The sequence below is a fragment of the Rhodococcus sp. 1168 genome (genome assembly GCF_002091955.1).
Taxonomy (GTDB): domain Bacteria; phylum Actinomycetota; class Actinomycetes; order Mycobacteriales; family Mycobacteriaceae; genus Rhodococcoides.
In genome coordinates, this window is sequence record NZ_MKKY01000076.1 from 1 (window position 1) to 57,671 (window position 57,671).

At 61.6% G+C, this 57,671-nt stretch carries 34 protein-coding genes and 2 pseudogenes (1 of these 36 running past the window's edge); 7 read left to right on the plus strand and 29 right to left on the minus strand.

Going from position 1 to position 57,671, the window contains the following annotated elements; translation table 11 throughout:
* From BJI47_RS17180 to mftE, 15 genes are all read right to left on the minus strand, one after another.
* The coding region (locus BJI47_RS17180; protein ID WP_088944950.1) for a non-ribosomal peptide synthetase at nt 1-15,825 on the minus strand (15,825 nt) is incomplete at its 3' end.
* 380 nt (nt 15,826-16,205) lie between these two features.
* Nucleotides 16,206-16,817, minus strand: coding sequence for a TetR/AcrR family transcriptional regulator (locus BJI47_RS17185; protein WP_088944881.1), 612 nt, complete (start codon nt 16,815-16,817; stop codon nt 16,206-16,208).
* Entirely contained in the window at nt 16,817-18,274 is a 1,458-nt protein-coding gene (locus BJI47_RS17190; RefSeq protein WP_088944882.1) for an amidohydrolase, read from the minus strand. The genes BJI47_RS17185 and BJI47_RS17190 overlap by 1 nt, the downstream gene beginning before the upstream one ends.
* 73 nt (nt 18,275-18,347) lie before the next feature.
* Nucleotides 18,348-20,288, minus strand: a complete 1,941-nt coding sequence (locus BJI47_RS17195) for an acetoacetate--CoA ligase (protein WP_088944951.1) — start codon at nt 20,286-20,288, stop codon at nt 18,348-18,350.
* A 41-nt stretch (nt 20,289-20,329) separates the two neighbouring features.
* Nucleotides 20,330-21,967, minus strand: a complete 1,638-nt coding sequence (locus tag BJI47_RS17200) for an AMP-binding protein (RefSeq protein ID WP_176224937.1) — start codon at nt 21,965-21,967, stop codon at nt 20,330-20,332.
* A gap of 53 nt (nt 21,968-22,020) precedes the next feature.
* Nucleotides 22,021-22,788 (minus strand): ethanolamine ammonia-lyase subunit EutC, encoded by a 768-nt coding sequence (gene eutC, locus BJI47_RS17205; RefSeq protein ID WP_088944884.1) that lies wholly within the window; start codon nt 22,786-22,788, stop codon nt 22,021-22,023.
* Nucleotides 22,785-24,197 carry an ethanolamine ammonia-lyase subunit EutB gene (locus BJI47_RS17210; RefSeq protein WP_088944885.1) on the minus strand — a complete coding sequence of 471 codons (1,413 nt, stop codon included), beginning with the start codon at nt 24,195-24,197 and terminating at the stop codon, nt 22,785-22,787. The genes eutC and BJI47_RS17210 overlap by 4 nt, the downstream gene beginning before the upstream one ends.
* On the minus strand, nt 24,194-25,633 hold the full coding sequence (gene eat / locus BJI47_RS17215) for an ethanolamine permease (protein ID WP_088944952.1): 1,440 nt from the start codon (nt 25,631-25,633) through the stop codon (nt 24,194-24,196). The genes BJI47_RS17210 and eat overlap by 4 nt, the downstream gene beginning before the upstream one ends.
* 115 nt (nt 25,634-25,748) lie before the next feature.
* Nucleotides 25,749-26,720: a cation diffusion facilitator family transporter gene (locus BJI47_RS17220; RefSeq protein ID WP_088944953.1), complete on the minus strand. Its 972-nt coding sequence runs from the start codon at nt 26,718-26,720 to the stop codon at nt 25,749-25,751.
* A 38-nt stretch (nt 26,721-26,758) separates the two neighbouring features.
* Nucleotides 26,759-27,310 (minus strand): DUF779 domain-containing protein, encoded by a 552-nt coding sequence (locus BJI47_RS17225; RefSeq protein ID WP_254900660.1) that lies wholly within the window; start codon nt 27,308-27,310, stop codon nt 26,759-26,761.
* The gene (gene adh / locus BJI47_RS17230) at nt 27,310-28,833 is read right to left on the minus strand and encodes an aldehyde dehydrogenase (protein WP_088944887.1); all 1,524 of its coding nucleotides are present in this window, start codon (nt 28,831-28,833) and stop codon (nt 27,310-27,312) included. Before adh ends, BJI47_RS17225 begins: the two co-directional genes overlap by 1 nt.
* A 118-nt stretch (nt 28,834-28,951) precedes the next feature.
* A complete protein-coding gene (locus BJI47_RS17235; protein ID WP_088944888.1) occupies nt 28,952-30,247 on the minus strand; it encodes a helix-turn-helix domain-containing protein in 1,296 nt (431 codons plus the stop codon).
* A gap of 131 nt (nt 30,248-30,378) precedes the next feature.
* Nucleotides 30,379-31,848, minus strand: a complete 1,470-nt coding sequence (gene mftG, locus BJI47_RS17240) for a mycofactocin system GMC family oxidoreductase MftG (protein WP_254900661.1) — start codon at nt 31,846-31,848, stop codon at nt 30,379-30,381.
* Nucleotides 31,845-33,242 (minus strand): mycofactocin biosynthesis glycosyltransferase MftF, encoded by a 1,398-nt coding sequence (gene mftF, locus BJI47_RS17245; RefSeq protein ID WP_176224938.1) that lies wholly within the window; start codon nt 33,240-33,242, stop codon nt 31,845-31,847. Before mftF ends, mftG begins: the two co-directional genes overlap by 4 nt.
* 103 nt (nt 33,243-33,345) lie before the next feature.
* Entirely contained in the window at nt 33,346-34,050 is a 705-nt protein-coding gene (gene mftE, locus BJI47_RS17250; RefSeq protein ID WP_088944954.1) for a mycofactocin biosynthesis peptidyl-dipeptidase MftE, read from the minus strand.
* Between the two features lie 184 nt (nt 34,051-34,234).
* Between mftE and BJI47_RS17255 the strand changes: the two are divergent.
* Together BJI47_RS17255 and BJI47_RS17260 are read left to right on the plus strand one after the other, a co-directional pair.
* A pseudogene (locus BJI47_RS17255) lies at nt 34,235-35,040 on the plus strand (cytosine permease); the annotation flags it as partial.
* Nucleotides 35,041-35,080: 40 nt separating this feature from the next.
* Nucleotides 35,081-35,807 (plus strand): annotated as a pseudogene (locus BJI47_RS17260) (aspartate/glutamate racemase family protein); the annotation flags it as partial.
* A gap of 202 nt (nt 35,808-36,009) precedes the next feature.
* Here BJI47_RS17260 and BJI47_RS17265 read toward each other — a convergent pair.
* Entirely contained in the window at nt 36,010-36,657 is a 648-nt protein-coding gene (locus BJI47_RS17265) for a Rid family hydrolase (RefSeq protein WP_088944891.1), read from the minus strand.
* A 32-nt stretch (nt 36,658-36,689) separates the two neighbouring features.
* The gene (locus BJI47_RS17270; RefSeq protein WP_088944892.1) at nt 36,690-38,267 is read right to left on the minus strand and encodes a flavin monoamine oxidase family protein; all 1,578 of its coding nucleotides are present in this window, start codon (nt 38,265-38,267) and stop codon (nt 36,690-36,692) included.
* Nucleotides 38,268-38,525: 258 nt separating this feature from the next.
* Here BJI47_RS17270 and BJI47_RS17275 point away from each other — a divergent pair, with 258 nt between their 5' ends.
* Together BJI47_RS17275 and BJI47_RS17280 are read left to right on the plus strand one after the other, a co-directional pair.
* The gene (locus BJI47_RS17275) at nt 38,526-40,031 is read left to right on the plus strand and encodes an APC family permease (protein WP_088944955.1); all 1,506 of its coding nucleotides are present in this window, start codon (nt 38,526-38,528) and stop codon (nt 40,029-40,031) included.
* Complete coding sequence (locus BJI47_RS17280; RefSeq protein WP_088944893.1) at nt 40,031-40,780, plus strand: IclR family transcriptional regulator; 750 nt, start codon at nt 40,031-40,033, stop codon at nt 40,778-40,780. Before BJI47_RS17275 ends, BJI47_RS17280 begins: the two co-directional genes overlap by 1 nt.
* 35 nt (nt 40,781-40,815) lie before the next feature.
* Here BJI47_RS17280 and BJI47_RS17285 read toward each other — a convergent pair whose 3' ends face one another.
* The 6 genes from BJI47_RS17285 to mftA all read right to left on the minus strand — a co-directional run bounded on the left by BJI47_RS17285 (nt 40,816) and on the right by mftA (nt 47,574).
* A complete protein-coding gene (locus BJI47_RS17285) occupies nt 40,816-42,765 on the minus strand; it encodes a mycofactocin system FadH/OYE family oxidoreductase 2 (RefSeq protein ID WP_088944894.1) in 1,950 nt (649 codons plus the stop codon).
* Entirely contained in the window at nt 42,762-44,624 is a 1,863-nt protein-coding gene (locus tag BJI47_RS17290; RefSeq protein WP_088944895.1) for a mycofactocin system FadH/OYE family oxidoreductase 1, read from the minus strand. The genes BJI47_RS17285 and BJI47_RS17290 overlap by 4 nt, the downstream gene beginning before the upstream one ends.
* Nucleotides 44,625-44,628: 4 nt before the next feature.
* Nucleotides 44,629-45,807, minus strand: a complete 1,179-nt coding sequence (gene mftD, locus BJI47_RS17295; protein ID WP_088944896.1) for a pre-mycofactocin synthase MftD — start codon at nt 45,805-45,807, stop codon at nt 44,629-44,631.
* Nucleotides 45,808-45,819: 12 nt separating this feature from the next.
* Nucleotides 45,820-47,070 (minus strand): mycofactocin radical SAM maturase, encoded by a 1,251-nt coding sequence (mftC, locus tag BJI47_RS17300; RefSeq protein WP_088944897.1) that lies wholly within the window; start codon nt 47,068-47,070, stop codon nt 45,820-45,822.
* Between the two features lie 86 nt (nt 47,071-47,156).
* On the minus strand, nt 47,157-47,459 hold the full coding sequence (gene mftB / locus BJI47_RS17305; protein WP_088944898.1) for a mycofactocin biosynthesis chaperone MftB: 303 nt from the start codon (nt 47,457-47,459) through the stop codon (nt 47,157-47,159).
* 1 nt (nt 47,460) lies between these two features.
* Nucleotides 47,461-47,574: a mycofactocin precursor MftA gene (gene mftA, locus BJI47_RS17310; protein WP_088944899.1), complete on the minus strand. Its 114-nt coding sequence runs from the start codon at nt 47,572-47,574 to the stop codon at nt 47,461-47,463.
* Nucleotides 47,575-47,685: 111 nt separating this feature from the next.
* On the opposite strand from mftA, the gene mftR reads away from it, so the two are divergent.
* Complete coding sequence (mftR, locus tag BJI47_RS17315) at nt 47,686-48,324, plus strand: mycofactocin system transcriptional regulator (RefSeq protein WP_088944900.1); 639 nt, start codon at nt 47,686-47,688, stop codon at nt 48,322-48,324.
* Nucleotides 48,321-49,157 (plus strand): mycofactocin oligosaccharide methyltransferase MftM, encoded by an 837-nt coding sequence (mftM, locus tag BJI47_RS17320; RefSeq protein WP_088944901.1) that lies wholly within the window; start codon nt 48,321-48,323, stop codon nt 49,155-49,157. Before mftR ends, mftM begins: the two co-directional genes overlap by 4 nt.
* A gap of 21 nt (nt 49,158-49,178) precedes the next feature.
* Here the strand turns inward: mftM and BJI47_RS17325 are convergent, their stop codons facing one another.
* The 6 genes from BJI47_RS17325 to mdo form a co-directional block, all read right to left on the minus strand.
* Nucleotides 49,179-49,829 (minus strand): response regulator transcription factor, encoded by a 651-nt coding sequence (locus BJI47_RS17325; protein WP_084348016.1) that lies wholly within the window; start codon nt 49,827-49,829, stop codon nt 49,179-49,181.
* Nucleotides 49,826-51,172, minus strand: coding sequence for a histidine kinase (locus BJI47_RS17330; RefSeq protein WP_088944902.1), 1,347 nt, complete (start codon nt 51,170-51,172; stop codon nt 49,826-49,828). Before BJI47_RS17330 ends, BJI47_RS17325 begins: the two co-directional genes overlap by 4 nt.
* Entirely contained in the window at nt 51,169-52,386 is a 1,218-nt protein-coding gene (locus BJI47_RS17335) for an iron-containing alcohol dehydrogenase (RefSeq protein WP_088944903.1), read from the minus strand. Before BJI47_RS17335 ends, BJI47_RS17330 begins: the two co-directional genes overlap by 4 nt.
* Nucleotides 52,387-52,535: 149 nt before the next feature.
* A complete protein-coding gene (locus BJI47_RS17340; protein ID WP_088944904.1) occupies nt 52,536-54,053 on the minus strand; it encodes a VWA domain-containing protein in 1,518 nt (505 codons plus the stop codon).
* Nucleotides 54,050-55,087 (minus strand): MoxR family ATPase, encoded by a 1,038-nt coding sequence (locus BJI47_RS17345; protein ID WP_088944905.1) that lies wholly within the window; start codon nt 55,085-55,087, stop codon nt 54,050-54,052. Before BJI47_RS17345 ends, BJI47_RS17340 begins: the two co-directional genes overlap by 4 nt.
* Nucleotides 55,088-55,195: 108 nt before the next feature.
* A complete protein-coding gene (mdo, locus tag BJI47_RS17350) occupies nt 55,196-56,467 on the minus strand; it encodes an NDMA-dependent methanol dehydrogenase (protein WP_088944956.1) in 1,272 nt (423 codons plus the stop codon).
* Nucleotides 56,468-56,718: 251 nt separating this feature from the next.
* On the opposite strand from mdo, the gene BJI47_RS17360 reads away from it, so the two are divergent.
* Nucleotides 56,719-57,671, plus strand: partial view of a ferredoxin--NADP reductase gene (locus BJI47_RS17360; protein WP_088944907.1) — the 5' portion only. 103 nt of this gene lie beyond the right edge of the window; the window shows 953 of its 1,056 coding nt (coding positions 1-953); its start codon is at nt 56,719-56,721; the stop codon falls past the right edge of the window.

The window sequence follows — 57,671 nt, forward strand, 5'->3', positions numbered from 1 at the left end:
CTGCGTCGCGATCAGTGAATTACCACCGAGCTCGAAGAAATCATCATCGACACCAACCCTCGGCACACCGAGCAAATCAGCGAAAACCTCCGCCACAATCTCCTCGATCGGCGTAGTCGGCGCCCGGAACTCCCGAACCTCGAACACCGGCTCCGGCAACGCACGACGATCCAACTTCCCATTCACAGTCAACGGAATCTCGGACACCACAACAAAAGCCGACGGAACCATATACTCCGGCAACACCGCAGCCACTTCACCACGAAGGGCCTGAACATCGATGCTAGAACCCACCACCGGCACGACATACGCCACCAACTGAGGCGCATCATGGCGATCCGCCCGAACCACAACAGCAACCTGACCCACCGAATCCTGACCCAACACACCCGATTCGATCTCACCGAGCTCGATACGGAAACCACGAATCTTGACCTGATCATCAACACGACCAACGAACTCGAGATCACCCTCATTGCTCCACCGCGCCACATCACCCGTCCGATACATCAACGAACCACCAGCATGAGCCGCAGTACCAGAGAACGGATTAGCAAGAAAACGCGTCGCCGTCAGATCCGTCCGACCCAAGTACCCACGAGCCAACGTCCCACCCGCAACATACATTTCACCCGTAACACCCACCGGAACCGGCTCGAGCCGCGAATCGAGAACATAGACCCGCAACCCTGGAATCGCCCCACCCACCACCGAACCCGAAGCACTCGACACCAACTCACGATCGATCCGACGATGCGACACATGCACCGTCGTCTCGGTAATCCCATACATGTTCACCAACTCCGGACCGCTATCGCCGTAACGATCGAACCAACCCGACAATCGACGCAGCTCGAGCGCCTCACCACCGAAAATCACATACCTCAGCTGCAAGGTCCCCTCACCGGCAGCACCGACCCGGTCCACCTCAGCCAACTGATAGAACGCCGACGGAGTCTGATTCAGAACCGTGACATTCTCACGAATCAACAGCTCACGGAACGCCTCCGGCGACCGCGAAGTGAAATAATCCACCACCACCAACGTGCCACCGTGAAGCAAAGGCCCCCACAGCTCCCACACCGAAAAATCGAACGCGTACGAGTGGAACAACGTCCACACATCATCACTACCGAACTCGAACAACCCATCCGTATTGGCCATCAAACGCGCCACCGCAACATGCGGAACCACTACGCCCTTAGGACGACCCGTCGACCCCGAGGTGTAAATGACATACGCAACATCCGTGGGACGAAGCGGACGAACACGCTCGACATCGGCCACCGCAGAAGAACCGAAAACCGACAGATCCACGGCATCGATCTCCACACAATCCAACCCCACAGGCACCGAAAACTCACGCCCCGACCACGACACCAACACAGCCGGTGCAGCATCGGCCAAAACATACGCAATACGCTCCGCCGGATTCGTCGGATCCACCGGCACATACCCACCACCGGCCTTCACCACAGCCAACAACACCACAACAAGATCCACCGACCGCGGCAACGCCACAGCAACCAACGACTCCGGACCCACACCAGCCGACATCAAAAGACGCGCAAGACGATTCGAGCGATCATCGAGCTCCCGATAACTCAACCGCTCATCCCCGAACACCACCGCAGTCGACTGCGGCGCCCGCACAACCTGCAAATCGAACAACTCAGCCAACGTCGACACCGAAGGATCGACACCATCGACCCCCGCCCACGTCGAGGTCACAAGCTCTCGTTCCTCAACACCCAACACATCGATATCACCCACCACAACAGACGAATCCGCCACCACCGCGTCCAACACTCTCAGCAACCTAGCGCCGAACTCTTCCACCGTGCCTCGGTCGTAGAGATCTGTTGCGTAGGTCCAGAAAACTCGCAGACCATCCGGGTTGCCGTCGACAGACGCAGATTCGGTGACCGTCAATTGCAGGTCCGCACGCGCGGTCGCCGCGTCGACGTCCACCGACGAGACGGTCAGCCCAGGTAGGTCGAATTCGGTCGGTTGGATGTTTTGGAACGCGAGCAATACCTGAACAAGCGGGTGACGGGCTTGTGAGCGCTCGGGATTGAGCACCTCCACCAGACGCTCGAAGGGAATGTCGGAATGCGCGAATGCGGCCAGGTCGACCTCACGCGCTGTCGCAAGTAGCTCGCTGAACGTCATCGCTGCGTCGACGTCGGTCCGCAGGACGAGGGTATTGACGAACATCCCGATCACATCGTCGAGAGCAGCGTCTCCGCGACCGGCGATCGGTGTGCCTATCGCGATATCGTCCGTCGCCGACATACGGGCCAGCAGCACGGCAACTGCGCTGTGGACGACCATGAACAACGACGCATTGTTCTCTCGCGCGAGCGCTGAGAGTCGGCGATGTACATCTGCGGTGACGTCGAAAGACACAACGGCCCCATGCCCCGAAGCCGTCTCTCTGCGAGGACGATCGGTCGGCAACGTCACCTCGTCGGGCAGCCCGGCAAGCGCGTCGCGCCAGAATGTCTCCTGCTGCGCGAGTAGCGAGCCTGGGTCGGATTCGGATCCCAGCACCTCGCGCTGCCAGATAGCGAAGTCCGCGTACTGGACCTCGAGCATAGGCCAGCCTGGGTCGTGCCCCTCCGATCGGGCCACATACGCCGTCATGACATCGCGGGCCAGTGGCGACCTCGAAAACCCATCGGCCGCAATGTGGTGGGCTACGAACATCAGTACATGCTCGTGGGCACCGATCCGGAAGAGCTGCGTACGGAACGGAACGTGCAGGGTGACGTCGAATCCGGTCGCAGCCAACTCGTACATACGCCTCGGCAGATCTTCTGCCGAAACATCAACCGGCGTCAGGTCGAGCGTGACGCCGCCGACGGACAGGATCTTTTGGTATCCCGATCCATCGTGGTCCGGATAGACGGTGCGCAACGACTCATGACGGCTCGTCAGATCGCCTACGGCCGCGGCTAGCGCCGCGACATCCAAAGCTCCGGTCAGCCTGATGGCCGCCGGAATATTGTTGACTGCCGACTCCGGATCGAATCGATTGAGGAACCACATCCGTTGCTGTGCAAGGGACAATGGAATCAAGGACGGGCGAGCTTGCGGCCCGAGTGCCTTTCGACCACCTGTCCCGGCCTTCCGCTCGACGCTGGACGCCAGCGCGCCGACCGTCGAATTCTCGAACAGCTCACGTACACCGACACTCGAGTCCAGTGCAGTACCCAACCTCGAAACCAATTGCATGGCAACCAGCGAGTTGCCTCCGAGCTCGAAGAAATCGTCGTCGAGACCGACCCTTTCTGTTCCGAGGACGTCCGCGAAGATGCGGGCGACAATCTCCTCGATCGGTGTCACCGGTGCTCGGAACTGTGTCACCTCGGCGCTGGGCACCGGCAGGGCACGCCGGTCCAGCTTGCCGCTCGCGTTGAGCGGGAAGGCATCCAACGTCACGAATGCCGACGGCACCATGTAAGACGGCAGTGACATCTTCACGGTCGCACGAAGCGACTCGGTATCGACGACGTGACCCGGCCTGGGCACGACGTAGGCGATGAGCCGATCTCCTGCGTGCTCATCCGAATAGACGACGACGACTGCATCGCCGACATTCTCGGTACCGCCGCGAACACTCGACTCGATCTCGCCGAGCTCGACACGTTGGCCTCGAAGCTTGACCTGGAAGTCGCTCCGACCGACATACTCGAGTTCGCCGGTCGCGTTCCAGCGTACGAGGTCACCGGTTCGGTAGAGCCGGGCGCCGTTTTCGCCGAAGGGATTTGCTACGAATCGTTCCGCACTCAGGTCCGCGCGTCCGGCATAACCGCGAGCGAGCTGAACGCCACCGATGTACAACTCGCCGAGAACTCCGGCAGGAACCGAGTGCAGACGTTCGTCGAGGACGTACACCTGTGTGTTCCATAGTGGCACCCCGATGGGGACGGTCTCGGCGTCGACGTCGGTCGCGGCATGGTGAGTGACGTAGACAGTCGTCTCGGCAGGTCCGTACAGGTTGTGCAACGCAACGTCCGGGAACACACGACGAACACGAGCGGCAGCCGAAGGGGTGAACGCCTCGCCGGCGACGAACAACATTCTCAGTGAACGGCACGCGTCGGTGTCGACGTCCGTGGCGTACACCGACAGTACGGAAGGAACGAAGTGCGCGAGAGTCACCTGTTCCCGTTCGATGATGCGGGTGATCCGGCCCGGGTCACGATGCGCATCGTGTGGAGCGATGACCAGTGACGCGCCGTTCTCCAGTCCCCAGAAGAACTCCCACACCGACACGTCGAACGTCGCCGGTGTCTGCTGGATCGATACGTCGGAACCTGTGAGACGGTAGGTCTCCTGGCGCCACAGCATCTGATTCACTACTGCGCGGTGACTGATCGAGACGCCCTTCGGCAGTCCTGTCGATCCCGACGTGAAGATGAGGTAGGCCGGATTGTCCGGTCGGAGTGGACGAGTCCTGTCCGTGTCGGTGATCGCAGCTGCCGACACATTACTCAGATCGAGCTTGTCGAATACACAGATAGGCGCATCCGCCGTGATCGAGTTCGCAGTCTCCTCGGTGGCGAGGACCAGAACTGGCCGAGCAGTCGCCAGGATGTGCTCATTACGTGAGGCAGGCTGATCTGGATCGAGGGGCACGTACGCGGCGCCGGATTTGATGATCGCATACATGCCGATCAGCAGCTCGAACGAACGCCGCGCTACCAATCCCACGGTGGATTCGGGGCCGACACCTCGGCCCACCAGATACCGAGCGAGGGCGTTCGCTCGCGCATCGAACTCCGCGTAGGTAAGGACCGGCGACGGGGCATCGGTCTCCGACGCGAGCACCAGGGCAGGCGCATTCGGAGTACGCCCGACCTGCGCGTCGAACAGGGAGGCCAGAGTCTGGGTGTCGTCGACCGCATGCTCGGTATCGTTGACCGTGCGAACGAGCCGGTTGTACTCCTCCGGTTCCTGAAAATCGATGTCGCCCACGATAATTGCCGGATCGACTTCGATCGCCCGCAAGATTCGCTGGAATCGAGCAGCCATCGCCTCTACGGTGGCTGCGTCGAAGAGATCGGTTGCGTAGGTGAAGAGGCAGGACAAGCCGGCGTCGGTTCCGTGCTCGTCGGTCTTCTGACTGATGGTCAGCTGGAGATCGAACTTCGAACCCTTGGTTTCGAAGTCGACCATCGAGACCGACAGTCCTGGCAGCTCGAGGTTGGTCAGCTCCATGTTCTGGAACGAGAGCATCACCTGGAACAGTGGGTGCCTCGCTTGCGAACGGGCAGGGTTGAGCACCTCGACGAGTCGTTCGAACGGAACATCTGCGTTGGCGAAAGCCTGCAAGTCCGTCGTACGCGTAGCGGCCAGCACCTCATCGAACCGTGCACGCCTGTCCACCGGGGTGCGGAGAACGAGTGTGTTGACGAACATGCCGATCAGATCGTCGAGAGCGGACTCACCTCGTCCAGCAACCGGAGTTCCGACCACGATGTCCTCGGTCCCCGAGAGACGCGCGAGCAGGACAGCGAAAGCCGAATGCATCACCATGAACAGCGAAGAAGTGTGGCGATGTGCAAGATCGTTCAGGACGTCCACGGTGCCCTGATCGACGAGGAAGCTCACGCCCGCACCCTGGTTCGATGCGATCGCAGGCCTCGGATGATCGACCGGCAGATCCAACTGGGCAGGTATCCCTGCGAGCGCAGACTGCCAGTAGTGCTGTTGCCGCGCCAACAGCGATTCCGGGTCACTCTCGTGCCCGAGCATGTCCCGCTGCCACAAGCTGTAGTCCGCGTACTGAACCGGCAGCGGTAACCAATTCGGTTGCACGCCTTCGGACCTGGCGATATAGGCAGTCATGATGTCCCGGGTCAGTGGGCCCATCGAAAAGCCATCGGTAGAGATGTGATGGACGACCAGCACCAGAAGGTGTTCGGTCGGGCTGATTTCGAACAGACGCGCACGTAACGGAACCTCGACGGTGACGTCGAACCCGGTCGTCGCCACGTCTTCCAGAACCGAGAAAATGTCGTCTCCGGAGATCTCGATCGGCGCGAGATCTGGAATCACCTGACTAGTGGGCAATATCAACTGATGGCCGGAACCGTCGACCTCGGGGAAAATGGTGCGGAGGGACTCGTGCCGCTCCAACACGTCGGCAACGGTCACATTGAGTGCCTGTCGGTCGAGGAGACCGGACAAGCGCACTGCAACAGGAATATTGTTGACCCCGGAGGCAGTGTCGAACCTGTTGAGGAACCACATGCGCTGCTGGGCGAGCGAGAGGGGAACAAGTTCCGGGCGCACCTGCGGCACCAAAGGCTTACGGCGTCCGGCACCTGCCCGCTCGGCGAGTGCACGAGCCAAAGCGTCGACGGACGGATTCTCGAACAACGTACGGACGCCGATCTCGGCATCGAGGGCTGCGCCGAGTCGAGTCACGACACGCGTCGCGATCAACGAGTTGCCGCCCAGCTCGAAGAAATCGTCATCGAGTCCGACCTCGGTCGCGTCGAGCGCCTCTGCGAAGACCCGCGCGACAGCCTGCTCAGTCGGCGAGACCGGTTCACGGTACTCGCGCTGCACGTGTACTGGATCCGGAAGTGCACGACGGTCGAGCTTGCCCGTCGCACCCAGTGGGAACTCTGCCAACGGCACGAAAACGGACGGGACCATGTACTCGGCCAGTCGTAACGCCAACATCTCTCGTACCGGACGGAGGTCGGTGTCGGGAGCAGTGACCACATAGGCAACCAATTGCTCGCCTCGCACCGAGACAGCTGCCTGCTGGATCGAGGTGTTCTCCAACAGCACAGCTTCGATCTCACCGAGCTCGATGCGCAGACCCCTGAGCTTGACCTGCGAATCGCTGCGACCGATGTACTCCAGTTCACCGCCGCGATTCCACCGCACGACGTCACCGGTCCGGTACATCCGACTTCCGGACTGCGCGAACGGATCTGCGACGAAGCGGTCTGCCGTGAGGTCTGGGCGGCCGACGTAACCGCGGGCCAACTGAGCACCCGCGAGATAGAGCTCACCCGCGACACCCACCGGTACGGGCGACAGGCGTGCGTCGAGTACGAACACCGAGGTGTTCCATACGGGCATACCGATCGGCATCACTACTGTGTCGACGTCGCTGACCGGGTGGTAGGTAACGTCGACGGCAGCCTCGGTCGGACCGTACAGATTGTGCAAGGCGACACGGGGCAACGCTCGACGCAACGACTGTGCGGTTGTCGGAGCGAGCGCTTCACCAGAAGCGAACACCAGACGCAACGAGCCACCCGCGGCCCGGCGGACCTCGACCTCCGGCACGAACACCGCCAGCATCGACGGCACGAAGTGTGCGACGGACACCTGTTCGCGCTGAACGAGTTCGAGGAGATAGGCGGCATCTCGATGGCCGTCGGGCGCGGCAATGACCACCGATGCACCGTTCTGCAGAGCCCAGAAGAACTCCCACACCGAGACGTCGAACGTAGATGGAGTCTTCTGGAGTACTACGTCGGCGGCGTCGATGGGGTATTCGTTCTGCATCCACAGCAAACGATTCACGATGGCCGAATGTGCCACTGCGACACCCTTGGGCCGACCTGTCGAACCGGAGGTGAAGATCGCGTATGCCGTGTTCGATTCCCGCAGCGGGCGGACCCGGTCATCGTCCGACACGGGCGCGTTCGAGTACCCGTCGACGTCCAGCGTGTCGATGTCGATGACGTCGATGTCGCCGAGTTCGAGATGATCCCGCGTCGTGGACAACACACAGACGGGAGACGCGGTAGCAATGATGTACTCGTTGCGCTCTGTCGGCTGCGTCGGATCGACGGGTACGTATCCGGCGCCTGCTTTGACGATGGCATACATTCCGACCAGCAGTTCCACACTGCGGCCGATCGCAAGCCCCACCAACATGTCCGGGCCTACACCGATCGAGATCAAGTGCCGCGCAAGGCGGTTGGCTCGAGAATCGAATTCCGAGTAGGTAAGTGTCTCGTCCTCGTATACCAACGCCGATGCCTCAGGTGTGGCCTCGACCTGGCAATCGAAGAGGTCCACAAGTGTCAGACCGGGCGCGACATCGTGCCGAGTCCTGTTCCAGGTCGATACGACTCGCTCGCGTTCACCGGTGTCCAGCAGATCGATGTCACCCACCGCGACCGATGAATCCGCGACGACCGTTTCCAGAATGCGAACGAATCGAGATGCGAAGCTGCGCACAGTTTCCGCATCGAAAAGATCTATGGCGTATGTGAATTCGGCAGACATGCCCTGCCCACGACCGTCATCCCCGATCGACTCGACGACGTTGAGCTGTAGATCGAACTTGGCGACCTCCGCATCGAGAGCAACGCTGTCCACAGAAAGACCGGGCAGTTCAACGTGGGTTCGAGTGAGGTTCTCGAAGGACAGCATCACCTGGAAAAGCGGATGCCGCGCCTGTGAACGTGTTGGATTGAGCACCTCTACGAGGCGCTCGAAGGGCAGGTCGGCGTGACCGAATGCGCCCAGCGCGACTTCCCGGGCGCGACCGATCTGCTCCGAGAACGATGTCGAAGCGTCGACGTCGGTGCGGAGCACCAAGGTGTTGACGAACATCCCGACCAAATCGTCGAGCGCGGCGTCACCGCGGCCGGCAACGGGGGTACCGATGGCAATGTCGTTCGTCCCGGACAGTCTCGAGAGCAAAACGGCAAGGGCGCCGTGCACGACCATGAACAGGGACGCATTATGTGCATGCGCCAGAAGGGACAGTTCACGATGCATGTGGGCAGGGATTTCGAAACGAACCGAGGAACCCTTGTAGGACTGACGACTAGGCCGCGGATGGTCGGTCGGCAGATCGAGCTGATCCGGTAGCCCTGCAAGCATGTCGGCCCAGTAGCGGACCTGGCTCGAGATGAGCGACGTCGAGTCCTTTTCCGAACCGAGGACCGCCCGCTGCCACAGACTGTAGTCGGCGTACTGAACGGCCAGAGGCAACCATGCTGGATGCTCCCATGCCGTCCGAGCGGCGTAGGCGATCATGATGTCGCGAGCGAGGGGCCCCATCGACCAGCCGTCGGCCGATATGTGGTGCACCACCATCGCGACCACATGTTCGCGTGGCCCGATCTCGAACAGCCGGGCTTGGATGGGGACGTTCACCGTCACGTCGAACGTGGTCGAAGCCAGCGCGAAGACCTGGCGCTGGATGTCCGCTGCCGACGTCTGAATCGGCATGAGATTCGGTACGGTCTGAGCCGCGTCGAGGATGCACTGTCTCGGGCCGTCGGCGGTGTCCGGGTAGACGGTCCGCAACGACTCGTGTCGATCGATTACATCCATGATGGCAACTTGGAGTGCCGCCACGTCCAGCTCGCCGGTCAGTCTCAGTGCGAACGGAATGTTGTAAGCCGTGGAATCGGTGTCGAATCGATTGAGAAACCACATCCGCTGCTGCGCCAAGGAGAGTGGCACGTGTTCGGGACGGGTCGAAGCCACCAATGGGGTTCGACCGCCCTCGCCCGCTGCCTGTTCCACCCGTACTGCGAGAAGCGCAACCGTAGACGCCTCGAAAACCATGCGAACGGGAACACTTGCATCCAGAGCGACGCCCAGCCGGGAGACCACCTGAGTTGCCAGGAGCGAGTTGCCGCCGAGTTCGAAGAAGTCGTCGTCGAGGCCGACGACGGGAACACCGAGGACATCGCTGAACACCGTCGCGACAGTCTCCTCGATCGGAGTCGTCGGAGCACGGAACTGACGAAAGCTGATCCCGAGTTCCGGTTCGGGAAGCGCCCGGCGATCCAGTTTGCCGATCGGCGTCAACGGAATTTGGTCGAGAACGACGATCACCGAAGGCACCATGTAGTTCGGCAGCAGGCGACCCACGTGCTTCGACAGTTCGTCCTTGTCGATACCCACCGAACCGTGCACGTACGACACGAGAGCCGTTTGACCCGACTGCGTTTCGCGTCCGAGTGTCGCCGCGAAGGTGACCGCTGGGAACGTCTCGAGTGCCGCGTCGATCTCGCCGAGTTCGATACGGAAGCCGCGAACCTTCACCTGGAAGTCCGAGCGCCCCACGTACTCGATGGCAAAGTCTTTCGTCCATCGAACGATGTCACCGGTGCGGTACATCCGCGATCCCGCGTTGCCGTACGGGTCGGCGACGAACCGATCCGAAGTCAATCCTGCACGCTTGTAATATCCGCGTGCGACGGCGTCGCCCGACAAATAGAGCTCACCTGCGACACCGGCCGGGACCGGCTGCAGGCGCGAGTCCAGAATCAAAGCGCCGACACCCGGTACCGGCCGACCTACTGTGATCGGCTCGCCGACGAACAGTTCACCTCGCGTCGAAACGATCGTCGTTTCGGTCGGTCCGTATGCGTTGAAGTAGCGGCGCCCCGGTGCCCAACGCGCGATCAGATCGGCCGCGGATGCCTCACCGCCGACGGACAACAATTTCAGGTCGTCGAGGCCGACCGGGTCGACGGAGCCGAGTACTGCCGGCGTGATGATCGCATGTGTGACAGCAACATCGGCAAGAAGTCGATGAAGTTCGGGACCACCGATGATCGACGGTGGAGCCACGACCAGAGTTGCTCCAGCCGAGGCAGTGAGTGCCCACTCGAGAACCGATGGGTCGAAACTCGGGGAGATCACGTGCAAGAACCGCGACGCAGGCGTCACCTGGTAGAGGTCGACCGACTGGTCGATCAGGCCGGACAGGCCTCGATGGGTGACGCTGACGCCTTTGGGCAGGCCGGTGGAGCCTGAGGTGTAGATGATGTACGCGGGGTGGTCCAGTCGCAATGGCGCGGTCCGATCCTCGTCGGACACACCGACAGCCGGATAGCCGGCGACAGCTGCCTCGAACTCGGCGTCGTCGATTGCCCACCACTCGCATGTACCGGGTAGTTCTTCGACGCGAGTCGAGGAGGTGATCCCTACCAGGGCCCCTGAGTCCGACAGCATGTGTCGTACCCGATCGACGGGGTGTTCGGGGTCGACCGGAACCCACGCGGCACCAGCTTTCGCCACCGCCCACATCGAGACGACCATCTCGAGCGAGCGCGGAAATGCTAGTGCGACAACAGATTCTGGTCCCACGCCGCGATCGATCAGGTACCGAGCATATCGATCGGTCAACTCGTCGAGTTCTCGGTACGTCACCGTCTCCACCGACGTGTGCACCGCGATGCCGTCCGGGTTGACAGCCACACCGGCTGCCAAGAATTCTGGCAGTAGTCGCTGTGATTCGACGCGACCGCCATGAATGTTCGTCAACGCCTCGGACTCGTCCGGGGCCAGAATATCGATGGCACCCAACGGAACCGACGCATCGGCAACGATGGCCTCGAGAATGCGCAGGAACCTGTCTGCGAAACCTTCGATCGTCGACGCGTCGAATAGATCTGTGGCGTACTCGAAGGTGGCTTCGATTCGTCCCGGCTCCCCGGAATCGTCTTGATGCTCGGTGAGCCAGAGCTGAAGGTCGAATTTCGCGATCGGAACATCGAGCTCCTGTGCGGTCACTTGCAGACCGGCGAAGCTGAGCTCGCTCACACGTGCCTTCTCCAGGGAGAGCGCAACCTGGAACAGCGGGTGCCGGGCAGTCGATCGAGCGGGATTGAGGACCTCGACGAGTCGCTCGAAGGGGATGTCTGCGTGCGCGAACGCCGATAGGTTGGTGTTGCGTACCTGATCGAGTAGTTCGTCGAACGAATCGTGGGGCTCGACCCGAGCACGAAGAACGAGCGTATTGACGAACATGCCGATGATGTCGTCGAGTTGCTCGTGGGCTCTGCCTGCAATCGGCGCGCCGATCGAAATGTCGGTGGTACCGCTCAACCTCGACAGCAACACCGCATACGCGGCCTGCACGACCATGAAAAGCGAAGCTTGGTGTGCGCGTGCCACTGTGGTGAGGCCGTGATGTATGCGAGCGTCGATGGTGAAGCGGCTCTTTGCTCCGGCGTTGGTCGCCACCGACGGGCGGGGGCGATCCGATGGCAGATCGAGCTGATCGGGAAGCTCGTCCAATTCTTGGACCCAGAATTCGATCTGTTGAGCGGACAGCGATGCGCTATCGCTCTCGAGTCCGAGGAGTCGACGTTGCCACAACGCGTAGTCCGCGTATTGGATCGGCAGCGGCGCCCACGCAGGCGCCCGTCCGTTCGACCGGGCCTCGTACGCGGCCATCATGTCGCGAGCGAGTGGACCGAACGAAGACCCGTCTGCCGCGATGTGATGCAGCACCATGGCGAGCACGTACTCGGTATCGGAGATCTTGAACAGCGCGATCCGGATCGGTGCGGCGACTGCCACGTCGAATCCGCCGCGAGCGAACTCCACCAATTCGGTCGCCAACGAATTCTCGTCGACGGTTGCAGCCGAGAGGTCCGACAAGACGTCCTCGGTCCGCAGGATCAATTGTTGTGGGGCATCGTCGACCTGCGGGTAGACCGTCCTCAGCGTTTCGTGACGAGCGACCACGTCCGCAAATGCCTGGGACAACGCCACTTCGTTCACGTCGCCGGTCAGTCGCACCATGAACGGAAGATTGTAGGCAGCGGTATCCGGGTCGAACCGGTTGAGGAACCACATACGTTGCTGGGCAAGGGACAGGGGCAGAACATCCGGCCGAGGGCCGGCAGTCAGTGGTGGGCCTGCGGAACCTTGTTCGATCGCAGTCTCGGCGCGCGATGCGAGCGCACCGACCGTCGGTGCTTCGAACAACTCTCGGACACCGAGACGGATGCCGAGGGCAGTTCCGACTCGTGTGACGAGTTGCGTTGCGATCAGCGAGTTACCGCCCAGTTCGAAGAAGTCCTCGTCGAGACCGACGTGCGATGCGCCGAGGACGTCTTCGAAGACGCCTGCGACCACGTACTCGACACGTGTCTGCGGTGCTCGGTATTTCTTGGCGCTGCTGAATACCGGCTCCGGCAACGCTTTTCGATCGAGCTTGCCGCTCGTGTTCAGCGGTAAGGCGTCGAGAACGACGATCGCGGAAGGCACCATGTACGACGGAAGCGATCGGGACGCGAACTCGGCGCCCTCGGCCGCGTCGAGCGCAGCGCCTGGACCGGGCACCACGTAGGCGACGAGTTGCTCGCCGGTCGCAGTGGGAACGACGAGTGCGACGGCCTGCGAGATGGATTGGTGTGCAAGAAGAACCGTCTCGATTTCACCGAGTTCGATGCGCTGCCCACGAAATTTGACCTGGAAGTCGGTGCGCCCGATGTAGTCGATGGTGCCGTCCGCGCGCCAACGCACGAGATCGCCGGTGCGGTACATCCGCTCCCCCGCGCTCCCGAAAGGGTTGGCGACGAAACGGTCCGAGCTCAAATCTGGTCGGCCCACGTATCCGCGAGCCAACTGCACGCCCGCCAGATAGAGTTCGCCGCTTTCTCCGATCGGGCTGGGCCGGAGCAGGCCGTCGAGTACCAAAGCCTTGGTGTTCCATTCGGGAACTCCGATGGGAACAGTTCTTTCGTCTTGTACACCACTTTCGTAGTACGTCACCGAGACCGCAGCTTCGGTGGGGCCGTACAAGTTGTGCAGCCCGGCATCGGTCAGCTCACGAAATGCTGCTGCTGTTTCCACCGGCAACGCTTCACCGATGACGAACACATGCCGCAGCGACCCGCATGTTCCGATCGGTGCGTTCGCGACGAACACCGTGAGCATCGACGGCACGAAGTCGGTGACGGTCACACTGTGTTCGGCGATCTTGTCCGCGACGTAGACCGAGTCCCGATGCCCGTCGGGAGTGGCCAGCACCATGGTGGCACCGACTTGGAGGGGCAGGAAGAAGCCCCACAGTGAGACGTCGAACGTCGTCGCCGTCTTTTGCAGGTAGACGTCGGTGGAGTCGAGTTCGTACTCCGAGCGCATCCATTGGAGTTGGTTGTCGATCGCCGCGTGAGTGACTGCGACGCCCTTGGGTCGGCCGGTGGAACCCGAGGTGTAGATTACGTACGCGGTGTTGTCGAGGCGCAACGGGGAGAGAAGATCACGCTCTTGAACGCGTGCCGAATTCAGCGCTGCGTAGTCGAGTAGGTCGACCTGAACCGTGTGGGTGCCGGCCGGCAGTTCAACGCCGTCACGCGAGACGACGAGAACACAGAGTGGTTGCGCAGAGTCGAGAATGTATGCGGTGCGATCGGCGGGATGATCCGGATCGAGCGGTACCCATGCGCCTCCGGCTTCGACGATTGCATACATCGCAACGATCAGGTCGAGTGATCGCCGAATGGACAATCCGACGAGTGTCTCCGGCCCTACGCCCTTGGCGATCAGCATCCGGGCAAGACCGCTCACGCGCGAACCGAGTTCGCCGTAGGTGAGCGACAAGCCTTCGTAGACGAGCGCTGTGCTCTCTGGATCGAGGTCGACGCGGGCATGGAAGTCCGACAGAAGTGTCCGTTGGACCAGCTCGTGTTCTGTCTCGTTCCAGATCTGCAGTACCGAGGCTCTCTCGTCTGCAGTGGTCAGCTCCAGGTCCCATACTCGGGCGCTCGGCCCCGCCGCGATGAACCGGTCGAGGAAGTCGGTGAAGCGTGCGTGATTGCGTGCCGATTCTTCGGAGTCGTACAGGTTCGGGTTCGACTCGAAATCGACGTGAGTCGTGCTGCCCGCGACGCTCTGATAGAGATTGAGCCCGAAATCCTCGATCAGGCCGGTGGACAGGATGTTGATTCCGCCGACCATCGACCCGAAACGCAACTCGCTGAAGAACAGCATGATGTTGACCCAGGGTCCGAAGAACGACGCCTGGCCACCGGCACCACCGGCGTCACGGCGGATGTCTTCGTGGCGGTAACGCTGATGCCGAAGCGCACCTGTCACTTCGGTACCGATGCGTGCTAGAAGCTCTTCGACCGTGGTGTCTCTCGACACGCCGAGACGCAGCGGGACGACATTGGAGACCATGCCACCCGAGCGGCGAAGTACTGCCGTGGTGCGAGCGGTGACCGGCAGGCTCAGGACGACGTCCTCGCGTCCGGTCATCTGTGCCAGGTACGCCGCGAACGCGCTGATCACGACACTTGCCAGCGTTGCACCCGTCGCAGTGGTCAACTCTTCGATCCGCGCGCCTTGGAGCGGCGACAACGCCGTGGTGTCGATCTGACTGACGGGTGCGGGAGCCGCACTGCGCCCGGCCAGGCTCGTCACAGAGTCGATCCCCGCCACTCGATCCGCCCAGTACTCGCGGTCGGTCTCGAAGCGAGTCGAGTCCCGATATGCAACGTCGAGGTCGTAGACCTTGGTCAGGTCCGAGGACAGATTCTTCTTCGGCTCGGTGCCGCTCACGGCGGCGGTGTAGAGCTCCGCAACGCGATTCATGAACGTGACCGCACCGAATCCGTCGAGCACCACGTGGTGGACGCGCTCGTACCAGAAAAAGAGGTCGTCTTCGAGCTGCAGCACCGTCGCGGCGATCAACCGGTCGGTGAGCATGTCTATCGGAGCGCTGTAGTCGGCGCGCATCCACGCGTGCGCTACTGCTCGCGGGTCATCCTCACCGCGTAGGTCGAGGTATCCGAGTTCGTCGTCGAGGGTGGGGTCGACGTATTGGCGCGGTTCAGCATCGACTTCGACGATACGAACGAACCCGGACTGCATCTCGAGCGCGGCTTCGGACGACACTCGCTGCAGAAGGTCGATGTCGAGAGCACCACGTAGTTCGACGTACTGCGCGATGTTTGCGGGAACGGACGGATCGACGTGTTGTGCGAACCACATCCCGAGCTGAGCAGGAGAGAGCGGAAACGACGACTCGCGGCCCCCCTGCGCATCCTGATCTGATCCTGTCGAACCTAGCGGGTCCAATCGAAGCCTCTCTTTCCCACAATCACACGCCCCTGATCGACTTCTGAATGCAGAGTTCGATCAAGCACCTAATACAACAGTCTCATTCTTCGCTGCGCAGTCGAAAAGAACGCACACCGATCAGAGCCAAGTTACCTTGCAGTACATCTCCGAATCCGGTTGCGATCGTTACATCTGCTTACTGATCCGCTGGGCCCCCGCCGGCGACATCGATACGGTCGGCCGAACGCTCGGCAGTATGCACGAGCCGGCGATCTGAGATCACGCCACCGTTCTTCTTTCCTGAATTCGGCACCGGTCCAATCTACAGTGCTGCCGACGATCGACTCCAACTCGGCGAGGCCTGTGCAGGCATCCGCCAGTGTTGCCATCCCGCGAGACTATCGAGTACCACCGACAATTCTCCGTGCGATCGTCAGATACACCGCTGCGAGTTCCGGCGCTGAAAGTGGACCGTCGGGCCGATACCATCCCGCAATGCCGACGCACAGTGTCGTCACCGCCCGAGAGGCGTCCGCGGGATGCTCGGTGGTGAAATCGCCCGACTCGACGCCGTCGCGGACGATTGTGTCGAGCATGCGCTGCTGTTCGTCACGTTGGGCGATGTACTCACGGCGGTTGTCTGCTTCGAGGCTGCGGATCTCGGTCGATCCGATGAACGCTTGATCCCGGCGATACATGTGGAACAGGAGCAACGAGGTGACGACAGCATCGAACCGTGCGCTGGGCGAGTTCCCAGCTTCAGATTCGGCGATCCTGGACCGTTGGAGCAAATCGGCCATGGCGGCCTTCATCAGCCCCACCAGAAGGGCCTGCTTCGACGGAAAATGGTGATACAACCCTGGCACGGACAGTCCGGCGCGTGCTGCGATCTCACGCACCGAAGCCCCGTCGTAGCCCTGCTCGACGAACGCAGCGAGGGCTGCGGCCAGCGGCACGGAGAGCACCGAGCCCTCGTAGATGCGCCAACGACCTCGCTCCGCATCTCCCATCATGTTGTCCCAGCCTGCCCGAAAGTGGCCATGCCTGCGCGAACAGTGGCCAGAATCGGATCCGCGCGCAGGTCGTGGTTTCCCAGACTCGCGGGGTGTTCGGCCAGTATCACCAGATCCGCCACATCCCCGATCTCGACCGAACTACGGCCACCACACGCCGCAGCCAAGGCGATGTCCAACGGGAGCGCCTCCTCGACCTGCCACGGCCGGCGGTCATCGTCGGTACGCCACACGGCATCGGCAACGGCATCGAGCGGCGACGGCGAGCTGACCGGGGCGTCGGAGCCGAACAGCAGCTCTACGCCCGCTCGATGTAGCGAGGCGTACGGGTAGGAGATCGAGGCTCGACCGCTCCACAGCTCGTCGGCGACGTCACGGTCGCTCATCGCATGCTGAGGCTGGATGGAGGCTGCGACGCCTGCCGCGGCGAACCGCTGCACGTCTGCAGGCAGGACCTGTTGCGCATGCTCGATCCGCCCGCCGGTTCCGATGGCCTCGAACGCGTCCAGTGCGAGTGAGTTCGCACGGTCACCGATAGCGTGAACAGCCGGCTCGATTCCGCCTTCGGATGCCTGTCGCATCAGTGCGCGTAGGTCTGCGGGTGTCTCGAGAAGTAGGCCGGTTCCGGAACCATCGGGATACGCGTCGTGACAACAAGCGGTTCGGGTGTTCAGTGAACCGTCGAACATCACCTTCAGCGGGCCGAGTGAAAGATGCCGCCCGTCACCGATGCGATCACCGGTCCTCGCGCCGAGGTACAACTCGTGTTCGAGCCATTCCGGCCACACCGCGATGGTCACGTCGACGGATGACTGCCCGACGTCGGCGCGACGCAGCCAGACAGCTCTGTTGTCCGCGTACTCGAAATCGGTCACGGCGGTGATGCCTCGTCGAGCCAATTCGGCGGTGGCGTCGAGGACGCTGTGATCACCGTGCTCGGTATCGGCCAGTCGGTCGAGAGCACCGAGGCCCTCCATACAGTCGTGATCGCGCAACATCCCCGTCGGATGATCGATGGACAGTTCGGCCAGAAGTGCCGGACTGAGCCACAGCGTGTGCAGATCCATGCTCGTGATCGCCACGAGCCGGTTCGGTAGAGCCCTCTGAAGCACGTCCTTGTGTGGCACGTCGGGCCACAGCGCGTCCCGAAAACCTTGGGCGCGCAGTATCCCGTGCCCGTACCGCTCCTCGGAGTGCACAAGGATGTCCACGACGGCAGCGGCAGAATCTGATTCCGAGACATCGATCCGCGTCAACGATGCGGCCCACTGCGTCAGATGCACGTGATTGTCCACGAAACTGGGCAACAGCGCCCCTCCCCGACCGTCGAGGATCTCACCCTCGACAGCGCGCGAAGCACCCCCGGACGGGGTCACCTCGGCGATCCGACCACCGACCGTCTGCACTTCGAAGGTCGGGCCGCCCGCGGCGAGAACCACGTTTCTGATCAGCACCTCCGGACTCTAGAACACTCTTGCCGTGAAAGCGTGGGCCGGCCGTGCGGGAACCTCCGACGAAGGTGAAGCATCAGCGGCTGTGGTCTCGTCCACGTTCAACGAACCAATCCACCAGATCCGGTGCATCGACGGCCGATCGTTCGAGAATGCGAGCGGCGTCATCGCCCTGAAAGATCCGTTTGAGCGGGACCTCGAGCTTCTTCCCCGTCCTGGTGTGTGGGATTCCGGGCGCGGCGATGATCTCGTCGGGGACATGCCGAGGCGACGCGTGCTCCCGGATGACCGCCTTGATCCGTTCTCGTAGCGGCTCATCGAGTTCGGCACCCTCGGCCAGCACTACGAACAACGGCATCCAATAGCTACCGTCACCGGATTCGATACCGAGGACGAGGGATTCGACCACTTCGGGTAGGGATTCGACGGCCTGGTAGATGTCGGCACTACCCATTCGAATCCCGTTGCGGTTCAATGTCGAATCGGAACGTCCGTGAACGATGACGCTGCCATGATCGGTGACGGTAATCCAGTCTCCGTGGCGCCACACCCCTTCGAAGGTATCGAAATACGCGTCTTGATAGCGTGATCCGTCCTCGTCGTTCCAGAACCGGGTAGGCATCGACGGCATCGGCTCGGTGACGACGAGTTCGCCTACCTCGCCGATCACCGAGCGACCATTCTCGTCGTACGCGGCAAGCGCGACGCCGAGGTAGGGAGCTGACAGTTCGCCCGGCCAGACCGGTACCGTGCGCACCCCACCCGCGAACGCCGAGACCACGTCGGTCCCACCCGAGATCGAGAAGACCGGGACGTCACGGCTGATGTTGTCCGCCAACCAAATCGACGATGTGGCCGGCAGAGAGGACCCGGTGATCCCGATCGCCCGCAGCGCACCGAGGTCGTGATCTTCACCTGGATGTGATCCCGCCTTGATACAGGACAGCACGTACCCCGGGCTCGTTCCCAGGAAGGTGACCTTTTGTGCAGCAGCGATCTTCCACAGAGCATCGGCCGTCGGGAAGCCCGGGCTACCGGACGAAGTAACAATGGTGGCGCCGACGAGGAGGCCTGCCACCTGAAAATTCCACATCATCCAACTGGGGCTCGTGTACCAGAAGAAAGTGTCGTTCGGTCCGATATCAGATTGCAGTCCAACGGATTTGAGATGTTCGAGCAGGACTCCACCATGACTGTGCACGATCCCCTTGGGCAAACCCGTGGTACCCGAGGAGAACACTATCCACAGCGGGTGGTCGAAAGGAACAGGAACACTGGTCCACACGCACTCGCCGGCAATGGCCTCGTCCCAGGTGATCGATCCTGCAGTGACATGCTCGCCGACCTGGACGACGAGATCGACCGTCGGCAAGTTCTCACGCAACGCGCTCACGTCCGCAGTCTTGTCGTGGAATTTGCCGCCGTAGGAGTAACCATCGGAGCTGATCAACACCTTGGGATCCAGTTGCCCCAAGCGATCCGATGCGGCAGATGCGGAGTAGTCCTGTCCGCACGCCGACCACACCGCGCCGATACTCGCCACCGCAAGGAACGCGATCACGGTCTCGGGAATGTTGGGAAGGTAGCCGACAACGCGGTCCCCCTTCGCTACTCCCCGGGTCTTCAACGTCTCTGCCAGCGATGCTGCCTGCCGAGCCAACTCCTGCCAGGAGAGTCGGGTGATCGTTCCGTCCTCGTGTGCGTGGACGATCGCAGGACGATCGGTTCGGATATGTCGCTCGACCTGGTCGACGTAGTTCAGCGTGGCGCCGGTAAACCACTGTGCCCCCGGCATATCGGTCGATTCGAGAATTGAAGTGGGTCGATCGGTGGCGATGACGTCGAAGTAATCCCACACCGCGCGCCAGAAATCGGGGAGATTGTCGGTGGACCATGTCCACAGCGATCGATAGTCGGTCAGGTCGAGAGCGTGCCGCCGTTGGACGTAGCGCTGAAAGTCCGTGATGCGAGCATTCTCGATGTCCTCGGTCGACGGCGTCCACTGCGTATCGGTCATATGATCCAGTATTCCCGACGGCGCCCGATCCGCGTCATGGGTCACTGCGATTCCATGTCCAGCATTCCGATGGACTTCTCACGCATCTCGACTTTCCGCACCTTTCCGGTGACCGTTGTCGGGAATTCATCGACGACGTGGACGTACCGCGGGATCTTGTAGCCCGCCAGTTTTCCCTCGCTGAATGCACGAACCGCAGCGGCGTCGAGCGGTACCGAATTTTCCCTCATCCTTATCCACACCATCAGTTCTTCGCCGTACTTCGCGTCGGGAACTCCGATTACCTGAGCGTCGAGGATGTCGGGGTGGGAGTACAGAAACTCCTCGATCTCTCGGGGGTAGATGTTCTCTCCCCCTCTGATGACCATGTCCTTGATCCGCCCCGTGATGGCGACGTAACCGTCGGCGTCCATGACTCCGATGTCACCGGTGTGCATCCACTCCTCGGCGTCGATGGCCTCGGCGGTCTTTTCCGGGTTCTGCCAATACCCGGCCATGACGGAATAGCCTCGTGTGCACAGCTCCCCCGGCTCACCGCGCGGTACGGTCTCCGCGGTCGTGGGGTCGACGATCTTCACCTCGAGATGCGGACCTACTGCACCCACCGTCGAGACTCGTTGATCGATAGTGTCCTCGCTACGAGTTTGCAGCGAGACGGGCGAAGTTTCGGTCATGCCATAGCAAATGGACACCTCACTCATTCCCATTCTGTCGATCACCTGCTTCATGATCTCCGCAGGGCACGGCGAACCCGCCATGATGCCGGTCCGCAGACTCGACAGGTCGAACGAATCGAACTCAGACAGCGCAAGTTCGGCGATGAACATCGTCGGAACGCCGTACAGCGACGTGCACCTCTCCTTCTCGACGGCGGCGAGCGTGGCAGCAGGCTCGAAAGCTCGTCCAGGGATCACCATGGCGCTGCCGTGGCTTGTGCAGGCAAGGTTGCCCATGACCATGCCGAAGCAGTGGTAGAACGGCACTGGGATACACACTCGATCCTCGGCCGTGTAGTGGCACAGCTCGCCGACGAAGAATCCGTTGTTCAGAATGTTGCTGTGGCTCAGCGTGGCACCCTTGGGGAATCCTGTTGTACCCGAAGTGTATTGGATATTGATCGGATCGTCGACCCGCAGTTGGTCCTGCACGTCGGCGACCATTCGTGGTCGCTCGGCCAGCGCGCGATGCCCGCGATCGGTCATCGATTCCCAACCGAAGCTGCCGATGTATACGACTTCCCGCAGATCAGGAGCTTCCGCACGGGCCTCTTCGATCATGGCCGCGTAGTCCGCTCCCTTGAACTCCTGCGCCGACAACAGGACCGACACGCCTGATTGCTTCAGTACGAACCGCAACTCGTGGGTGCGGTAGGCCGGGTTGATATTGACCAGAATGGCACCGATTTTGGCGCTCGCGTACTGCGCCAGTACCCACTCCGGGCAGTTCGGGGCCCAGACGCCGACGCGATCGCCCTTCGAAACGCCTTGCACCAGCAGGCCCGCGGCCAACAGTTCCACGTCCGCGAGGAACTCCGAATAGGTCCACCGCCGGTCGGACACGACATCTACCAGCGCATCATGCCCGCCGTACAGCGATGCAATTCGATCCAGATTTGCTCCGATAGTGTCTGCGAGCAGCGGCTGAGACGACGCTCCTGACGCATAGCTGAGTGTCTCCATGACTCCCACGATAGTGAGCTGCGTCACCGAGGACCACCCCCGGACAGGGGTACTCAGTCGAGCGTCATGGTCTCCGAGAACTCGAGAACGTCCGCTCGAGAAGTGTCCTTCAGCGCCACACCCGAACGCCCCAGGGTGCGCGCACCACGCACGAGTCCGGCAACGATCTTCGCGGATTGCCGATAACCCAATCCTTCCGGTGGATGAATGTTCGAAATGCAGTTTCGGTCGGCGTCCGACCTACCTGGTGCAGGTAGATGCGTGAGATAGATGCCCAGGCTGTCCGCCACCGACAGTCCTGGGCGTTCACCGATCAGCACGACGACAGTGCGCACCCCCATTGCCTCTGCGATGTGATCGCCCAGTGCCACCCGAGCCTCGGTCGCGATGACCGGCGGCGCCATCGAGTACAGGTCTGCCAATTCCTCGACAAGCGCTTCCAACATCGAGGTTCCATGATCGGTCAGTGCGCGCGGCGAGAGTCCGTCGCTCAGCACGAATCCGATATCGAACTCCCCCGGCGTGATCGAGGACAGATCGTGGGGCTGTCGGCCTAGGTCCGGTCTGCGGAGATACTCCGCGCGCGAAGTCGCCTTCGATGTCACGACGGCGGGAGCACCGATCCCTACCCGCTCGACGGCGACTGCGAACGAGTCCACCTCCAGTGGCGTGTGTACGGCGTCACGGGCCGCGGCATGTGCGGACCTGAGCTCGAGAACACGTCGCGTCGGCAGTGAATCGCCGGTGCGGCCCAGCCCGATTCGAGCCTGCGTACTCAGTCTCAGGTCCGCCCAGAAGTCGGTGGGTTCGATCTCGGTCATCGCGTGCCCGTCAGTGCTCGTAACGGAGAACCCGTTGCATCGACGTCGAGTATCCGACCATGGGAGTCCACCATGCCCAGGCGATCGAGCCAGGCTGCGAATTCGGGCGCAGGCTTCAACCCCAATACCTGGCGCACGTACAGGACGTCGTGGAAACTCGAACTCTGATAGCCGAGCATGACGTCGTCCGCACCGGGAACGGCGATGACGAAGGCCACTCCGGCGGCGCCGAGCAGGGTCAACAGCGTGTCCATATCGTCCTGATCGGCCTCGGCGTGGTTGGTGTAACAGACGTCGACACCCATCGGTAGGCCGAGCAGCTTTCCACAGAAGTGGTCCTCGAGCCCGGCTCTGATGATCTGCTTACCGTCGTAGAGGTACTCGGGTCCGATGAATCCGACGACGGTGTTGACCAGCAACGGTTCGAGGTCGCGGCATACCGCATACGCCCGCGTCTCCAACGTTTGCTGGTCGACTGGTTTGCCTCCCATTCCAAGGTGCGCGCCGGCGCTCAGCGCTGAACCCTGGCCGGTCTCGAGATACATGACGTTGTTGCCGACGGTTCCCCTGTGCAGCGATCGACCTGCTTCGTTGGCTTCACGGAGGAGCGAAACATTAACGCCGAAGCCAGAATTGGCGCCCTCGGTTCCCGCCACGGACTGAAAGACCAGGTCGACGGGAACACCTTTTTCGATCAGCTCCATCGTCGTCGTGACGTGCGATAGTACGCAGGACTGCGTCGGGATCTCGAAACGCTGACGGATGTCATCGAGGAGATGCAATAGGTCCGACGTCGCATGAGGTGAATCGGTCGCCGGGTTGATTCCGATGACGGCGTCCCCCGACCCCAACAGCAACCCGTCCAGCGTCGCCGCCGCGATACCGCGTGGATCATCGGTCGGATGATTGGGTTGCAGCCTCGTGGCGAGGGTTCCCGGCAGGCCTATCGTCGTACGGAACGCTGCGGTGACCTCGACAGCACGTGCCACTGCGATCAGATCCTGGTTCCGCATGATCTTGCTGACTGCAGCCACCATCTCGGGGGTGAGCCCGGGTGCCACTGCGCGTAGTGTCGCAGCAGCCGAGGTCGAGGCAGCAGTGTTCAGAAGCCAGTCACGGAGTCCTCCTACCGTCAGATGCGAGACTGCGCCGAACGCGACTCGGTCGTGCGAGTCGATGATCAGTCTGGTGACTTCGTCGGTTTCGTAGGGAACCACAAGATCCTGCAGGAATACTCCGAGAGAGACTTCCGACAGTGCCCACTGTGCTGCGGCACGCTCTGCGTCCGATTGTGCTGCGCACCCGGCCAATTCGTCGCCCGAGCGCAATGGCGTCGCTTTGGCCATCAGTTCCACGAGAGAGTCGAACTGGTAGGTGGTGCCCGATATCTGCTGCGTGTAGATGGTCATTCGAGCTCTGCTTCTGCCTTCGCCAACGCTGCGAACTCTTCGTCGGGTGAGTTCGCAACCAGGTGATGGCGGCTGTAGACACCGAAGTACAGCATGAAAGCAGCGAATACTCCCAGGCACCAGAGCGCGGCAGTACTGTCGACCAGGAACGTTGCGACGACGGCCAGCGCAGCGATTACCAGCGCGAAGCCGGTAGTGACGATGCCACCGGGAGTGCGGTACGGGCGTTCCATCTCCGGTTCTTTGCGACGCAGCACGATGTGGCTGATCATCATCAGAACGTAACTCAGCGCGGCGCCGAACACTGCCATGTTGAGCAACATCGCACCCTGCCCGGTCAGCGAAAGCAGAAAACCGATGACGCCGGGCACGATGAGGGCAAGAACGGGAGCTTTGCGAGAGTTGGTGACAGAAAGCGTCTTCGGTAGATATCCGGCACGAGAGAGCGCGAACAACTGCCGCGAGTAGGCGTACATGATCGAGAAGAAGCTGGCGACAAGGCCGGCAAGTCCGATGTAGTTCACCACCTTGGCTGCTCCACTGTCGCCGAGCGCTTCCACGAGTGGATTGCCCGAGGACTGCATCGCCTCGGCCCCACCTGCGCCCGTGACGAGGAAGAGCACCGAGGCGCCGGTGACGAGCAGGATGCCCATTGCAGCGATGATGCCGCGCGGGACGTTCTTGGTCGGGTCCTTGGCCTCCTCCGCGGCGAGTGGCACTCCCTCCACTGCGAGGAAGAACCAAATCGCGAACGGGACCGCTGACCAGATTCCGAGGTATCCGAACGGCAGGAAGCTCGACGCGCCCGCTGCATCCGTCGGGGCGATGTCGGTGAGGTTGCTCGCGTCGAACTTTCCGAGCGCGGCGAGGACGAAGATCACCAATCCGACCAACGCGATGGCGGTGATGACGAACATGATCTTCAGTGCCTCACCAGCGCCGGTGAGGTGGATGCCGATGAAGATGGCGTAGACCGCCAGATATACCCACCACCCATCGGTGATTCCGAAAAGGCCGAGGGATTCGACGTAGGCCCCGATGAAGGTGGCGATCGCGGCCGGCGCTATCGCGTATTCGATGAGAATCGCCGTACCGGTGGCGAACCCACCCCACGGCCCGAGTGCACGCCTGGCAAAGGTGTAGCCGCCTCCCGCCGCTGGGAGTGCCGAGGACATTTCGGCCATTCCGAGCACCATCGCCAAATACATTCCGGCGATCAGTACGCCCGCGATGAGAAGTCCGCCGAACCCACCTTGTTCGAGACCGAAGTTCCACCCCGAATAGTCCCCGGAGATAACGTAACTGACACCGAGTCCGGCAAGGAGGACCCAACCGGCCGTGCCTTTCTTCAACGTTCGTTTGGCGAGGTAGTCGCCGCCTTCGACGTGTGAATCGACACCGCCGTGATGGGATGCCGTCGGATCGCTGACAGACATGAAAGTCCTCTCGTGCAAATGGAGGTTCTCGCGCGTGGGTTGCGCGAGTCGGCTCAAGATAGGCCCGCTGTGTAAGCAAAATGTCATCTTTCGATGACGAGGGAATTACGGCGTCCTACGTCACTTGGTTGACGTCACCGATGTCGCCCTCGTCCGGTTCCGCGACTGTCAGCACTGCGTCCACAACAGCGTCGTTGGTCTCTAGCGCACGTTCCAGTCGCCGGAGCGTGTGCGCGATCGACGATTCGATGGCGTCACCGACGAGATCGACACTTGCCACAACATAGATCTGCTTGGGCCCGACGAACTCGATACGAACGGAGTTCACCGACGCAACACCCGGTAGCTCTTCGATCCTGTCGACTACTGCTTGCCATAGTGCTCGCGACCCGGGTTCGCCGGTGAGAAAACGGCGGTTCCGGTCGATCAGAACGAATGCGACGATCGCCAGAAGTATGCCGACGAGAATGGAACCCATCGCATCCCACGCCGCGTTGCCGGTGAGCTGGTGCAGCCCGATTCCGGCTCCTGCAATGACCAGGCCGATCAACGCGGCAGCGTCCTCGGCGAAGACCGCGCGAAGCGTCGGGTCCGAGGTCTGCAATGCCTGGTCCAGAAAGTCGCGCTCGTACTCCGCTGCCTCACTACGAATCTGGCGAGCGGATTGGAGAAACGACACTCCTTCCAGAATGAAGGCGATCGCCAGTACGGCATAGGCCACCTCGTAGTTCTCGGCGCTGGACTCGCCTGCGAACAACGACGTGATTCCATGCCAGATGGACACGGCCGCACCGGCGACGAACAGGCCGACGGCCGCAAGCGTCGACCAGAAGTAGGTCTCTCGTCCGTGTCCGAGCGGACGTTCGTCGTCCGGGCCGCGCGAGCCCCGCTTGTTGGCGACGAGCAGGAATATCTCGTTGCCGGTGTCTGCCCACGAGTGCGCGGCCTCGGCGACCAGCGAAGCGGAACCGGTGATGACTGCGGCTACAGTCTTGGCGACAGCGACGCCGAGATTCGCCAGGAAGGCGATGATCACAGTGCGAAAGCTGTTGCCGCCGGTAACTGGGGCGGTCGTGGAACTCTTCATCGGTTCGACACTCTTCATCGGTTCGAACTGGCACGTTGTCAGCCTTGGAGCATCCCGGGTACCGGACACGCGTCCGCAGCTACGGCGACCACCAGGATGTCCTCGGGCACTTCGGGTCTGCGCCCCTCTTCCCAGTCGAGTCCGACGATAGGCGGATAGTTCTCGAGAAGTTCGTTCTCCGCGCCCGTGAACGCACGTCCACGGCTGAGGAAACGTACGCCCTCGGGTGATTCCAAGGAAAAGCCTCCACCGCGCCCCGGCACGACGTCCAGTACGAGTTGAGTGTGCTTCCACGCTTGAAACTGAGAACCAGATATCCAAACCGGAACGGCGTCAGTGCCTTCGGGAAGGTTGTCCGGGATATCTCCCACGCCGAGACGTAGGTCCAGAAGACCCAACAACACATCCCGGTCACCGACGATGAATTCCCCTGCGGGATAGCACATCGGCGACGACCCGTCACAGCATCCACCGGACTGATGCATCATCAGTTCCCCGTGGATACCGCCGAGGCGACAGAGAAGCTCCATCGCCCCGGCGGTTGCTCGTAGACGCGCAGGCGGGGCCGGAGCCGCAGGCCTGCCGGACATCAGAAGAAGCCCTGAGCCTTTTGGGCGTAGCTCACCAGAAGGTTCTTCGTCTGCTGGTAGTGGTCGAGCATCATCTTGTGATTCTCACGTCCGATGCCCGATTGCTTGTACCCACCGAACGCGGAGTGCGCCGGGTACTGGTGGTAGGTATTGGTCCACACACGACCAGCCTTGATGTCGCGGCCGGCACGGTAGGCGACTCCTCCGTCTCGCGACCAGACGCCCGCTCCGAGTCCGTAGAGCGTGTCGTTCGCGATCTCGATGGCCTCTTCGTAGTCCTTGAAGGAGGTCACCGAAACAACTGGTCCGAAGATCTCCTCCTGGAAGATTCGCATGTTGTTCTTGCCGGTGAAGATCGTCGGCTGCATGTAGTAGCCACCGTTGAGATCTCCACCGAGTTGGGCGCGCTCACCGCCGGTGACGATCTGTGCACCTTCGCCCTTGCCGATTTCGATGTAGGACAAGATTTTTTCGAGCTGATCGTTACTGGCCTGTGCACCTATCATCGTCTCGGTGTCCAGCGGATCACCCTGACGCACAGCCTTCGTGCGGATCGCAGCGAGGGCCAGGAACTCGTCGAATATGTCAGCCTGGATGAGCGAACGCGACGGGCAGGTGCACACCTCACCCTGATTGAGCGCGAACATCGTGAAGCCTTCGAGCGCCTTGTCCTGGTAGTCGTCGTTGTGGGCAAGGACGTCGGAAAAGAAGACGTTGGGGCTTTTGCCACCGAGCTCGAGTGTGACCGGAATCAGGTTCTGAGACGCGTACTGCATGATCAGACGGCCAGTGGTGGTCTCACCGGTGAAAGCGATCTTGGCGATCCGGGGGCTCGAGGCAAGTGGCTTGCCCGCTTCGACACCGAAACCGTTGACAATATTGAGCACTCCCGGCGGCAGGAGGTCGCCGATGATCGAAATCAAATGAAGGATCGAGGCCGGCGTCTGCTCGGCAGGCTTGAGCACGACGGCATTGCCGGCAGCAAGTGCGGGCGCGAGCTTCCAGACCGCCATGAGGATCGGAAAGTTCCATGGGATGATCTGGCCGACCACGCCGAGTGGCTCGTGGAAGTGGTAAGCGACAGTGTCGTTGTCGATCTCGGAAAGCGAACCTTCCTGTGCACGAATGCAACCCGCGAAGTAACGAAAGTGGTCCACTGCCAGAGGGATATCGGCGTTCAGGGTTTCGCGGATCGGCTTGCCGTTGTCCCAGGACTCGGCGAGCGCGATGGATTCGAGGTTTTCGGCGATTCGGTCAGCGATCTTGTTGAGGATCACGGCGCGCTCGGCAGCGGATGTCTTACCCCATGCGGGAGCAGCGGCATGCGCAGCATCGAGAGCCAGCTCGATGTCCTCGGAGGTCGAGCGAGCAACCTCGCAAAAATTCTCACCGGTGACAGGGGTCGGATTCTCGAAGTACTGCCCCTTGACCGGCGGCACCCATTCTCCACCGATCCAGTTTTCGTAGCGTGGCTGGAACGACATGATTGCTTCGGCCGTACCGGGACGGGCATAGACGGACATCTAGTGACTCCTTCTGATCAACCGAACTGATGTGATTCAGAACACTAGGGTTTGCAACGTTGCAACTACGTTGCTGTGCTGGGCAGCAACTACGTTGCTGTGCTCGGCATGGATCGAATCAGACACCCAACTGGCGGTCGAGTAGATCGATACGCGCGTTGACCTGGCCGTAAAGCGCAGAATCTGCGTTCAAACTGGCGCGATACGCCTCCCAGGCAATTACGTCGGTGCGACCGTGGATCGAGGAGGTCCACTGGGCGAGCAAGACAGGGTCGCCGACACGAAGCAGGGCTGCTTGCATCCTGGATCGCAGTTCTTCGCGAATTTCGTCGATGCCTGGTGCCGACGAACCTGGAAGCACGGGCCCCGAGTAGATCCGCATCGCGGCCTCCACATCACCGCGGTCGAGCGCACGGCGGATATCACTTACATCCGAGGCCAGTTCACCGACCAACCGGTACGGTCGAGATGCGAGCCCGGACGCGCCGAAGGTCTTCCGTAGACGCGACATCTCGGCACGGATCGTCACGGAGTCGAGTTCGTGTTCATCGAGTAGCACAGCGAGATGATCCGAACTCAAACCTTCAGGGTGATCACCCAGCAGCAACAGTATTTCCGCATGCCGTTGCGACAGCGCCACCCTACCGCTGCCACGCACCAACCCTGGCCGCCCGCTCCCGAGCACTTCGAGGCGAGGTGCTGTGTCCCCCAGCGACTTCGGAGAATTCATCAGATGCATCCGAAGCTCGGACTCGGCCGCAGCCACGGTCGCACGGATCAGTGAGAGCACTTCGGGCACAGCAACTCTCGGGCCACCGGTGATGTCGATTGCGCCGAGAATATGTCCACTCGTCGGATGATGTACGGGAGCCGCCGAGCAACTCCACTCGTGCACCGAACGGGAAAAGTGCTCGGCCGCGAAGATCTGGACGCAATGATCGACGGCGAGCGCCGTCCCCGGCGCATTCGTTCCCTTGGACTCTTCACTCCAATCGGCACCCTCGGCGAAGTTCATGGTCAGAGCGCGATCCTTGGCGGTCGCATCCCCCTCCACCCACAACAATCTGCCCTCGGCATCGGAAATCGCGACCAGCAGACCGGTGTCGGCTGCATCCTCGACGAGCAGCTTGCGGATGACCGGCCTGATGATCGACATCGGGTGACCGTCGCGATATCGCTCGAGTTCGGCGCCGGAAAGGGCGAGCGAATCGTTTCCACCGTCCGGATTCACACCCTTGGTTCGGCTGCGCAGCCATGAGTCCAGGACTACCGATCGGACGGAATCGGACGATGGCGGTTCGTCGTCGACGAAGAGTCGGTGCGCGGTGGACATCTCGCGGGCGAGAACATCGACGTCTTCACCTGGGCGAACGGCAATCCAGGGGTTGCCCTGCCCTGGAAATCTAGCTGTCATTCCGATGCACGCCTTCCCGCATGTTCACGCCACTGTAACGCAGCTCACATAGTTCAGGATACAGCTATGCGATTACCGCGCCGAGCCTCGAGGTGTGAGGTCTTACAGCTCCAACCTCGAGAAGAAATGACTTACGTCATGGACGCCGAAAGGAAGTCCGCCGCACGCTCGGCGAGCATGACTGCAGTCGCATGCGGTCCACGCGTAGGGACAACAGGAAAGGCAGATGTGTCGGCCACCATCAGACCCTCGATCCCCTGCACGTGCAACCTATCGTCGAGAACGCCGTTGTCGTTGCCCATCGCGCAACTCCCCGAAAGGTGAAGCGAAGTCCCCAGTCGACTCAGCAGAGGGTCGCCCCGGACTTCGAGCACCTCGATCGGATGGCGCCTCGACAGCGTTCCGAGCAATTCGGCAACACGATCGAGCCCCGCCTGGACTGCGCGACGATCGCCCACCGATTCCAAGTATCGATATTTCACGATTGGGGCAACCATGGGGTCCGCTGACACCAGCGTGATGTCGCCACGACTGTCGGACCTCATCAGGCCGACGCCGATCATCGGGTCACCGATCGGCAGTCCGGGGATCAGTCGATCGAACGCCGCTGTGTAAGGGCGTATTTCCAGATCATCGACATGCAGCACTTCTTGTAGGGGTGACGCGGGCTCGAAGGGTAGCGGTGCTCGATAGTGGACGCCGACTTCTGGATGATCGCTGAACTCCCGACCCACGAACGGGTGATCCAGAACGACCGGAACACCGAGCTCCGCAATGTGATCCGCAGGACCTACACCGGAGAGCATGAGCAACTGCGGGGTGCGAACCGCCCCTGCACAGAGGACCACCGATGGTGCAATGACCCGCGAAACACGTCCGTTACGAACTACTTCGACGCCCGTCGCACGGGTTCCATCGAAAAGCACTGCCAAAGCCGTTGTTTCAGTGAAGACATCCAGATTGGATCGGTAGAGTACCGGAAGTACATATGCTGCAGCAGTATTCACTCTTCTACCGTCGACGACATTGAGTGGAACCGCACCTATTCCGCAGGCGGAAGTCGGATCGTTCATGTCCGGATCCCCGGGGTAGCCAAGCGTGATAGCCGCGTCGTGGAACAGTTTCGTGATCTCGTTCTGCACCCCGCGAGGGGTCCGCGCCACCGGCATCGGACCACCTCGACCATGCCACTCGCCAGAGATATCCAGATCGGTTTCCGACTGCAGGAAGAAGGGCAACACGTCGTCGAAAGACCAGGAAGCCGGCCAGGCGTCGAAGTCTCGAGGCCTACCCCGCACGAAGTACCCACCGTTGACTGCGCCAGAACCTCCGAGGACTCGACCACGTGAGATCCAGCGGGTGATCTCGGGCGTCAGTTCCGCACGGTACGTCGATATCCAGGGGCTCGACGGACCGACAGGCAGGACGTGTGCGTCAATGATCTCCGGCGGGTACGTCCCATCGCTCGAGGGCCCGGGCCCACTTTCGACAAGCACTACCCGACAATCCGGATTCTCGCTCGCTCGCGATGCCACGACGGCACCACAAGAACCGCCACCTACGACGATCACATCGGCGTACGAAGCCTCGACCGGGCTCACGTGTCCATGCGAGGAGTCAAAGCCTTCAAGCTCCGAGACGTGGCAGCACCTCGCCATAGGCCTGTGCCGTACGCGATGTCGTCGACCCGCTTGAAAAAGGCGTACCGTACCGGATCCAAACCGCCGAGTTCACGATGGTTGTACCAGTCGGCCAGCGCTTCGGCAACAGCTAGTCCGAGCGCAATCTTCCTGATTCGACTCGAAAGCAACACTGCCAGCAGGGTTATCGGCCAATAGTGCCGACACATCGCCGATGCAAGTTGCCAAATCCCTGCTACGAATCCTTCGGCTGCGAGTATCGCGGCGATGCGCGTGGGCTGATCGAGCCCGACGAACATTCGACGTAGTCGACCGATGGTCACTGTGAGAGTCGCCAGTGCGCCCAGCAGTCCGATCTTGGTGAAACTGATAGCGAACAAGGTCGCGATCAGGGTCCAGGGTGACATCGAAATCGGCGGGACCATTCCGGGGTGACGCTCGGCAAGAGGGCTGGCGCCGGTGCCGTAGAACAGTTTGCGGCCGAACCACCGTCCGAACGTCACTCGATGATCGTGAGCCACGTGCGCCACGGGTTCGTATCGCAAGCACCAGCCGGCTTCCTGCAACCTCCAGCACAGATCGACGTCCTCGGCGACATGCATCGATTCGTCGAACCCATTGCATTCCTCGGCTACGCGCCTACGTATCAACATGGCTGCGCTGGGGACGTAGGACACCGAACTACCCGCCCGAACGGCCGCTTCCCGGCGACCGAGATCGAGAGAGGAGCGAGCATGCTCGTACCTGGCCAAGGCGTTGCCCTCGGGTTCGAGAGCAACGATACGAGGAGCGACGAGCGCCACCGCCGGATCCGAGAAGTGCCCCAGCATCACCTCGAGCCATCCCTTGCGGGGAACGACATCCGAGTCGAGAAAGGCAACGAAATCTGTTGTTGCACTCCGAAGTCCCGTGTTTCGAGCTGCCGCAGGCCCTCTGGAGGTCTCGTGACGTAGGACCGTCACCCCACCGACACTCCAGGCCATCGGCGGCGCGGTCACCGGCTCGTCGGATCCGTCGTCGACGATGATGACGTTCAAGCCGTGGAGTGCAGGAAGCAACCTGCCGAGACCGGATGCATTGTTCTTCATCGGAACGACGACAGTCACGTCCTGCGGAGACGGGATGGACATCGGCCGCGGGTTGGCGACGCCGGAGTCCAGCAGTTTGCGCGCAACGAGCGCGGACTGCGAGTCGGTGACCTCGAGAAACCCGTCGCCGATCATGGCGGCAGCGGTAGGTGCAAGCTTCAACATTCTGGTGGGTGAGCCACCGATCAACACTCGACCTTCGGAGTATTTGCGAACACGAGGATCGACTCGTACCCCGAATCCATCAGGTAACCGACCTTGACCCATCAGGTGATCGTAAGCGGACATTGCGCCGCTGTGTCATCCACTGCCCTAAATTTCGAGGAACATACTCGGAGCCGGTTTCGACCGGACGGTTCGGGGACCTGAATCACGTCAACATTCCAGTGTTGGATGGTGCCCACCGACGCACCGCAGTGCTGCCCCGTGCACACATGTCCTGCAGTACTACCTCGCCCTCATCCCCGCTGGACAGTCGCGGGTCACCGAGTATCCCGTTGGGTGATACCGCCTTCGTGCCCCCTGCACGCAGGCGCGGAAGCAAAGAATTGATCGTGTCGGTATTGCCTACCTCCGCACGGGACATGTCGACGACGTCGGGTGAAAGGTAGAGCAGCAGTGAAGTTTCGGTGCGCCCGGCGTGCGCGTCCGCGCCGGGGACGGCACAGGGCAGCCACGCGACATCGCGGCCCTCGTAACGCAGCAGTCCGACGGCGGAGATCAGCGTCGAAACGTTTCCACCGTGACCGTTGACGAATACGACACGCTCAGCCCAACGGCACGCCGAGCGTCCGTACTCGACCAGAACTGCGTGCAACGCGTCCGAACCGATGGATACGGTCCCGGGAAAGCCCTCGTGCTCCCCACTTGCTCCGTAGGCGATCGCCGGAGCAAGAACGGTGTCGGGTAGCCGCTCCGCGAGCGCCTCGGCGATGCGGGTATCGGTGTCCAGCGGCAGGTGCGGTCCATGCTGCTCGAACGATCCGACGGGCACAACGACGGTCTGAGCGCCTTGCACTCGCGGCCACCCACCGATGCCTAGTCGCGACGGCTCGGTGACGGGTGGCGGCAGCATTCCGATAATGCTATCGGACGCTTGCCCCACGCTCTCCACCGAATCTTCACACATACGAAGCAATGTCGAACTAATGTGCCGCTGGTGTGATACCGGAAGGAACTTACATGCCACCACGACGGAGATCAGTACTTCTTGCGCAACTGAGTATTGCGACCCTCAGTGAGCGACAACCTACTAGATCAGCTTCCTTTTCCTGTGGATCGTCCAGGCCGCTGTCTTCTGGCGAGGAATGGAGTCCATCCGCAAGTTCATCGATTTCTGCGGCCCCGCCGTCTACGTCGTCATGTTCATGCTGTGCGGTTACCTCATCTGGAAAGCAGGCTGGCGCGCAATCGATCTCAATCTGGGTGGGGTTCAGCATACGGGGTGGAGTTCGATCCCGATCATGCTCGGAGCCGTCGCGCTCGTAGTCTCCCATTTTTCGGGTCCGATGCTCAGATTCGGTGACTTCTCGCGCTACGCCAAGTCCTACGCGGCAGTGAAGAAAGGAAACTTCCTGGGTCTACCGGTCAACTTCCTGAACTTCTCGATCCTCGTCATCGTCACAGCGTCACAGCGTCACAGCGTCACAGCGTCACAGCGTCACTGACGTTCACGATCGCCACCATCGGCATCAGCATCGTCGCAAACTTCATCTCCCCCGCGTTCGACTTCTCCAACGTCAGCCGGCAGCGGATCAGTTGGCGTGCCGGTGGAATGGTCGCTGCCGTGGGCTCGATCCTGATCACACCGTGGAACCTGTACAACAACCCGGACGTCATCCACTTGACCCTCGACGCTTTCATCGGACCGCTGTTCGGCGTCCTGATCGCCGACTACTATCTGGTCCGCAAGCAGAAGGTCGTCGTCGACGAGTTGTTCGCGATGTCACCGGCAGGACGGGAGATCGGTGGCATGTCTACCGCGTCGAAACACAGCTGGTTCATCGGCTGTGCAGTCGGATTCGTCCTCTGCTACTTCCTCGCCACCAAGACGAAGCTCGCTGTGACGAACGTCGACGCTCCGACCAAAGCACTGGAACTGCCGCGTGTACATCAAGGTCATCAACCCGAACACCACCGCTTCGATGACCGCCAAGATCGAAGAATGTGCCCGGGCCGTCGCAGGCCCGGACACATTCTTCGAGGCAGTCAGCCCATCGATGGGGCCTACCTCCATCGAATCCCACGTCGACGAGGCTCTCAGCATCCCAGGCATACTCGAGCAGGTAGTCCTCGGTGAGACGCAGGGCGTCGACGGATATGTCATCGCGTGCTTCGGTGATCCAGGGATGGATGCCGCCCGTGAGGTGGCATCGGGACCTGTCGTCGGGATCGCCGAGGCGGCAATGCATACAGCAAGCTTCCTCGGGCGCAGATTCTCCGTCGTGACCACACTGGAGCGAACCACTGGACGAGCGTTGGACCTAGCCGCCCACTACGGGATGTCGAGTCGGTGCAGAGGTGTCCATGCCTGTCGAATTCCAGTACTGGAACTGGAGACCGACGCAAATGCACCCAAGGTCATCACCGAAACTTGTCGCGAAGCACTGCTACGCGACGGCAGTGATGCCATCGTCCTCGGCTGCGCCGGTATGGCCGACCTGTGCGAAGACATTCAGAACGCGATCAGCGGTACCCGTCGTTGATGGTGTTACTGCCGCAACGCTGTTCGTACAATCACTCGTTGCCATGGGGTTGAGGCCAAGCAAGAGTGGCGAGTTCGCACCACCGCCACCCAAACCCTACGCCGGACTGTTGGCGATCTTCGGAACCGAAGTGTCGTCACGACTGCGCCACAACCACTATGCGCCAACGTCCTTCCGTTCCTGCGGAAGGTCCACAACCGCTACCACTCGGTCGCGAAGGTCGGATATCAGGGGGAATACGGCATCTCGTGGATTTTCACCGCGGACAAGCCGAATTGGGGAACCAACGACACCGTCGATTCGTAACGGCACCGTTGGTCCACAGACTCCTATTTCACCGCGTCGACCTCGACCTCGACGAGCCATCCCGGAACTGGGAGTGATGCGACCTCGAGCGCGAAGCGCGACGGTCGTGCGGCATTTCGTTCCATCGGCGCCGCAGGCTCAGCGGTGCCCATCGGCACGAGTTCGGTCTCGTTGCTGTCGAGATCGGTGTTGGCGAAGAATTGCCGATACGCCCGATTCCAACCAGAATAGTCAGCCCGCTCGGTTCCTGGAGCATTATCCAGAAACACCCGCATGGTTACGACGTCTTCGAGCGCGTATCCCTCGGCTTCGAGATTGCTTCTGATCTTTTTCAGGACACCGATTCCTTGGGCCTCGGTCACGCTGACGCCTGCAGGCAGTGTGCCGCCGGAGAACTGATCAGTGTCGATATAGGACTCTGCGCTACCCTCCGGAGCTGCCTTGTTCATCGCTGATGGTCCGATCCCGCTGGTTTTGTACACCGTTGCATCGCTGCCGATCTCCACTCCCTGCGCAATCATCGGGGTCGCTTCGCCGGGTTCGATGACCGAGCGTGCGCCGGATGCCGCTGATGGCTCGACTGCTGGATCGGTTTCCGACGAGCACGCCGCAGCGAAGAGGACTGTCCCGGCGGCAAGGGCTGCGGTGAACGAACGTGTGGCATTGGACATTGAGTGTTGTTCCTTTCGAGAGAGATTCGGGATCAAGACGCGGTGACGCGGGCATGAATGGCAGTGACGACGTCGCGAGCGGAGGTGAATGCACCATGCTGCCAAGCGATTGCATTGGAAAGGTGATCGCCCGCGAAATAGATCCGGTCGACAGGTTCGAGCAACTTCTCGTATTCAGGGGTGGCCATCCCGCCATGTGAGTCGCCCGCTCCGGCCCATGAAACCCAGGCCGATTCCGAGAATTTTGTTCGACGCCAACTACCAGAGAAGGACGACGCTATGTCCTTGGTGTACTTGTCACCGTGGATCATCGAGCCCTCTGCCAAGGCCTTGGCCAGTCGTTGCTTGTGCGTCAGTGACTCGAATGCTTGGTGTCTTCTGCCGGTATTGTAGTAGCCGACGACAACTCCGCGATCGGAGTTGTAATGGTCGTACGGGAACATGATCTGCGAGATGTCCATGTCCGTATTGCTGGCGCCGCCATAGATGCGCTCGTCGGTCTCCCACCAGCGCCTCGAGTACTCGATTCCGAGCTTGCCCGACGGCGTGGCCTTCGCCGCATTCAACGCAAGGAGTACGTCGGATGGGAAATTGTTGTCCAGACGCTTGACCAGAGCCGGTGGGATTGTGCAGATCACATACTCGGCCGAGATCGATTCTCTCACGCCATCTTTCGTGTACTCGACCGTGGCACCGTCGGAGGTATTGTTCATCGCGGTCACCTCCGCGCCGTAGACGATGTTGTCCAGCCCGATTCTGTCCTCGAACGCGTAATAGATCTGATCCATGCCACCTACCGGTGAGAACATCAGCATGGCCTGGTCGTATCCGAACTCGAAGCTGAAGTTTCGTCCGATGCCGCTTCGGATGACGTCCGACATACCCTGAGGCTTGGTTTCGGCACCGAAGTTCAAGCCGCCACCCGGCTCGGAGTCGTACCCCCGACGGGTCGAACCGAGATAACGGCCGTCGTCCGAGAGGTCACCGAAGCTGCTCAGAAACTCCGACAGCGCGTCCTTGTCATCGGGGGTCAGAACGTCGTCGAGTGCTCCACGACTTGCGGCCTTCTGCAACAACTCCGACATGTAGCCGTAGGTGTCGGCCTTGGCCGCGCGATAGGACACCGACTGCCGCGACAGCGCAGTATCGCTCTTGTAGTTCACCAACGTATTCGCATTCTGGTTGCCGAAAGTCTGCAGTTCGACGCCCAGTTCCTTGCAGTAGTCCATAGTGATGTGACTCTGCGGGATTCGGGTCGCGCCTACGTTGTAGAAATGCCCTTCTGAGAACGCGCACTTCTGAGTCTCCCCGTTCAGGTCCGTTTCCTCGGTGCCTGAGCGCGCCGACCACACGCGACCCCCTGGCCTCGCCCGCGCCTCGACGATGGTGACCGAGTAACCGGCCTTCTGTAACTCGTACGCCGCGCACAATCCGGCGGGCCCGCCACCCAGCACGACCACGGACGGGCTCCCCTCGACCCTACCCAGCAAATCTGCCATCGCCGGAGCCTGGAATCGCGACGGCGAAGCTGCGGCGGTAGGAGCAAGGCCGAGCGTGGACATCGCACCGTAGGCCAAGCCCGCACCGCCGGTGACGCCGAGTCCCCGCATGAACGATCTCCTTGTTACTGCCATGTGTTCTTACACTCCTTCTGCCGGATTCTCTTCACGCTTACTGCCAGACCAGCTGGTTTCGATTCCGGTCAATCGTGGAACTCGAAAGAGTCGGAGATGGAAATGCGGCGATACCATCTCCGAACTCCGTGTGAGAAAACATGCGGCGGTTGTCCAGGCGTTCTCATTCGCAGGAACCCGACCGAAGCATCGCCGCAACCCGCGGGCAACATGTCGCAACTATTTTCGGAAATCATGTCTGCACTCGAACACGCAATCACTTCGTCCTTCGCTGCGCGCGAACCCGATCGGCCAGCGCTCTCGCCGCTCCGCGCGCTCGGCCGTCGCCAGATGTCCGGCACCGAGGTTCTCGCGCAGGCAATTGCAACGACGGCACCCGCAGCGTCGATGGTGATTCTTCCAATCACGATGCTCACCAACGAGACGATGCTCAGCGGGCTGCTCACTGTCGTTGCCGCGACTGTCATCGTGTCGATGATCGCATTCTGCGGATCTCAGTTCACTCGCCGCTTCGCAGCATCGGGTGGTTTGTACACCTTCGCGTTTCAAGGTGTCGGTAGCCGCGGCGCATTGACTGTCGGTGCGGCGATGCTGTGCAAGTACTGCGCGAGCGGAGCCATGACGATGTATTTCGGTGGCCATGCCGTACGTACTGTCCTGCGGGAGACCGGCCTGAATGCTGCTGGTGTCCTGTGGACCCTGCTGATCTACGCAACTTTCGGCCTACTGATGCTCGCGTGCCTGCTGCGTGGTGTTCGATTCGCCGCCACTGCCATTCTCGTCGTCGAACTGTGCTCGCTGCTGTTCATCGTGAGTTTGATGATGTTTCCGGCCCCCCAGGAGGTGCAAATAGAGCCATCCGGCGCATCGAACGGACTGCTCCTGGTCGCGCTCGGTGCGATGTTCGCACTCGCCGGATTCGAAAGCGCAACGTTTTTCGCACCCGAGGCCAAGCGTCCGTTGGTGACGATCACTCGAACCGTTCTCTTGACGCCTGTCATCTGCGGAGCCCTCTTTACGTTCGCAGCATGGGCGGTGTGGTCCGGTCGCGGCGGGGTGTTGATCAACGCGTACCTTCATGGCACCTCCACCGGCATCGACGCGTGGCTCGTCGTTGCGCTGAACGTAGGGTTGAGTTGTTCGTGGCTCGCATCGTCCATGGCTTCGTCCAATGCGGCTTCTCGTCTTGTCTACACAATGGGGATCGAGAGGGTACTTCCCCGCGTTTTCAGCCAAGTCCATCGTTCGTTCCGTACACCCCACGTCGCGCTGACCGTCGTGATCGCCGGATTGGCCACCGCCAGTTCTATATTCGCTTTCATCGACGGCTCCGTCGTGTTCGAGGACGTCAAGTTGCTCGCCCGAGCCTCCATCGTCCTCGGCTATACCGTGGTGGCAGTCGCTGCTGTTCGATTCCTCCAGCGGATCGGTGAACTCACCCCAGCAGTGATCGTGTCCGGTGTGCTCGGTTGCGCAGTGGGCTGCGCGACTCTGACCAGCCTGGTGGTCTCAGTCTGCCGGGAACAAAACCTCACCTCCCTGACCGTATTCACAATTCTCGCGGGGTCTGGGCTCGCTTGGCACAGATACCTACGCCATCGCACTCCGAAGGTTCTCGATTCGATCGGAGTCTTCGACAGCGCCGAGTCCAACGACGTACTCCCCGGTGCCGCGTCCTACGGCAAGAACTCCCGCGGCGCAGTAGCACTCGTCAAACTGACCCGACACGACCCCCGCTGATGGTGACGCGGACAACGAGAGTGCCAGAAACTGGAGGTCACGAACCACGAGCGGTCCAAAAGGCGCTTGCCCTACTGGAAGCCGTCGCGCAAATCGGCTCTGGAGCACGCGCCAAGGACGTCGCCAACTTCACTGGCATTGCACCGGCAACCGCATACCGTCTGCTGAATCTTCTGGTGGCCGACGGATATCTGGTTCGGATCGAGGATCTGTCCGGCTTCGCGCTCGGCCGTCGAACGCGGGAACTGGCAGGTGCTGCCCCGCAGACTGCTGTCGTAGACCATCGGCAAATCATCGACGAAATCCGCAGTCACACCAGATTCGGGGTCTATCTCGTTTCGTATCAGCACGACCGGATCGCTCTTATCGATCGCGACCCCGACCACGAACTACCCGGCGAATCCGCTCTCGCGACGCACCCACACGCATCGGCTATAGGGAAGCTGCTGTTGGCCAACAGGCCTGACGGGGTCAGCTTGAAGGACCTGCGCAAGTTCACCAGTCGCACCATCACTGATCTTGCTGATCTTGCTGTCGAGTTGAGCCGAATCCGAAGTTGCGGCATCGCCATTGAGGTCGACGAGATCAAGGTAGGCAGATCGGCTATCGCCGTCCCCATCCGAGACGACGCCGATGGAGTCCGCGGCGCTTTGGCTGTTATCGGGAGGACTGGACGGCTGCATACAGACGATGCGGGATTGATCGAACTGCTCACGGCCTCGGCTCGTGAAATTGGTACTGCCCGATGACCCTGCTCCTTTGCTAACCCGTCTGGGCTCTACAGTCACGTCGATGCGAGGTTCTTCGCCGCTCGCTCCCCCTCGCGTATCGCGGAATCCAGTCGGCGAGGTGTGACGGCGTCGCCAATGCGCACGACCGCAAGCCCTTCGCCCTTCAGTTCGTTCCACAGTGAATCTTCCGGGTTCTGATGGAGCGAGCAGACGATCCAATCGAACCGATGGTTCGCTGTCACCCCGGTGGGGTGATGGAGCAGCGAAATGTCGAGGCCGGCGCGTAGCTGGACCGGGACGACATCGGTCAGGCAGGTGATCGACTGTTCGTGTGCGCGCCGCCGCCACCCTTCCATGTCCAGCGTGAGCCCGAGATCCTGCCCGACGACCATCCCCGGCGTGCATACCGTCACCTGACAGCCGCGCTCGGCCAGAAATTCGGCCGTCGACGTCGCTTGGTGGAAACTCAGTTCGTCGACGATCAGGACGCGACCTGACAGTGCCGCCGTGCCGTCGAGGACCTCACGGACGTCGACGACATGATCGTGGGCACCTGCCCACTCCGGGCGCACCGGGTTTGCCCCGGTCGCGATCACCACAACGTTCGGCTTCTGCGTCAGAACGAGCATTCTGTCGACCTCCACGCCCGTTCGAATTTTCACTCCGCGTGCGCGGCATTCGGCTTCGAGAACATCGACGACTCCGGCGAATTCGGCGCGATGGGGAGCCCGTCCTGCGGTCCGGACCTGTCCCCCGGTCTGTGGCTGGCGTTCGTACAACGTGACGTCGTGCCCTGCATGGGCAGCACTCGATGCCGCCTGCAGTCCTGCCGGTCCACCGCCGACGATCAGGACTGTCCGTCTCGATGCGGGCAACGCCGACACTGCTAGTAACTCTCTTCCGGCGCTTGGGTTTACGACGCACTCCAGTGCGGCGTTCATCCCGACGCGTCCGATGCAGTCCTGATTGCAGGACAGACAGGTGTGGACTTCACGTGCACGGCCTTCACGGGCCTTGTTCGCGAACTCAGGGTCTGCAATATGGCCACGAACGATTCCGACCAGATCGCACACACCGTCGGCGAGAGCTTGCTCGGCCATCTCCGGCGTGGTGAATCGTCCGACCCCGATCACCGGCAACGACACCCGCTCTCGGATCGCGCTGGGCACGAAGTTCGCGTAACCATGGGGCGTTGCCATCGATGCCTCGATCAGGTGGAGCGTCGAGGTCGCCACGCCGATTGCGGTATTGATGTAATCGACCGAACCGGTTCGTTCGACGAGGACAGCGGTGTCCACGGCTTCGTCCAGACGGATACCCCCCTCGATGTATTCCTGCCCGCTCAGCCTCACTCCAACGATCATCTCGGGCCCCAGAGCGGCGCGGACTGCCGAGACAACCTCCACCAAGAATCGAGCTCGCCCGGCGAGGTCACCCCCGTATTCGTCGGTGCGATGGTTCGTCGCGCGCGCCAGGAACATTCGGATCAACGAGGACTGTGAACACTGTAGCTCCACGCCGTCGAATCCGCCGTCCCTGCAATGCTCGGCGACCCGCACATATCCGTCTACCAACTCGCCGATCTCGACCCGGTCGAGGGAATGTGGTACCTCTCGAAAGAGCGGATCGGGGACGGCGCTGGGTGCGAGGACCGAACGCCCCGAATACATTCCCGACGACTGTCCACCATTGTGGTTGACCTGCGCCAGAACGAGCGCACCGTGCGCGTGTACGGCGTCGGTGATCGCGCGATATCGAGGTATCACCGCTGGGCGATATCCTTGAATCATCTTCTCGTACGGCTGATCCGACGGGTGGGTGGACTGTTCCTCGACGATGATCAATCCAGCCCCGCCCGCGGCACGAGCTGCGTAATAGGCGGCGTGGCGATCCGTCGGGAGGCCGTTCTCGGCGAAGTTGGTCAGATGTGCAGCGAAGACAACTCGGTTCCGCAGCGTCGACCGACCGATGTCGAGAGGGGTGAACAGCCGCGGATAGTTCATCGGACAGACCCCGTGGGCTTGTGCACTCCGGCGTCGTACCCGTCTCGAATGGCCTCGGCAGCAGAACGAGGTGCGACGCAGTCCCCTATCGTCATTCGCCTCGGACCGTGCAAGGAATCCTCAGCAGAGCGATGCGAGCAGTCCACCACCACCGCGCATTCGATCATGCGCCGCTGCCCGGTGTGGACGTCCTCGACCTCGGCGCCGTCGTCGCCGACCCGCAGAATTTTTGACAGTAGATGACGCTGGACGCCCGCGCGCTGCAATCGAACGTTGGCCGGAGCGAGGTCACCGGACAAGGAAAGGTGTCGGCCGATGATTTGGTCGACTGTCACCACGGAAACGTCCCTACCTGCTTTTGCAAAGCGCTCTGCCAGTGCGACAGCCACGGGACCACCGACCGGATCCCATATGACAACGGGCCCCTCGCCGAGCGCGGCACCTTCCAGAACAACTCCGGAATCGAGGTAGTGCACGCCTGGTGCCACCTCGAACGATCGTGGCCGCGGCACACTACCGGTCGCAAGAACGACATCCGTTCCTGCCTCGAGATCGCTGGGTCCGATCTCGACCCCGGTCACGATATCGACCCCGAGATGGACGCACTCGGCCGCGAGCCAATCGGTCAACGCCTCCCCAGCGCTCGTGAGCGAAAACATGCCCCCCAGCACGGGTTTACGCTCGTACAAGGTGACCGTCCGACCCCGCAAAGCCAATACCCGCGCTGCTTCGAGACCAGCGGGGCCACCTCCCACCACCAACACAGTGCCTGCGCCGTCCGGCTCCGGGTCATCGCCTGCTCGTCCGATGCACGCCACGGTCGGGTTACGCGGATCCCGAACCAGACAGGTCTGATTGCACAGGATGCACGGCCGCGGGCTCGCACCGGCACGCGACTTCGATACCAGATCGGGATCGGCAATCATCGCTCGTGTCATCTCGATGATGTCCGCAACACCCTCGGAGAGTGCGGCTTCGGCCATCACCGTGTCGACGATGCTGCCCTGCAACACAACGGGAACCATGCCGTCGACGGAGTCCGATACCGATCGGCACAGGTCGAGGTTGAACCCGGGCTCGGTGTGGAAGTCCGGGCGATAGGAGGACATGGCCATCGCCCCACCTCGAACGACGGTAAGCAGATCGAGTTCCGGCGCGATCTCGCGGGCGATGTCGGCACCGATCGCGGGAGTGATACCCGCCCACGGCGCTCCCTCGTCACAGCTCAGCCGCAGCGCGACAATGCGATTCGACCCGAGCTCGGCCCGCACTGCGGCAATCACGTTTCGTACGAACAGCATTCGATCGGTGCCGTATTCGTCTTCTCGCAGATTGGTCAGACCGGAGAGGAACTGCCGTATCAAACTCGACGGGCCTGCATCGAGTTCGACGCCGTCGACGTCGGCAGCGGCAGCAACGCGAGCAGCGGCAGCGAACCCGTCCACCGCGGCACGGATGTGTTCCGACTCCATCTCCATCGGCAACTCACGCGAAGCCACGTCTGCGACGTGCGACGGCCCCCACAGTGCTTCCCGCGAGTACGCAGGCGAGCCTTGGGATCCGGTGTGAGTCAGGCCTGCCAGAACGAGCGTTCCGTTCGGTCTGCACGCGTCGACCACAGCCTGCCAACCGGGCCCGCACTCCGACGCCAGCGGCGCTCGCTCGTACGGCCAGTCCGACCGATGCACCGACGCATTCTCGGTGACGATGATCCCGGCACCCGCCCTACGGCGGTAGTACTCGACCAGTTCCGGCGAGAAAGCCCGGCCGTCAGCAAGATTGGTTTCGTGCGGGCCGAACATCACTCGACTGGCAGCCGACCGTCCACCGAGGACGATCGGCTGCGTCAGCAGAGTCACCTCTCTACTCTGCACCAAGCTTCCGGTCGAATCCCAACGGCATGACGACGTCCGATGCGGTCAGGTCGTGGACGGAGGAGTGTCCGAGTCCGAGAACAGCGGAGTCGACGCCGCCCCGCAGAATATCGAGAACGTTCTCCACGCCGGCCTGACCGTTCGCTGAAAGACCCCACAGGTACGCCCGGCCGATCATGACAGCACGAGCACCGAGTGCAAGTGCTTTGACAACGTCGCTTCCGCGACGGATGCCGCCGTCGAGAGTGATCTCGATCTGATCGCCCACTGCCTCGGCGATCGCAGGCAGCGCGCGGATCGGCGCGGGAGTGCCATCGAGGTTGTTGCCACCATGGTTGGACACCGAGATGGCGGTGACTCCGGCGTCGACTGCCTTCTTGGCGTCATCGACACGCATGACTCCCTTGAGCATGAACGGCCCGCCCCACTGCTCACGTAGCCAAGCGACGTCCTCCCAGGTCGGCAACGGGGTACCCATCCACTCGCCGTATGCACCGAAGAATGTGGGCGCAGTACCCCCGGGTGGGGTCAGGTTCGGCGTCGACAGGTCGGGAATTTTTCCAGTTTTCGCGAACTCCCACAACCATTTCGGACGCGTGATGCCTTCGGGAGCGAACTGCCACATCGCCTTGAGGTCCATCTTTTCCGGGATCGACGGACTGCCCCAGTCGCGCCCGTTCGAGAATGACCAGTCCAGCGTCATGATCAATCCGACCGCGCCGGCCGCACGTGCCCGCTCCATGCGCTGAAGCAGAACCTCGCGCGAGCCGACCCAATACATCTGGAAGAACGTCTGCGGGTTCACTGCCGCGACCTCTTCGATGGACTTGCTCGCAAAGGAGGACAATCCGACCGGGATTCCGCGAGCGGCTGCGGCACGGGCCACGGCGACCTCGCCTTCCGGGTGCACGGCCTGCACACCCGTCGGCGAGATCATGACCGGAAACGAGAGTGGTTGTCCCATGACCGTTGTCGACAGATCGCGTTTGTCCGACAACCCGGCAACATGCGGCGCGAAGCCGAGCTCACCGAATGCCGCCGTGTTGTCGTCGACGGTGATGCCCCGCTCCGAGCCCGCCACCAGTGCGGCGTACACGGATTTCGGAAGGCGTTTCTTGGCACGCCGTTGCGCCTCGGCAACGGTCTCGAACCACGCACTCTTGGCCATAGCTATATGTTCCTATTCCATTCCTGCGAGAGGATTCTCGTCGCAGATCTTGGCCGGTGGCCGCATCATCAAGGTGAGCGGAACCGACGCTCTCGGTGTCTTGCGCTGCCCGGTGCGGGAGTGGTCGACGCTGGACTTGGGGATTTCTCCCGCTGCGGCCAACGCCATCTCTCCGTTGCCGATCACGCATTCGGGGTCAGGGCCGTCCATGGGGAGGCCGGTGAAGAACTTTGCTGCCATGCAGCCACCGCGGCACGAATCGAAATGTGCGCACTTGGTACACGCACCGGAGGTTTGCGGGGACCGCAGTTCCTGGAACAATTCAGATGTCTGCCAGACGGTTTGGAAACCGCCCATAGCCGCAGATGTCGCTGTCGCGGGACGCGCATCGCGGACGATGTTTCCGGCGAGGAAGTTCTCGTGGATAGCGAACGGGCAGGCATAGACGTCGCCGATCGGATCGATCAAGCACACCACTCGCCCAGCGCCGCACAGGTTCAAGCCTGGTAGCGCGTCTCCGAAGGCAGAGAGGTGAAAGAACGAGTCTCCGGTCAAGACACCCTCGCCATTCGCGACCAGCCAGTCGTACAACTCTCGCTGTTGGCCGGCCGTGGGATGCAAATCGTCCCACACATCGGCGCCCCGGCCCGACGGACGTAGCCGCGTGATCCGAAGTGTCGCACCGTAGTTGTCCGCCAATGCCTTGAACGTATCGAGCTGCGAGACATTGTGGCGGGTGACGACTACAGAGATCTTCGCGTCCTTGAACCCCGCCTCCTGCAGGTTCTCGAGGGCGCGGATCGCCATGTCGAAGGATCCGGGTCCGCGAACTGCATCGTTGACCTCCGCAGTGGCGCCGTCGATGGAAATCTGCACATCGACGTAGTCGGATGCGGCCAGGCGGGCAGCGACCTTCTTGTCGATCTTGACACCGTTGGTGGAGAACTTCACGCCGACCTGATGGGCCGTCGCGTAGTCCACGAGTTCCCAGAAATCGCTTCGAACCGTCGGCTCACCGCCACCGATATTGACGTAGAAGACCTGCATCTTCTGCAACTCGTCGATGATCGACTTGCACTGCTCGGTGGAGAGCTCGTTGGGGTCACGCCGGCCGGATGAGGACAGGCAGTGAACGCAAGACAGGTTGCAGGCGTAGGTCAGTTCCCACGTCAGACAGATGGGCGCGTCGAGTCCGAGTTCGAACTGATCGACCAGTTTGCCGACCGCAGGGGGCGGCGCAGGCCTTTCAAGCATGGAGGTCATCGGGTTGTCCTCTTCGGTATGGGGTGTGGCGAGACGATGGAAGGGGCTGCTTCCGGCGTGCTCGAGTTCTCTGCAGCGTTGGTGAATCAGGCGTCGATGCGGACGATCATGTGCGAACTGACCAGCGTCGCGAGGGCGCGCGTGTACTGGGGCACTGCCGACTCTGTGATTCCTGCGGCCGTGATCGCGGACCGCAAGTCAGAATGATCGGGTAGCGATTCGATGATCGTCACGATCGTCCGGTTCTTGAGAAATGAGAGTTTGCGTGTCCCGAAATGGTAGAGCAGCGCCCCGAACGACTCGGGACGCAGCGCCACCTGCGGGTGAAGGGCCCATCGAGCATCCAGGTCCAGAGCCGCTTCCTGGGACGACTTCACTGGTGCGGACATGTCAGTAGACGCCGCACATGCCGTCGATGGAAACCTCTTCGACGAGGGATTCTTCGACGAGATCGGTCTCGATCACTGCGGCGTTGACAACGTCGGTCTTCGCGTTCTGGGACATCGCTTACCTCCAGGTGTAAATATGTGGATCCGCCACATCCGGTGCTGAACGTGACTTGATTCACTACAATAATGGCATCGAGTGCAGAATGACACCAATCGGAGAGAAAAAGTGGAAAGCCGTACGAAACTGGCCAGCCGGGTAGGTCGACGCCCATCCACAACGAGGGGTGAGATCAGCGATCTCGGTATCGAACTCTTCGCTCGGAACGGGTTCGACGAAACCAGCGTGGACGAGATCGCCGAAGCCGCCGGCATCGCGCGCCGCACGTTCTTTCGATACTTCCCATCGAAGAACGCCGTCCCGTGGGGGGACTTCGACGAACAACTCGGTGCACTTCGTAGCCTTCTTGCAGCACTCCCCCATGACATCTTGCTCGCCGACGGGATCCGCTCGGCGCTTCTGCAATTCAACACTTTCCCCGAGGACGAACGCGCGGTTCATCGCCAACGCATGGAGTTGATTCTGCGAAATCCTGCGCTCCAGGGATACTCGATGCTCATGTACGAGGGTTGGCGGGGTGTCATCACCGAATACGTGGCGGCGCGAACGAATTCGAACGCAACCGATCACTTTCCCCGAACGGTTGGCTGGCTGGTTCTCGGTGTGGCAATGTCTGCATACGAGCAGTGGCTCACCGATGAGACACTCGACCTCGCCGAGCTTTTGTCCGACGGCACCAGAACGCTGTATTCCGGCATTCCCAGCACTCCGACGGTTTCGAGCACTTACGCGAAAGAATCGACATGACCGAACTAGACGCCCTCGCGCCCAGCGTTCCAGGTTCGTGGACACATGAAAATACGACCGTCGCGTTCACCCAGCAGGCGGCCCCCGGCCACATCGGCGTGACGCGCCACGGCAACGCGGTGGACGTGCGCCACGGACTGAGCTCGAAGCACATCAGCGAAAGACTGGTCCGGGAGATCACCGCACACGCAATCGACGCCGACCTGTCTCAGCGGGAGTTCGAACTGGTGATGGTCGGCCTCGTTCGATCCACCGTCACCGATCCGGTCGAAGCATGGTCCACGTACTACCGAAACTCGCTCGACGAATTGCTATCGGGAGCTGCAGATTTCGCGTCCATTCACCAGCGCGCAGAATCCCTGGTGATCGGTTCCGTTCTGGATCTGGGTTCGTGTTTCGGATTCTTTCCACTCCGCCTTGCATTGAGCGGACATACCGTGACCGCCACCGATCTGTCGGCCGGCACCATGCGCCTACTCGATACCGTGGCGCCACACCTCGGCGTCACCATCGAGACGCTCATCTGTGACGCTGCCGATGTTCCACTCGCGGACAACAGCGTCGACACGGTGACGGCCTTGCACCTCCTCGAGCACGTGGACGCAGATATCGGCACGCGAATCATCGACGAGGCCTTACGCATCGCACGGAAGAGAGTGGTCATCGCTGTACCTTTCGAAGATATGGCCACCGCCTGCCATGGCCACGTCCGCACCTTCGACGAGGCAGCTTTGATCGAACTAGGACGATCTACCGATACCGCTTTCGACGTTGCCGAGTTCCACGGCGGGTGGTTGGTTCTGGACAAAACATCGGTTCCGCTCCCGGCATGAGCCGATGCACCGCACCGAACCTCAGATCAGCCCTTGCTTGCTGGCGGCGTAGACCGCCTCGGCGCGACGGCTGACACCGAGTTTGCGCATCAGGTTGCTGACATGAAATTTGACCGTTGTCGCCGAGATGAACAGCTTGGTACCGATACTGTTGTTGGACAATCCAGTTGCCAGTAGACGCAGAACCTCGAGTTCACGATCGGTCAGCCTCTCGACGCTCGACCCTTGCCCGTTGAGAGATCGAACAACTGCAGACGCACTCCGGGAATCGAATGCACTTTCGCCTCGTGAGACCGCCCGGATGGCACGAACGAGCTCGGTAGTGTCGACATCTTTGACAACGTATCCACGCGCGCCCGCGTGCACTGCCTCCACGACCAGTCGGTCGTCGAGAAAGGTGGTCAGCACCAGGAGACCGATGCCGGGGTGCGCCCCCGACAGTTGCGCACACAGCGCGAGGCCCTCGTAGTCCGAACTCGCCGACAACTTCAGGTCCATCAGCACGATGTCCGGTTCGACCCGATCCACCACCGCAAGACCTTCGCCCCTCGACGACGCTTCTCCGACGATGGTCAAATCCGGTTCACGTTCCAACACGGACCTGAGGCCGTCGCGCAGAATGGCGTGATCGTCGACCAGCACGATACGAACGACGTCGGTGTGTACGGTCACGGGTTGCTCACTCTCTCGTACGGGATGCGCGTAGATACGCGCACACCGCCGATTCGGGCCCTACGGATTTCGAGTGCGCCACCGTGCTCGCGCGCCCGCGCGGCCATGTTTGCCAGGCCGCGGTGTCTCCCGTCGACGTCGTTGTTCTCCGCCATCCGAAGCATCAGGCGGAGGTACGCGGGATCGCCATGGCCGTCATCGGCAACGGACAGTTGCACGTGATCTTCACGGTAGGCCAAACGCAGCGTCGCCCGCGTGGCACCAGCGTGGACGGCGGTGTTGAACAACGCCTCTCCCGCGATGCGCAATAGTCCGTGCTCGCACTCGCTACTGAGTTCGAGGGGGGTACCTTCTATCCGCAACGAGACCCGCAGCTCGTCCGGCATGCGCACGATCGAGAGTTGTTCGAGCATCTCCGGTAGCGAGGTGCGGTCGGCGTCCTGCGCGTGGTTGAGCGCATAGATCGCCGAACGCAGTTGCTCGACGGCCCGTCGGGTCAGCTCTTTCGCCAGATCGAGCCGCTCTCTCCGCTCGTCAGCTGGAATGTCGTTGCGGCACAATTCGATTTGCATTCCGGCCGACAGGACCGCCTGCGTCACACTGTCATGTAGTTCTCGGGCAATACGGTGACGCTCGTCGTCGATAACCTGATGACGATGAGCCGCGCCCAGTTGGCGTTGCGTCGCCTCGAGTTCGGCGTTGCGGATCGCCAGGTCGGCTGCTGTCCGGTGTGCCTCGTCGTAGGCGCTCTCGGTGCGCTCGAGGAGGACTCTCCGGCTCTGGTAGAGCGCCGAGTTCTGCAGTGCAACAGCAGTTTGACTCGCCAGAATGCTCAACACGGCCGAGTCGGTCGCATCGAGTACGCGGTGGTCGGGTGTCCATGCTGCAAAAGCGCCGACGACGCCACCATCGAGCGCGATGGGAACGAATGCGTGATGGGCCGCGATGACGGGTTCGCGCCCGTCGCCGATCGTCGCGAGCCTGATCGACTCCAGGCATTCGACGACGTCCTCGGGCAGCGGTGGGCCTTCTACGTTGTCGACGAGAAATGGGGTGGCGTCAGGGCCGAGAACGAGACGTCGAGGGCCGGCGTCCCCCAACGCACCGTCGGCGAGCGCGAAGACGACCCATTGCGCGCTCAGATGTGCCCTTGCTGCCTCGGCGACTGCGCAGATGAGGGTTTCCGGGCCGTCGACAGTGCGCACGAGCGCGCGCGAAATCAGTTCCAATGCGTGGACCACCCGCTCCAGCCGCTCTGCCGCACCGCGATACTGCGGGTAGAACGTATTCTTCCCGGACCTCAGGCCTGTCAGTAGCGAGAGATCGGGCTGCGAGGCCGTCACAACGCCGCCCTGAACAGTTCAGCCATCTCCTGGTGGGTGGCCGGGCGCGGGTTGGTCGACATACATGCATCGCGTAGGGCGTTGGTTGCGAGCACGTCGATATCGCGCTCGCTGACCCCGATGTCGCCGAGGCCTTTGGGAACTCCGACTTGCCGCGCCAATTGCTCGACTCGCGCTGCGACAGCCAAGGCTGCTTCTTCCGCAGGTCCGCGCGCCTCGTCGAGTCCGAGACTTGTCGCGATCGCCACATAAGGTAGTGGATCGGCATCGGCGTTGAACCTGATGACGTGCGGCAGAAGGACTCCGTTGATGACCCCGTGCGGGAGATCCAGCAGCCCACCGACTTGGTGACTCATCGCATGTGTCGCTCCGAGTATGGCATTGGTGAACGCCAGCCCCGCTTCGAGACTCGCCTGTGCCATCGACGTGCGGGCAACGATGTCCGATGGCACGTCCATCGTGCGAGCGAGATGAGAGGTGACCATGGTGACCGCCCGCAGCGCGTGATGGTCGGTGAGTTGATTGTGACCGAGTGAGACGAAGGCCTCGATGCCATGCGTCAACGCATCCAAACCTGTTGCTGCGTTGAGCCACTCGGGCATCGTCGTCAGCAGACGAGGATCGATGACGGTGATGTCCGGAACCAACCCGCGGCCGAGGATGGTGATCTTTGTCGACCGTGCGGTATCGGTGACGATGCAGAACTGGGAGACGTCCGCCCCGGTACCCGACGTCGTGGGGACCATCACGAGCGGCGGGATCGGGCGGGTCGCTCGATCCACTCCCTCGTAGTCGAGTATCGATCCACCGTTGCCCGCGAGAACTGCGATTCCTTTGGCCGCATCCATGACCGAACCACCCCCGATGGCCACCAGGACGTCACATTCGGACTCCTGATACGAGGCGTGTCCTGCTTCGATCTCGATGTCCTTGGGATTGGGCGTCAATGCGCTCCAGGTAGTCGGTGCGAGGCCTTGGTCTTCGAGCAGTTGGATCAGCTGGGCAACCCAGCCTGTCTCGATGAGCCCGGCGTCGGTGACCACCATCGGTCGTCTTGCCCCCAAGCGAAGGGCCGAATGCGCAGCTTCACCCAACGAATCCTGTCCGAATACGATCTCGGGCGCATGAAACTTGAGAACTCTGGGTGTTTCCACCGAACTGCGATGCGAATGCAGATCGTGCAGCGCCTGGCGTGTCGCTGCCGCTTCGATCATCGCTTCTCGCCTCTGCAATGCCTGTCGTGGCCGTGTTCGGACCGTATGTGATGCACGTTACAACCATACGAGTCGAAGAGCATCATCCCCACGGGCACGAGGAGGGGTCGTGACCTGCCCGATCGGGTAGGCCACCAGCTTCCGGTCGGTCAGGAGAGCGCGTGCCCCAACTCTGCAGCCTGAGCAGTCAGCTGCGGACCGTCACGGGCGACGACCACGTGATCGCAGATCCGCTCGTACTCTCCCATCGAGCAGGATGCCTGATCCCAGTAGCGTCGTGATTCCGGAGTGATCCACGCCAACCGGTGCACCTTCGAACGGATCTTCTCGAGTTCGTCGATCCCCGGTGGTCGACCGTTGCAGCGGCCGTCTCCGACGATGATGACAGCGGTGCGCTTGTTCAGAACATCGCCGTACTCGTCGAGTAGATTCGTGAAGGTTTTACCGTAATCACTGCTCGCTTCGAGATCCAGACGCTCGTCGGCCAACACTGCTGCCAACGCACCATCGCCGGTGCTACCGAGCAGTGTGGTGGTCACATCTACCGGCGAGTCGACGAAGCCCATCACGGTGCACCGATGGGCCCTCCTGTGCATGGCTTGCGCGAGCCGCAGCGTGAACGCCGTGATCGGCCGGACCGACAGCGACACATCGGCCAAAACCAACAGCCTGACCTTGTCCGCCACCGGCGTTCTGGTCACCAAGTGAAACGGGATGCCATCGGTCCCCAGACTCGCTCGAACTGTCCGACGCATGTCGAGGGGCCCTCGCGAATGCTCCCGAGGCCTCGGACGTGGCTTGCCTCGCATCCGGCGCAGCACCTCGTGACTTGCTCGATCGATCTCGGCATGACGCTCGGTGGCCCGATCGGTCACATCCAACGGGTCCGGTGTGGACAGGGTCCCGGTCAGCTGGGCGAGTGCAGCTACGAATGCGTCGACAGCATCGGTGATTCGGTCGAGTTGTGCCGCCGACAACGGCCCCGAATCGGTCCCGTCGCCGTAGACGCTGCGCGGGTCGTAGGCGTCGAACCACGCCAGAATGCTCGCCGGGTCGTCCCAACTGACCGTCCCCGCCACGGCACCGCTGGTACTCGACGCCAACTCCCCCGCGGCAGTCGATCCAGAACGTTCGAGATCGACGGTGTACGTCACACCCCTTCTGCCCATGTCGCCGTCGGTATCCACCGAAAGGTCATGATCCTCGGAGGACAGACTGATGTCGTCATCGTCCTTGTGCGGATTGAAGCCCTTGTCCGCTTCCGGGGCGTCGAGGAGATCACCGATTTCCACTGCTCGCTCGTTGTACTCCGCGTACTTAGCCGCTTCCTGATCCGCGCCGACGTCGAGATCACTGGGCAACCCGCCGGCCACCTGCGCACCCAACGCTTGCCGGGCAGACTCCGTCGCGGATTCGCTGGCCACGAGGAACAGCGAATCGAACGCCCGATCGAAACCATCCTGCTCGTGCGCATACTTCGCGCACGTGGCCCGCAGGGCCGCACGAAGAACCGTGAGGTCGCGGGCGCCGATCAGGCTGAGAACGCGTCGAACTTCGATCACTTCGGCTGCAGAGGATGCGACGCCGTGGACTCGCAACGTGCGTCCGAACACCGCCGACAGCACATCCAACACGATCGACGGCGAAAATGTCGGTGCACCAGTCATTTTCGTATCCCGATGCCACCCTTTTCGCGGCCGCCATGGCCACGAAAAGCGGAGGCGGTGGTATTCATCGGCGCTCCGAGTGAGCTTTCAGCAGGCGTGAGCTTGTCCGGCACAGCCCCTGCGAGCGCCAGTTTCATGTCGGAGGAATATTTGACGAGAGCGGAAAGCAGGTACTTCTTGGTTTCCTCGGTATGACCGAGAACGGCTGCTATCCGAGCCGCGTCGATGACCTCCGAGATGGAGGGGCTCTTCCGCAACGGGAGTTCGCGCAGCTCGGCTGCCAATGCCACGACGTCGGCGGCGACCTTCACCGGTACTTCGGGAGCGCGGGCCGTGACGATCTCCCGCTCTCGCTGCGGCGTCGGGTAGTCGAGATGAAAGTGCAAGCAGCGACGCTTGAGTGCAGAGGAAAGTTCGCGCGTATCGTTGGAGGTCAATATAACCCACGGGTCACTACGGGCGGTGAATGTGCCCACTTCGGGAATGGTGACCTGCTTTTCGGCCAGAACCTCGAGCAACAGTGCTTCCATGGATTCCTCGGTGCGGTCGACCTCGTCGACAAGGAGTACCACCGGTTCCTCGGACAGCACGGATTCGAGCAACGGACGAACCGCGAGGAATGCCTCGGAATACAAACCGAAGTCTCTGGCTGCCAGCAACTTCGATGCTTCGTCGATGTCGGTGATGTGTTCGGTCAGCGCGCCGATATGCTCTCGCAGCATCTGCACGTGCAGGAGCTGCTTGGCATAATCCCATTCGTACAGTGCTCGGTTGTCATCGAGGCCCTCGTAGCACTGAAGCCGTACGAGCTTGCGCCCGCTGGCCGCCGCGAGCGACTTCGCCAATTCCGTCTTCCCAACGCCCGCTGGGCCTTCCAGCAGTAATGGTCGATCCAAGGCGGTCGCCAGATGAACCACGGTAGCGAGATCGTCATCGGCGATGTAGTTCTGCTCGCCCAATGCTCGTTGGAGATCCGTCGCGTCGACGAATCGGACGGTCCCCTCGTCGCTATGCACTGTCGACAGCCTTGTCATTGGTGTCCTTCTCGTAGGTGTGTGGCCCGAACGACCGAGTTCCTGCAGGCGTGGTCGGGTGCACGTAGGTGCACCCGACCACGCCGACAGCACGTTGGTGACTGCCGACTAGTAGGACTCGTTGATGGCGTGCGAGATGACCGGGAGCATGGACTCGACGGTGACTTCCCGAGGATTGCCCGGTGTGCACCAATCGTCCTGGACGTGCTCGGAGATCTTGAGTACCGACTTCTCGTCGCCCTTGATCACGTCGCCCTTGCCTGCGTATTTTCCGGTGTTCATCCGGTTCTTGCCGTAGGTTGCCGATCGGATGGAGCCGAAGTTGTCGGGGATACCGACGTCCTTGGCGAGTCGAATCGCGGCCTCGACAGCGGCGTCGGCAGCCTGAACTGTGGTCATGTTCCTGGTGTCGACTCCCATGGCCACGGCAATTTCGGCGTAGCGCTTGTAGCGAGAGGGCAGATTGTATTCCCACACCCGCGGCAGGGCGATGGCATTGTTCAGCCCGTGCGCACTGTCGTAGAAGGCACTGATGGCATGCGAGATGGAGTGGATGACGCCGAGTCCACCGGAGTTGAACGCCTGGGTCGCAATGTACTGGGCATTCATCATGCCCTCGCGAGCCTTCAAATTACCCGGGTCGTAGACGGCCTCGCGAAGATGCTTGGACACCAGGCCGATCGAGTAGATGGCATTGCCCAGTGAGGGCGCGAAGTCGAGACGTGACACGTACGGCTCGGCGCCGTGGGCCAGGACGTCGAATCCGCAGAATGCCGTCCACTGTTGCGGGCACGTGTAGTACAGGAGCGGATCATCGAGTGCCAGAGTCGGAGTCGATGCCTCATCGAAAGCTAGCCACTTGTGCGGCTTGTCCATGTTGGACGTATCGGTGATCACGTAGGCCCAGGAAGTCTCCGAACCGGTTCCGGCTGTGGTGGATACGGCGATGTGCGGCGGATTCTGCTTGTTGGTGGACTTGGAAAATCCCTCGAACTCGTTGATGTTTCGGCCGTCATGAGCGACGACGACGCGGATACCCTTGGCTGCGTCGTGGCTGGAGCCGCCACCTACCGAGATGACGCTGTCGCACTTTTCCTTTTGGTACAGAGCGGCACCGTCCATGACGTTGTAATCCTTGGGGTTGCTCTCGATCTTGTCGTAGAGAACAACCTCGACGCCCTGGTATTCGATCTTGCCGATCAGTTCTTCGATGATGCCGGACCCGCGGAGTCCGGTGGTAACGAGCAGGGCGCGCTTGAAACCGAGTTCCTTGGCCTCGACACCGAGCATGTCGTGAGCACCGACTCCCAGCTTGGCGCGGGGCAGCGGGTGGAACTCCTTGATCGGAAACTCCCAGATCTGATTGAGCTCGATTGCCATCGGTATCTCCTCGGTGTGTATTGATTGCGTGGACACCGGCTGTGATCGGCGTCTCACTGATGACAACTCTGTCGACCCGAACGTGCTGTGTGAACAGATACCGACGCGAACCCTGCCTTCGCCGACCGTGAACTACCCGATCGGGCAGGGCGGGGTGCTGCTCGGCCGAACAGGACATGTGAAGATCGACAGAAGAGAGACGAGATTGCTAAACTAGAACACGTTACAATTGATCGAGAGGACACCACCGAATGACGACAGTCGATGTGCCCCACGGCTCCAGATCCGTACTGCTCACGGTGGCGGATGTAATCGTAGAATCGGCCGATGCCCGGTCGATCGTCTTCGATATCCCCGAAGACGCCAAGGACAAATTCGCATACAAGCCCGGGCAGTTCCTCACCCTTCGTATTCCGAGCGACCGGACCGGCTCGGTCGCCCGGTGCTATTCCTTGGCGAGCTCACCGCACCGCGACGCTCTCCCGAAGGTGACGATCAAGCGCACGGCCGACGGTTACGGATCCAACTGGGTATGCGACAACGTGAAGGCCGGCGACACCATCGAGGTGCTCCCCCCGTCGGGAAGATTCACCCCTGCCGATCTGAACGATGATTTCCTACTGTTCGGCGCAGGATCGGGAATCACGCCGGTGGTCTCGATTTTGAAGTCCGCATTGGGAGAGGGCACCGGGAAGGTCTTCCTCTTCTACGCCAATCGCGATGGGGACTCGGTCATCTTTGCCGAAGAACTTCGGGCTCTCGCAACCGAATATCCCAGCCGACTCGTCGTCCTGCACTGGCTCGAATCACTGCAGGGCATTCCGACGGTCGATCAACTGGCAGCATTCGCAGCACCGTTCCGCGAGTACCGCGCTTTCATGTGTGGGCCCGCGCCCTTCATGGACGCGGTGCACAAGGCCCTGTCCTCGGGCGGGTTCCCCCGCGAGAACGTGCACAGCGAGGTGTTCCTCTCCCTCGCCGGGGACCCGTTCACCGACGCCCCCGAGATCGAACTGACCGACGATGACACTGCGTCCGCTGCAACCGTCGAGGTCGAACTCGACGGCGAGACTCACACCCTCTCGTGGCCACGGAAACAGACACTCGTGGACGTGATGCTGGCCGGCGGACTCGACGTTCCGTACTCCTGCAGAGAGGGCGAATGCGGATCCTGCGCGTGCACCCTCTCCGTCGGCGAAGTGAC

Bases quoted from the DNA above. Each gene is read 5' to 3' on its own strand.
- eat (WP_088944952.1), bottom strand. From the start codon at position 25,633: ATGTCTGTCAGCGATCCGACGGCATCCCATCACGGCGGTGTCGATTCA.
- BJI47_RS17195 (WP_088944951.1), bottom strand. From the start codon at position 20,288: ATGACCGATACGCAGTGGACGCCGTCGACCGAGGACATCGAGAATGCT.
- BJI47_RS17280 (WP_088944893.1), top strand. From the start codon at position 40,031: ATGGTGACGCGGACAACGAGAGTGCCAGAAACTGGAGGTCACGAACCA.
- BJI47_RS17235 (WP_088944888.1), bottom strand. From the start codon at position 30,247: ATGACAGCTAGATTTCCAGGGCAGGGCAACCCCTGGATTGCCGTTCGC.
- BJI47_RS17345 (WP_088944905.1), bottom strand. From the start codon at position 55,087: ATGACAAGGCTGTCGACAGTGCATAGCGACGAGGGGACCGTCCGATTC.
- BJI47_RS17285 (WP_088944894.1), bottom strand. From the start codon at position 42,765: ATGAACTATCCGCGGCTGTTCACCCCTCTCGACATCGGTCGGTCGACG.
- eutC (WP_088944884.1), bottom strand. From the start codon at position 22,788: ATGACCGAGATCGAACCCACCGACTTCTGGGCGGACCTGAGACTGAGT.
- BJI47_RS17335 (WP_088944903.1), bottom strand. From the start codon at position 52,386: ATGATCGAAGCGGCAGCGACACGCCAGGCGCTGCACGATCTGCATTCG.
- BJI47_RS17225 (WP_254900660.1), bottom strand. From the start codon at position 27,310: ATGTCCGGCAGGCCTGCGGCTCCGGCCCCGCCTGCGCGTCTACGAGCA.
- mftB (WP_088944898.1), bottom strand. From the start codon at position 47,459: ATGTCCGCACCAGTGAAGTCGTCCCAGGAAGCGGCTCTGGACCTGGAT.
- mftC (WP_088944897.1), bottom strand. From the start codon at position 47,070: ATGACCTCCATGCTTGAAAGGCCTGCGCCGCCCCCTGCGGTCGGCAAA.
- BJI47_RS17185 (WP_088944881.1), bottom strand. From the start codon at position 16,817: ATGGGAGATGCGGAGCGAGGTCGTTGGCGCATCTACGAGGGCTCGGTG.
- BJI47_RS17210 (WP_088944885.1), bottom strand. From the start codon at position 24,197: ATGACCATCTACACGCAGCAGATATCGGGCACCACCTACCAGTTCGAC.
- BJI47_RS17220 (WP_088944953.1), bottom strand. From the start codon at position 26,720: ATGAAGAGTTCCACGACCGCCCCAGTTACCGGCGGCAACAGCTTTCGC.
- mftD (WP_088944896.1), bottom strand. From the start codon at position 45,807: ATGGCCAAGAGTGCGTGGTTCGAGACCGTTGCCGAGGCGCAACGGCGT.
- BJI47_RS17265 (WP_088944891.1), bottom strand. From the start codon at position 36,657: ATGTCCAATGCCACACGTTCGTTCACCGCAGCCCTTGCCGCCGGGACA.
- BJI47_RS17275 (WP_088944955.1), top strand. From the start codon at position 38,526: ATGTCTGCACTCGAACACGCAATCACTTCGTCCTTCGCTGCGCGCGAA.
- mftF (WP_176224938.1), bottom strand. From the start codon at position 33,242: ATGGGTCAAGGTCGGTTACCTGATGGATTCGGGGTACGAGTCGATCCT.
- mdo (WP_088944956.1), bottom strand. From the start codon at position 56,467: ATGGCAATCGAGCTCAATCAGATCTGGGAGTTTCCGATCAAGGAGTTC.
- mftE (WP_088944954.1), bottom strand. From the start codon at position 34,050: ATGCTGCCGCCACCCGTCACCGAGCCGTCGCGACTAGGCATCGGTGGG.
- adh (WP_088944887.1), bottom strand. From the start codon at position 28,833: ATGTCCGTCTATGCCCGTCCCGGTACGGCCGAAGCAATCATGTCGTTC.
- mftA (WP_088944899.1), bottom strand. From the start codon at position 47,574: ATGTCCCAGAACGCGAAGACCGACGTTGTCAACGCCGCAGTGATCGAG.
- mftM (WP_088944901.1), top strand. From the start codon at position 48,321: ATGACCGAACTAGACGCCCTCGCGCCCAGCGTTCCAGGTTCGTGGACA.
- BJI47_RS17340 (WP_088944904.1), bottom strand. From the start codon at position 54,053: ATGACTGGTGCACCGACATTTTCGCCGTCGATCGTGTTGGATGTGCTG.
- BJI47_RS17270 (WP_088944892.1), bottom strand. From the start codon at position 38,267: ATGCGGGGACTCGGCGTCACCGGCGGTGCGGGCTTGGCCTACGGTGCG.
- BJI47_RS17200 (WP_176224937.1), bottom strand. From the start codon at position 21,967: ATGGAGACACTCAGCTATGCGTCAGGAGCGTCGTCTCAGCCGCTGCTC.